Source organism: Nocardia sp. NPDC004278, assembly GCF_053602975.1.
In genome coordinates this window covers 8,987-66,657 of the sequence record NZ_JBSGEQ010000038.1, presented here as the reverse complement: position 1 = coordinate 66,657, position 57,671 = coordinate 8,987, and the positions used below count along the sequence as shown (strand labels likewise).

51 protein-coding genes and 1 pseudogene (1 of these 52 cut by a window edge) are annotated in these 57,671 nt (G+C 67.2%); 22 read left to right on the top strand and 30 right to left on the bottom strand.

The window, feature by feature from the left end:
• Positions 1-151, bottom strand: partial view of a LysE family translocator gene (locus tag ACWEO2_RS36780; protein WP_354961139.1) — the beginning only. It extends 491 nt beyond the left edge of the window; 151 of the gene's 642 nt are visible here — the first part of the coding sequence; its start codon is at positions 149-151; the stop codon falls past the left edge of the window.
• A 276-nt stretch (positions 152-427) separates the two neighbouring features.
• Positions 428-850, bottom strand: a complete 423-nt coding sequence (locus ACWEO2_RS36775; protein ID WP_354961140.1) for a nuclear transport factor 2 family protein — start codon at positions 848-850, stop codon at positions 428-430.
• A 132-nt stretch (positions 851-982) separates the two neighbouring features.
• Here ACWEO2_RS36775 and ACWEO2_RS36770 point away from each other — a divergent pair, with 132 nt between their 5' ends.
• From ACWEO2_RS36770 to ACWEO2_RS36760, 3 genes are all read left to right on the top strand, one after another.
• A complete protein-coding gene (locus tag ACWEO2_RS36770; protein WP_354961141.1) occupies positions 983-1,519 on the top strand; it encodes a TetR/AcrR family transcriptional regulator in 537 nt (178 codons plus the stop codon).
• A 300-nt stretch (positions 1,520-1,819) separates the two neighbouring features.
• The gene (locus ACWEO2_RS36765) at positions 1,820-3,952 is read left to right on the top strand and encodes a RecQ family ATP-dependent DNA helicase (RefSeq protein ID WP_452409589.1); all 2,133 of its coding nucleotides are present in this window, start codon (positions 1,820-1,822) and stop codon (positions 3,950-3,952) included.
• Between the two features lie 120 nt (positions 3,953-4,072).
• Positions 4,073-4,231, top strand: a complete 159-nt coding sequence (locus tag ACWEO2_RS36760) for a hypothetical protein (protein ID WP_355183985.1) — start codon at positions 4,073-4,075, stop codon at positions 4,229-4,231.
• A 28-nt stretch (positions 4,232-4,259) separates the two neighbouring features.
• Here ACWEO2_RS36760 and ACWEO2_RS36755 read toward each other — a convergent pair whose 3' ends face one another.
• The 4 genes from ACWEO2_RS36755 to ACWEO2_RS36740 form a co-directional block, all read right to left on the bottom strand.
• Complete coding sequence (locus tag ACWEO2_RS36755; protein WP_354961144.1) at positions 4,260-4,466, bottom strand: hypothetical protein; 207 nt, start codon at positions 4,464-4,466, stop codon at positions 4,260-4,262.
• Between the two features lie 65 nt (positions 4,467-4,531).
• Positions 4,532-5,113: a hydrolase gene (locus ACWEO2_RS36750; protein WP_452409575.1), complete on the bottom strand. Its 582-nt coding sequence runs from the start codon at positions 5,111-5,113 to the stop codon at positions 4,532-4,534.
• 42 nt (positions 5,114-5,155) lie between these two features.
• Positions 5,156-6,562 carry an MFS transporter gene (locus tag ACWEO2_RS36745; protein ID WP_452409574.1) on the bottom strand — a complete coding sequence of 469 codons (1,407 nt, stop codon included), beginning with the start codon at positions 6,560-6,562 and terminating at the stop codon, positions 5,156-5,158.
• The gene (locus ACWEO2_RS36740; protein ID WP_354959475.1) at positions 6,559-6,999 is read right to left on the bottom strand and encodes a MarR family winged helix-turn-helix transcriptional regulator; all 441 of its coding nucleotides are present in this window, start codon (positions 6,997-6,999) and stop codon (positions 6,559-6,561) included. The genes ACWEO2_RS36745 and ACWEO2_RS36740 overlap by 4 nt, the downstream gene beginning before the upstream one ends.
• Positions 7,000-7,111: 112 nt before the next feature.
• Between ACWEO2_RS36740 and ligD the strand changes: the two genes are divergently transcribed.
• From ligD to ACWEO2_RS36705, 7 genes are all read left to right on the top strand, one after another.
• Complete coding sequence (ligD, locus tag ACWEO2_RS36735) at positions 7,112-8,071, top strand: non-homologous end-joining DNA ligase (RefSeq protein ID WP_452409573.1); 960 nt, start codon at positions 7,112-7,114, stop codon at positions 8,069-8,071.
• An 89-nt stretch (positions 8,072-8,160) separates the two neighbouring features.
• Entirely contained in the window at positions 8,161-9,117 is a 957-nt protein-coding gene (locus ACWEO2_RS36730; protein WP_452409572.1) for a D-isomer specific 2-hydroxyacid dehydrogenase family protein, read from the top strand.
• 99 nt (positions 9,118-9,216) lie between these two features.
• Positions 9,217-10,203 (top strand): alpha/beta hydrolase, encoded by a 987-nt coding sequence (locus ACWEO2_RS36725; protein ID WP_452409571.1) that lies wholly within the window; start codon positions 9,217-9,219, stop codon positions 10,201-10,203.
• Between the two features lies 1 nt (position 10,204).
• Entirely contained in the window at positions 10,205-11,110 is a 906-nt protein-coding gene (locus tag ACWEO2_RS36720; protein WP_452409570.1) for an SDR family NAD(P)-dependent oxidoreductase, read from the top strand.
• Between the two features lie 50 nt (positions 11,111-11,160).
• Complete coding sequence (locus tag ACWEO2_RS36715) at positions 11,161-12,075, top strand: ferritin-like domain-containing protein (RefSeq protein ID WP_452409588.1); 915 nt, start codon at positions 11,161-11,163, stop codon at positions 12,073-12,075.
• 11 nt (positions 12,076-12,086) lie between these two features.
• Entirely contained in the window at positions 12,087-13,637 is a 1,551-nt protein-coding gene (locus tag ACWEO2_RS36710) for a flavin-containing monooxygenase (protein WP_452409569.1), read from the top strand.
• A gap of 135 nt (positions 13,638-13,772) precedes the next feature.
• Positions 13,773-14,543, top strand: coding sequence for a MerR family transcriptional regulator (locus ACWEO2_RS36705; protein ID WP_452409568.1), 771 nt, complete (start codon positions 13,773-13,775; stop codon positions 14,541-14,543).
• 102 nt (positions 14,544-14,645) lie between these two features.
• Here ACWEO2_RS36705 and ACWEO2_RS36700 read toward each other — a convergent pair whose 3' ends face one another.
• Positions 14,646-14,813, bottom strand: coding sequence for a hypothetical protein (locus ACWEO2_RS36700; protein WP_354959468.1), 168 nt, complete (start codon positions 14,811-14,813; stop codon positions 14,646-14,648).
• Between the two features lie 264 nt (positions 14,814-15,077).
• On the opposite strand from ACWEO2_RS36700, the gene ACWEO2_RS36695 reads away from it, so the two are divergent.
• Positions 15,078-15,557 (top strand): hypothetical protein, encoded by a 480-nt coding sequence (locus ACWEO2_RS36695; protein ID WP_452409567.1) that lies wholly within the window; start codon positions 15,078-15,080, stop codon positions 15,555-15,557.
• A 34-nt stretch (positions 15,558-15,591) separates the two neighbouring features.
• On the opposite strand, the gene ACWEO2_RS36690 is transcribed toward ACWEO2_RS36695, so the two are convergent.
• Genes ACWEO2_RS36690 through ACWEO2_RS36655 form a run of 8 tightly spaced genes read right to left on the bottom strand, consistent with a single transcriptional unit; the run spans position 15,592 to position 26,590 of the window.
• A complete protein-coding gene (locus tag ACWEO2_RS36690) occupies positions 15,592-16,527 on the bottom strand; it encodes a hypothetical protein (RefSeq protein ID WP_452409566.1) in 936 nt (311 codons plus the stop codon).
• Positions 16,524-17,156 (bottom strand): nitroreductase family protein, encoded by a 633-nt coding sequence (locus ACWEO2_RS36685; RefSeq protein WP_452409565.1) that lies wholly within the window; start codon positions 17,154-17,156, stop codon positions 16,524-16,526. The genes ACWEO2_RS36690 and ACWEO2_RS36685 overlap by 4 nt, the downstream gene beginning before the upstream one ends.
• Positions 17,156-18,142: a ScbA/BarX family gamma-butyrolactone biosynthesis protein gene (locus tag ACWEO2_RS36680; RefSeq protein ID WP_452409564.1), complete on the bottom strand. Its 987-nt coding sequence runs from the start codon at positions 18,140-18,142 to the stop codon at positions 17,156-17,158. Before ACWEO2_RS36680 ends, ACWEO2_RS36685 begins: the two co-directional genes overlap by 1 nt.
• Positions 18,139-19,071, bottom strand: a complete 933-nt coding sequence (locus ACWEO2_RS36675) for a nucleoside-diphosphate kinase (protein ID WP_452409563.1) — start codon at positions 19,069-19,071, stop codon at positions 18,139-18,141. The genes ACWEO2_RS36680 and ACWEO2_RS36675 overlap by 4 nt, the downstream gene beginning before the upstream one ends.
• On the bottom strand, positions 19,068-20,159 hold the full coding sequence (locus ACWEO2_RS36670; protein WP_452409562.1) for an SDR family oxidoreductase: 1,092 nt from the start codon (positions 20,157-20,159) through the stop codon (positions 19,068-19,070). The genes ACWEO2_RS36675 and ACWEO2_RS36670 overlap by 4 nt, the downstream gene beginning before the upstream one ends.
• Entirely contained in the window at positions 20,156-20,473 is a 318-nt protein-coding gene (locus ACWEO2_RS36665; RefSeq protein ID WP_452409561.1) for an acyl carrier protein, read from the bottom strand. The genes ACWEO2_RS36670 and ACWEO2_RS36665 overlap by 4 nt, the downstream gene beginning before the upstream one ends.
• Positions 20,470-23,871 (bottom strand): AMP-binding protein, encoded by a 3,402-nt coding sequence (locus ACWEO2_RS36660; RefSeq protein WP_452409560.1) that lies wholly within the window; start codon positions 23,869-23,871, stop codon positions 20,470-20,472. Before ACWEO2_RS36660 ends, ACWEO2_RS36665 begins: the two co-directional genes overlap by 4 nt.
• Positions 23,861-26,590, bottom strand: a complete 2,730-nt coding sequence (locus ACWEO2_RS36655) for a phosphoenolpyruvate synthase (protein ID WP_452409559.1) — start codon at positions 26,588-26,590, stop codon at positions 23,861-23,863. Before ACWEO2_RS36655 ends, ACWEO2_RS36660 begins: the two co-directional genes overlap by 11 nt.
• Positions 26,591-26,842: 252 nt before the next feature.
• Between ACWEO2_RS36655 and ACWEO2_RS36650 the strand changes: the two genes are divergently transcribed.
• From ACWEO2_RS36650 to ACWEO2_RS36640, 3 genes are all read left to right on the top strand, one after another.
• Positions 26,843-27,556, top strand: coding sequence for an ESX secretion-associated protein EspG (locus tag ACWEO2_RS36650; protein WP_452409558.1), 714 nt, complete (start codon positions 26,843-26,845; stop codon positions 27,554-27,556).
• 83 nt (positions 27,557-27,639) lie between these two features.
• Positions 27,640-28,014, top strand: a complete 375-nt coding sequence (locus ACWEO2_RS36645) for a hypothetical protein (protein WP_355183945.1) — start codon at positions 27,640-27,642, stop codon at positions 28,012-28,014.
• 183 nt (positions 28,015-28,197) lie between these two features.
• Positions 28,198-29,565, top strand: coding sequence for a hypothetical protein (locus tag ACWEO2_RS36640; RefSeq protein ID WP_452409557.1), 1,368 nt, complete (start codon positions 28,198-28,200; stop codon positions 29,563-29,565).
• Positions 29,566-29,742: 177 nt separating this feature from the next.
• On the opposite strand, the gene ACWEO2_RS36635 is transcribed toward ACWEO2_RS36640, so the two are convergent.
• Positions 29,743-30,150 carry a MerR family transcriptional regulator gene (locus ACWEO2_RS36635; RefSeq protein WP_452409556.1) on the bottom strand — a complete coding sequence of 136 codons (408 nt, stop codon included), beginning with the start codon at positions 30,148-30,150 and terminating at the stop codon, positions 29,743-29,745.
• A 49-nt stretch (positions 30,151-30,199) separates the two neighbouring features.
• Here ACWEO2_RS36635 and ACWEO2_RS36630 point away from each other — a divergent pair, with 49 nt between their 5' ends.
• Complete coding sequence (locus ACWEO2_RS36630; protein ID WP_452409555.1) at positions 30,200-31,081, top strand: NAD(P)-dependent oxidoreductase; 882 nt, start codon at positions 30,200-30,202, stop codon at positions 31,079-31,081.
• Positions 31,082-31,219: 138 nt separating this feature from the next.
• On the opposite strand, the gene ACWEO2_RS36625 is transcribed toward ACWEO2_RS36630, so the two are convergent.
• Positions 31,220-31,687: a VOC family protein gene (locus tag ACWEO2_RS36625; protein ID WP_452409554.1), complete on the bottom strand. Its 468-nt coding sequence runs from the start codon at positions 31,685-31,687 to the stop codon at positions 31,220-31,222.
• A gap of 113 nt (positions 31,688-31,800) precedes the next feature.
• Here ACWEO2_RS36625 and ACWEO2_RS36620 point away from each other — a divergent pair, with 113 nt between their 5' ends.
• Positions 31,801-32,802, top strand: coding sequence for a helix-turn-helix transcriptional regulator (locus ACWEO2_RS36620; protein WP_452409553.1), 1,002 nt, complete (start codon positions 31,801-31,803; stop codon positions 32,800-32,802).
• A gap of 274 nt (positions 32,803-33,076) precedes the next feature.
• Here the strand turns inward: ACWEO2_RS36620 and proB are convergent, their stop codons facing one another.
• The 9 genes from proB to ACWEO2_RS36575 form a co-directional block, all read right to left on the bottom strand.
• Positions 33,077-34,192: a glutamate 5-kinase gene (proB, locus tag ACWEO2_RS36615; protein ID WP_452409587.1), complete on the bottom strand. Its 1,116-nt coding sequence runs from the start codon at positions 34,190-34,192 to the stop codon at positions 33,077-33,079.
• 330 nt (positions 34,193-34,522) lie between these two features.
• Positions 34,523-35,977, bottom strand: a complete 1,455-nt coding sequence (obgE, locus tag ACWEO2_RS36610) for a GTPase ObgE (RefSeq protein WP_452409552.1) — start codon at positions 35,975-35,977, stop codon at positions 34,523-34,525.
• Between the two features lie 153 nt (positions 35,978-36,130).
• The gene (gene rpmA / locus ACWEO2_RS36605) at positions 36,131-36,397 is read right to left on the bottom strand and encodes a 50S ribosomal protein L27 (protein ID WP_354959450.1); all 267 of its coding nucleotides are present in this window, start codon (positions 36,395-36,397) and stop codon (positions 36,131-36,133) included.
• Between the two features lie 40 nt (positions 36,398-36,437).
• A complete protein-coding gene (gene rplU / locus ACWEO2_RS36600) occupies positions 36,438-36,749 on the bottom strand; it encodes a 50S ribosomal protein L21 (protein ID WP_040687720.1) in 312 nt (103 codons plus the stop codon).
• A gap of 350 nt (positions 36,750-37,099) precedes the next feature.
• Positions 37,100-40,342, bottom strand: coding sequence for a translation initiation factor IF-2 N-terminal domain-containing protein (locus ACWEO2_RS36595; protein ID WP_452409551.1), 3,243 nt, complete (start codon positions 40,340-40,342; stop codon positions 37,100-37,102).
• Between the two features lie 486 nt (positions 40,343-40,828).
• Entirely contained in the window at positions 40,829-41,245 is a 417-nt protein-coding gene (gene ndk, locus ACWEO2_RS36590; protein WP_328410464.1) for a nucleoside-diphosphate kinase, read from the bottom strand.
• A gap of 44 nt (positions 41,246-41,289) precedes the next feature.
• Positions 41,290-41,631 carry a DUF4233 domain-containing protein gene (locus tag ACWEO2_RS36585; protein ID WP_354960127.1) on the bottom strand — a complete coding sequence of 114 codons (342 nt, stop codon included), beginning with the start codon at positions 41,629-41,631 and terminating at the stop codon, positions 41,290-41,292.
• Positions 41,632-42,088: 457 nt separating this feature from the next.
• Positions 42,089-43,549, bottom strand: a complete 1,461-nt coding sequence (gene folC, locus ACWEO2_RS36580; protein WP_452409550.1) for a bifunctional tetrahydrofolate synthase/dihydrofolate synthase — start codon at positions 43,547-43,549, stop codon at positions 42,089-42,091.
• Positions 43,546-46,224, bottom strand: coding sequence for a valine--tRNA ligase (locus tag ACWEO2_RS36575; RefSeq protein WP_452409549.1), 2,679 nt, complete (start codon positions 46,222-46,224; stop codon positions 43,546-43,548). The genes folC and ACWEO2_RS36575 overlap by 4 nt, the downstream gene beginning before the upstream one ends.
• Positions 46,225-46,594: 370 nt before the next feature.
• Between ACWEO2_RS36575 and ACWEO2_RS36570 the strand changes: the two genes are divergently transcribed.
• Positions 46,595-47,275 carry an AAA family ATPase gene (locus ACWEO2_RS36570; RefSeq protein ID WP_452409548.1) on the top strand — a complete coding sequence of 227 codons (681 nt, stop codon included), beginning with the start codon at positions 46,595-46,597 and terminating at the stop codon, positions 47,273-47,275.
• A gap of 24 nt (positions 47,276-47,299) precedes the next feature.
• Here ACWEO2_RS36570 and ACWEO2_RS36565 read toward each other — a convergent pair whose 3' ends face one another.
• Positions 47,300-48,259, bottom strand: a complete 960-nt coding sequence (locus ACWEO2_RS36565; RefSeq protein ID WP_452409547.1) for a diacylglycerol kinase family protein — start codon at positions 48,257-48,259, stop codon at positions 47,300-47,302.
• Entirely contained in the window at positions 48,256-49,833 is a 1,578-nt protein-coding gene (locus ACWEO2_RS36560; RefSeq protein ID WP_452409586.1) for an FAD-binding oxidoreductase, read from the bottom strand. Before ACWEO2_RS36560 ends, ACWEO2_RS36565 begins: the two co-directional genes overlap by 4 nt.
• Before the next feature lie 175 nt (positions 49,834-50,008).
• On the opposite strand from ACWEO2_RS36560, the gene ACWEO2_RS36555 reads away from it, so the two are divergent.
• Positions 50,009-50,641, top strand: a complete 633-nt coding sequence (locus ACWEO2_RS36555) for a TetR/AcrR family transcriptional regulator (RefSeq protein WP_452409546.1) — start codon at positions 50,009-50,011, stop codon at positions 50,639-50,641.
• Between the two features lie 49 nt (positions 50,642-50,690).
• Positions 50,691-52,244 carry a glycerol-3-phosphate dehydrogenase/oxidase gene (locus ACWEO2_RS36550; RefSeq protein ID WP_452409545.1) on the top strand — a complete coding sequence of 518 codons (1,554 nt, stop codon included), beginning with the start codon at positions 50,691-50,693 and terminating at the stop codon, positions 52,242-52,244.
• 49 nt (positions 52,245-52,293) lie between these two features.
• Here the strand turns inward: ACWEO2_RS36550 and ACWEO2_RS36545 are convergent, their stop codons facing one another.
• Entirely contained in the window at positions 52,294-52,821 is a 528-nt protein-coding gene (locus ACWEO2_RS36545) for a GNAT family N-acetyltransferase (protein WP_452409544.1), read from the bottom strand.
• Between the two features lie 20 nt (positions 52,822-52,841).
• On the bottom strand, positions 52,842-53,513 hold the full coding sequence (locus tag ACWEO2_RS36540) for a TetR/AcrR family transcriptional regulator (protein ID WP_452409543.1): 672 nt from the start codon (positions 53,511-53,513) through the stop codon (positions 52,842-52,844).
• A 128-nt stretch (positions 53,514-53,641) separates the two neighbouring features.
• Between ACWEO2_RS36540 and ACWEO2_RS36535 the strand changes: the two genes are divergently transcribed.
• From ACWEO2_RS36535 to ACWEO2_RS36525, 3 genes and pseudogenes are all read left to right on the top strand, one after another.
• The gene (locus ACWEO2_RS36535) at positions 53,642-55,057 is read left to right on the top strand and encodes a DHA2 family efflux MFS transporter permease subunit (protein ID WP_452409542.1); all 1,416 of its coding nucleotides are present in this window, start codon (positions 53,642-53,644) and stop codon (positions 55,055-55,057) included.
• A gap of 24 nt (positions 55,058-55,081) precedes the next feature.
• On the top strand, positions 55,082-55,912 hold the full coding sequence (locus tag ACWEO2_RS36530; RefSeq protein ID WP_452409541.1) for an SDR family oxidoreductase: 831 nt from the start codon (positions 55,082-55,084) through the stop codon (positions 55,910-55,912).
• Positions 55,913-56,544: 632 nt separating this feature from the next.
• Positions 56,545-57,671: pseudogene (locus tag ACWEO2_RS36525) on the top strand (hypothetical protein); the annotation flags it as partial.

The following is a 57,671-nucleotide window of genomic DNA, read 5'->3' as shown; positions in this document are numbered from 1 at the left end:
ATCCGACGGCCACACCCGATAGCGATACCAGACCCGCTCGTCGTCCCTGCGATATGGTGCGCGACACCAGATACATCATGTTCGGGCCCGGCGTCAGCACCATTCCCAACTCGGTCGCAGCCACTCCCAACACCGCCGTGGTTTCGATCATGCTCTCATCCTGGGGTGCAGCTGGCTATTTGTCGCGAGCCAGTTCCGACGCACTGGAACCGTAACCGTTGCTGTCGGGAGAACCTGCCGTTGAAACATCGCGGAATCGGCAGATGCGGACGTTCACGACCACGCGCCCAGCGGCAATTGAGTGCGTTCGGGCCGTTACCGGAGGACGCCTCCAGGCGGCTGCGCGCCCACGATCCGCAGGGGCTTCCGCCGCTGGCCGATGTTGGAATCCGGCCAAGGCGGTTACCGCGGTGGCGGTCTGTTGTCTTCAGTGGGCGGAAACATCTTCTGGTGCCTCATCTTTCAATTCGGATAGGTCGCGCGTGATGGCGTCGACCCGATGCAATCGCCCGTCCGGGGCGAGATCGCCGAACATGTATATCTCGGTGGCGATCGTCCGGCCTGTGCGCATCGTGGCGATGACCGTGTAACGGGCTGCGACACGGTCACCCGAGGCAATGGTGTCCATGATGTCGACCCGGCACTGGGTCACGTTCTTGCGGCTCGGTTTCGCGTGAGCCACCAACCTGTTCCGATCCATCGGGTGCCCGTCGCTGAGCCAGAGAATATCGGGGGTGTGGTACCGATCTACGATGACTTCGGGCTCTTCGGCCCCGAAGGCCATTTCCGCCACATATGCGGTGAGGTATGCCGCAAGGTCGTGTCCAGGGAGGGTGATGGAAGTTGCCATATCCGTTCACCTTTCAGATAATTCATACAACGCTGTCAAGGCTAAGCTCATCCGCTAAGATTGACAAGGATGTCAGAGAAAACTGGTTCGCCCCGCCGCCGGAGAAGTGACGCCCGCCGCAGCGCGGAGTCGGTGCTCGAGGCCGCCGTACGAACACTCGGCGAGCGACCCGACGCAAGCCTGGAGCACGTGGCCATGGCCGCAGGGGTCAGTCGGCAAACGGTCTACGCCCACTTTCCGACCCGCGACGCGCTGATCCAGGCCGCGGTTGCCCGCATCACAACAGAGGTCGTCGCCGCCATCGATGTGGCTCGCCTTGGCGAAGGCCCGGCAGGGGAAGCCCTCCAGCGATTCCTCGACCTCTGCTGGCACATCATGCAGCGCTATCCGATGCTGCTGCACCTGCCCCCCGCCGATCCGGCCGACGATCATGATGCCCACGCACCGATACTCGGGCCACTGGACCAGCTGATCCGCCGTGGTCAAGCCACCGGCGAATTCGATCCCCACTGCACGCCCGAATGGTTATTGACCGCCGTCATGACGCTCGGCCACGCCGCTGGCTCCGAGGTGTCATCGGGCCGCATGACGGCAGGCGTGGCAATCGCGTCGTTTCAGTACAGTGCTCGAAAACTGATCACGGTGCAATCAGTCCAAAAGCGACGGTAGTGATGACAACGGGCCGGTTCGGTACGACTCGCGAGAGGAAACCGCTCACCTGGTCACCATCCTGAAATCGGCATTACCGAGCACTCTCAGGTGATCTCGCCGGCCGTGGCATCAACCATGTGACCGGCCGGGATCCTGCCAAGATCTTGACTCGAGACAGACTCGCGTTCACTCACACTCCCCAGAGAGCAATTCACAACCCTATTGTTCATTGCCCAGGAGTATCGGCCGAGCCGTCGAATTCGGGCAGCATGGTGCGCACGGCGGTGGTCGGGAGTGCTGTCGGTGGCATCGGGCACGATGGAGCGCATGACCACGGCGGCCGGTACGTCAGCGATCGACCTCACAGCTCCCGACCTGCGCGAGCGGGCCGAGGAGCTGCTGCGCGACCTGGCGGGACCGGGGGCGAGGCTGCGCGCGGATCAGTGGACGGCGATCGAGGCGCTGATCGTGCAGCGGCGGCGGGCGCTGGTGGTGCAGCGCACCGGCTGGGGTAAGTCGGCGGTGTATTTCATCGCGGCCAAGCTGTTGCGGCGGGCGGGACGCGGCCCGACGGTGATCGTTTCGCCGCTGCTGGCGCTGATGCGCAATCAGGTCGCGGCCGCCGAACGCGCGGGCGTCGTCGCGGCGACCATCAATTCCGGCAATGTCACCGAATGGGACGAGATCCATGATCGGGTGGCCGCGGGCGAGGTGGACGTGCTGCTGGTCAGCCCGGAACGGCTGAACAATCCGGACTTCCGCGACCAGGTGCTGCCCAAGCTGGCCGCCGACGCCGGACTGGTCGTGATCGACGAGGCGCACTGCGTCTCCGACTGGGGTCACGATTTCCGGCCCGACTACCGCCGCATCCGCACCCTCATCGCCGATCTCGGCTCCGATGTGCCGGTGCTGGCCACCACCGCGACCGCCAATGACCGGGTGGTCACCGATGTCGCGACCCAGATCGGCACCAAAACGTTGGTACTGCGCGGCACCCTGGATCGTGAATCGCTGCACCTTTCGGTGGTCCACTTCGACGACGCGGTCGAGCGCACCGCCTGGCTGAGCGGGCACCTCGGCGAGCTGGCCGGCTCCGGCATTGTCTACACCCTCACCGTCGCCGCGGCCCACGATCTCGCCGATGTGCTGAATGCGCACGGGCACAATGTCGCCGCCTACACCGGGCAGACCGATACCGCCGAACGCGAGGTGCTGGAGGCGGCGCTGCTCAACAACGAGGTGAAGGCGCTCATCGCCACCTCCGCCCTAGGCATGGGCTTCGATAAACCCGATCTGGGGTTCGTGGTGCACGTCGGCGCCCCGTCCTCCCCCATCGCCTACTACCAGCAGGTGGGTCGCGCGGGCCGCGGCACCGATCGCGCCGAGGTGGTGCTGCTGCCCGGACCCGAGGACACCAGGATCTGGAGTTACTTTGCCTCCGTTGCCTTTCCGCGCGAACACATAGTGCGCTCGGTACTCGACGCCTTGGATTTCGACCGGGCCATGTCGACGGCCGCCCTGGAACCGCTGGTCGAGCTGAACCGCTCGCGACTGGAGATGGTGCTCAAGGTGCTGGATGTGGACGGCGCGGTGCGCCGGGTCCGCGGCGGCTGGATCGCCACCGGACAGCCGTGGACCTACGACACCGAACGCTACGAACGCCTGGCCGCGGCCCGCGAGGTCGAACAGCAGGCGATGATCGACTATCAGCGCACCACCGGCTGCCGGATGCGGTTCCTGCGCCGCCAGCTCGACGACCCGGGACTGCCCGCGCTCGACGGCGATGCGCCCGGCTGCGGTCGCTGCGACAACTGCACCGGCACCCGGCTCGATACCACCATCGATTCCTCGGCCATTGCCGCGACCCGGGCCCGACTCGACCGTCCCGGCCTCGACCTCGCCCCGCGCAAACAGTGGCCGACCGGGATGGCGAAACTCGGCATCCGGTTGTCCGGCAAGATCACCAATGGCGCCGAGACCGGACGAGCTCTCGGCAGGCTCACCGATCTGGGTTGGGGCCAGCGCCTGCGCGCCCTCCTCGACGCCCCGGACGATCCGGTTCCGGACGCGGTCTTCGATGCCTGCATCGCGGTATTGCGCGAGTGGAATTGGGCGACCCGCCCGACCGCGGTCATGGCCCTCGAATCGCATCGCCATCCGGTGCTCACCGCCACCCTCGCGGCCCGCCTCGCCGAGGTCGGTCGCCTCCGTGACCTCGGCACCCTGCGGTTGCGTCCGGACCGGCCGCCGGTATCGGCCGCGAATTCCGCGCACCGGGTGGCCGGGCTGTTCGACTCCTGGCTGGTCCCGGACCCGATTTCGGTCGACGGGCCGATTCTGCTGGTCGACGCCCTCTCCGATACCGGGTGGACGCTCACGGTGGCGGCCCATGCGCTCCGGAACGCCGGTGCACCGGCGGTTCTGCCCTTCGCGCTGGCGACCCAGACGTAATCGGTACCAGGCGGGCGGGTGCATGTGCGAACCCGTCGTTTACCGCTCAATAACTAACAACCTAGCGAATATTTAGCGAACGCGCGTTTCAGACCGGGTTCGGTAGGTCACGATATCCACATGAACTCGAACATGCCCGCAGAACGGCTGCTCAGAGAGGTCACCGCGCGGTATGGCTCGGCCGAGGCGTTCTTCGAGATTTTGCAAAACCAGTGCGTCGACCCGCTCGCCGACACCATCGAGCTACCGCCCATGCCGGAACTGCGCGGAGACAACTGAGCCGCCGCGGTCGGCTACCGGTCACGCCTCACTGGCGCGCATCCGGTAGCCGAAGCGTCGGCGGATCCGGTTCCATTCGCTTGGTATCGCTGAGTCGGTCGTCGGGCAGGATCGGCCGGCGCGGCTCGCGGACGCCCGCGGCGCCGCCACCGGCTTCGCCGGGACCCCGGCCGCCACCGGCGGGGACCCCGCGTCCGAACAAACGACGAATCGCTCGCATCAGCTTGGTCATCATCTCGCCAGTGTGCGCCCCTTCGATCCCGGTTGACACCCGGTGTTCACGACCGGCGAAGCCACGGGTCAGCGGGTTGCGGCGACCAGTTCGACGATCTCGGCGGTGGTGCCGGTTTCGCCGAGGCGCGGGAAGATCTTGGTAATGCTGTGCCGGTGGGCCTCGGCATCGGAATCGGTCATGGCATCGACGGCCAGGGTGACGTGGTAGCCGTGTTCGTGCGCGGCGCGGGCGGTCGATTCGACGCCGATGCTGGTCGCGATCCCGGCCAGCACGATCTGGGTGATGCCGCGGCGGCGCAGTTGCAGGTCCAGGTCGGTGCCGTAGAACGCGCCCCAGTTGCGCTTGATGACGTGGATATCCTCGGGATGGCCGGTGAGATCGTCCACGATCCGGTCCCAGCCCTCCGGCGGATTGCCGCCCGGGAACGGAAATTCATTGCGCCCCTTCACCTGATCGGCGCCATCGGCCGAGAACGAGACCCGCACCAGCACCACCGGCAGACCGTGGGCGCGGAAGGCATGGGCGAGCGCGGCGGAGTTCTCGATGACCGCCGCGGCCGAATGCGGTTGGCGCGGTGCGGCGACGATGCCGTGTTGCAGGTCGATGACGACCAGTGCGGTGCGCTCATCGAGTGTGGTAACCGGCATGATGCGACCTTTCGAGGCGAATTGTCCTGGGATATATGAAGATCAGGTTGCCGCGCGCCCCACGTGCGCGAGTGAGCGATCCGCAAGCGTGACGATCACCAACAGCACCGACACGACGAGCAGCAATACCGCCAACTCGTGCACCCCGGCGCTATCGGCGGCCTGCGGGAAGACGGCCGCATCGGCCGCCGCCGCGATCAACGCACCGAGATACATTCCGGTGCGCAACAATCCGGCCGACGACGCCATTCGCGCCGGATCGGCCTGGTAGTACAGCGCATTCTGATTGGCCAGCCCGTTGAGCCCCTGCGGCAGCCCCATCAGCACGCCGAGTGCCACCAATAGCCAGATTCCGGTGTGCGGACCGAGCAGCAGCAGGCATGCGCATGCGGCGACCTGCAGCAGACCGCCCGCGATGAGCTTGCCGCGCACCTGGCGACGCCGGCCGGTAATGGCGGTAATCACTATGGCGCTCAACGACATCGGCAACAGCACCAGCCCGGCCACGGATGCACTCAGTGACCGCCCCTCCTCCAACCATTGGGTAAAGCCATAGAGGAAGGCATAGGCGGTGACGAAGGCGAGCACCTGACGGCCATAAGTGGCCAGCAGCGGCGCATTACCGCCGAGCACCCGCAGATCGATGAACGGCGCGGCGGCACGCAACTCCCGCAGCACGAATACCAGCCCGACAAGACCGGCGATCACCAGCAGATACCAGTGCGCGAGGGCCGGTTCCATCAGAAACAGCATCGATGAGACCAGCGCACCCGCGAACAACACCATGCCAGCGATATCCACACCGCCGTCCTGCCGCGCCCGCACCGCCGCGGGCAATTCAGCCCTCCTGGGCAGGCGCATCCGCCCGAGCACCAGGCACGCCAGCGATAGCGGCACATTGATGGTGAAGATCAGATGCCAACCGCCCACGCCGATCAGCACCCCACCCAGCGTCGGCCCGACCACCGCCATCACCTGATTGGCGATCGACAATACGGCGAGCACCCCGGCCGGGCTCTGCGCTCCGGTCCGCTCGGATTCACTGCGCAATAGGAACATCGAGGCCGGATAGGCCGCCGAGGTGCCGAATCCGAGCAGCACCCTGGACAGGATCAGCACGCCGAGACCGGGCGCGAGCGCACCGAGCACGCCCGCGATACCGACCAGTGCGGTGCCGATCAGATAGAGGGTGCGTGGCCCATATCGGTCGACGAGCCGTCCGAGCACCGGCTGCCCGACCGCGGTCGCCAGGTAGAGGGCCGAGACCAGCCAGATGGTCTGCGACGGCGGTGCGCCGAACGCCTTCCCGATCGGCACCAGCGCCACCGCGAGCATCGAGGAGTTGATCGGGTTCAGAATCGAGCCGAGGATCATCGGCGCGATCAGCCCGCGATCGAATCTCGTTGTGCCAGTGGACGATCCAGCGTGCTGCTGTTCGACAGCGGTCATGATTGCGCCACATCGTCCAGTAATGCGAGCGCCTCGAGAATGGTGCGCCGTTGCGCCTCCGTACACCGCTGCTGCAGGGTTCGAGCCAGCCACTCCTGGCGCACCTGCCGGTCACCCCGCAGCCGCTCGCGCCCCGCCGCGGTCAACGACAGCAATTGCCTGCGCCCGTCCGCGGGATCCGGGCGGCGTTCGACGAATCCGTACCGATCCAGCGCCGCGACCGTCATGGCCATCGACTGCGGCCGCACGCGTTCGGCCGCGGCCAGATCGCTGGTCGATGCCGCGCCGTCCTTGTCCAAGCGGCTGAGCACGGCCGCCTGCGATGGGGTCAGGTCGTCATCGGCGGCCAGTTCGCGCATGCGCCGTCGCAGCCTGCCGAAGACGACCCGCACCTCGGCAGCGGCCCGAACGGCGGATTCGGAGATCTTCTCGGCCATGCCGACGACTCTAATTTATTCAGTCTCAACTGTACAGTTCCAACTGCCCAGTTCGAGCTGCATATCACGCGGATGCACGCGATCGGACCGTGCAGCCGTTATCGTCGGACAGGTGGCCAGTAAGTCCGCGTCGCCCGCTGTCGAACTCGATATCGGCGACCGCACCGTCCGCATCTCCAACCCGGACCGGATCTACTTCCCGGAGTCCGGCGCGACCAAGCTCGACCTGGTGCAGTACTACCTGAGCGTCGGGGACGGCATCGTCCGCGCGCTGCGGGACCGGCCCTGCATGCTGCACCGCTTTCCGAAGGGACTCGCGGGCGACAAGGTGCATCAGAAGCGGCTGCCAGCGGGCGCGCCGGACTGGATTCCGACGGTGCGGGTCTTCTTCCCGCGCTACGGCAGACATGCGGACGAACTCTGCGTGGACAAGTTGGCCGATGTCATCTGGGCGGTGCAGATGTCGACCGTCGAATTCCATCCCTGGAACTCCCGCCGCGCCGACACCGAGCGACCCGACGAATGGCGGATCGACCTGGATCCGATGCCGGATTGCCCGTGGTCGCGGGTGCGGCGGGTGGCGGGCGTTGCCCATGAGGTGCTCGACGAATTGGGTGCGGTCGGCTGGCCGAAGACCTCCGGCGGCAAGGGCCTGCACATCTACGTCCGCATCGCGCCGGAGTGGGGTTTCACCGAGGTGCGTCGCGCGGCACTGGCCTTCGCGCGCGAGGTCGAGCGGCGCGCGCCCGACGATGTGACCACCACCTGGTGGCGCCGGGACCGCGATCCGAACCTGCTGTTCGTCGACTACAACCAGAACGCCCGCGACCACACCATCGCGGCCGCCTATTCGGTGCGCGGCGTCCCGGAGGCGACGGTATCCACCCCCGTCCGCTGGGACGAGATACCCGATATCGAACCGCAGGATTTCACCATGAAGACCGTCCCCGCGCGCTTCGCCGAATTCGGTGATCTGCACGCGGGCATCGACGACGCGGTATTCCGCATCGACCGACTGCTGGAGTGGGCCGACCGCGACAACGTGACGGTCGACCTCGACGAGCAGGACTGACAACCGACGGTCGGCGCAGCTACCGGTGCTACCGTTCGCTTCGGAGTCAGCCGCTGCTCCCTGGTCTCGCCCGCGATAGGAGGTCGTCCATGAGCCCCGCCGAGGTTCCGGTTCCGATCGCGATCGGCCCGGCCATGCCCGCTCCGACCTTGCTGCGCAAGGCGGTGGTCGAATGCGGCGCGAACGTTGTGGATCTGGCGGAGGCCAGGGCGCTGATCTGGGCCGGCGGTCCCCGCGAATTCCCGGACGAACTGCCCGAGCGCGTCGAATGGGTGCAGCTCCCGGCGGCCGGTGTCGAGGACTGGTTCACCGCGGGCATCTTCGCCCGCCATCCCGACATTCGATTCACCTCCGCCGCAGGCGCTTTCGCCGCCAGCGTGGCCGAACACGCACTGATGCTGCTACTCGCCGGGGTGCGCTATCTGCCCGAACATCTGCACGCCGGGAGTTGGCGGCAGCAGGAATTCTTTCCCCATGTCGACACGCTGCACGGTAAGACCGTGGCGATCGTCGGCGCGGGCGGAATCGGGCGCGCCCTGATCCCCATGCTCATTCCGCTCGGTGTGCACGTCATCGCGGTCAACCGCTCCGGCACACCGGTAACCGGCCCCGGCATCCCCGACACCGTCGAGACGATTCCGGCCGATCAGCTCGCCCGGGTCTGGCCGCGCACCGACCACGTCGTCATTGCCGCCCCGGCCACCCCCGCCACCCGCCATCTGGTCGGCGCCGACGAACTCGCCCGCCTCAAGCCGACATCCTGGATCATCAATGTCGCCCGCGGCAGCCTGATCGACACCGACGCGCTGGTGGCCGCGCTGGCCGCGGGCGCGATCGGCGGTGCGGGCCTCGACGTCACCGATCCGGAGCCGCTGCCCGACGGACATCCGCTCTGGGTGCTGCCGAATGCCATTGTCACCCCGCATGATTCGAATCCCCCGCAACTGCGACTCGCCGCCTTCGCCGACCACGTGAGCGAGAACGTGCTCCGTTTCATCGCTGGCCGAGATCTCCTCGCGCCGATCGACCCACACCGCGGCTACTGATCCCTCGGCCGATGCGGGGCCTGGCCCTGGCGCCATCGTGATCAGCCTGTTTTAAATGTGCCATTGACAACTGGCACATTCATCGATGACGCTGAGGACATGACAAGGTCAACGAGGACCTCGGTCCCCGGCGTTCCGACGGTGCCGTCGGCGCGGTCCAGGCTCGCTGCGACGGCATGCGAGATCGGGCTGCGGCCGCTGAACAATGCGGTACCCATGAACGCACCGGGAGTGTGGTTCGCACGCAAGCTGATCGCGACGATCATGGCCACGGCGGGCCCAGCGCCGCGAGGCACGGCTGTCACCCAGGTCAGATCCGGCACTGTCCGCGGCGAATGGGTCCGTGCCCCCGGTGTGGATTTCGGACAGCGCGCCATCTACTACATCCACGGCAGCGGCTATGTGGTCTGTTCGGCCCGCACCCATCGCGGACTGGCCGCACAGCTCTCGCGCAGGACCGGGCTGCCGGTCTTCCTCACCGACTACCGGCTCGCGCCGGAACATCGGTTTCCGGCCGCCGCCGATGATGTCGAGGCCGGATACCGCTGGCTGCTCGACCGCGGTATCGCGGCACACGATCTGGCGATCGCCTGCGATTCGGCGGGCGGACATCTGGCGCTGGATCTGCTGCTCGAGAACGGACGCCATAACCGGCCGCAACCCGCCGCCGTCGCGATGTTCTCCCCGCTGCTCGATCTGACCCTCGGGCTGGCCGCCGAACAGGAACGGCGGCAACGGGATCCGGTCATCTCGGCCCGCGCGGCCAGCCGACTCCCGCACGCCTACACCCGCGGTCTGCCCGCCGACGCACCGCGCCTGCGGCTGCGCGTGCCACCGGGTATGGCGCTGCCGCCGATGCTCATCCAGGCGGGCGGCGCCGAAATGCTCAGCGCCGATGCCCGACACCTGCACGAGATGGTGCGGGCGGTGGGCGGCACGTGCGAACTCGAGATCTGGCCGGGCCAGGTGCACGTTTTCCAGGCGCTGCCGCTGCTGGTGCCGGAGGCGGACCGGGCATTGCGGCGAGCCGCCGAATTCCTTTGTACCGCACTGATTTCCCATACCGTCACGGAGAAGGTGAGCTGATATGTTCGGATTGGAGAGGCTCATTCCGGTCGGCATCCGGCCGCGCCGCAGTCACGGCGCACGCGCGGTGGTGACCGGCGCTGGCAGTGGCATCGGCCGGGCCTTCGCACTCGAAATCGCCGCCCGCGGGGGGCAGGTGATCTGCGCCGATATCGATGAATCCCGCGCCGACGCGACCGTCGCGCTCATCGAACGCGACCACCCGGGCGCGGCACACGCGTTCCGCTGCGATGTCTCCCGGCGCGAGGACGTGGAAGTGCTCGCGCGCTTCGCCGAATCGCTGTTCGAACGCCCGGTCACGCTGGTGGTCAACAATGCCGGCGTCGGCATCGGCGGAAAGCATGTCGGCGAGATCGGTTTCGACGACTGGGAATGGGCGCTCGGCATCAACCTGTGGGGTGTCGTGCACGGGTGCGAGATCTTCGCACCGCAGCTGCGCGCCGCCCACCACGGTGGGATCATCAATGTCGCCTCGGCGGCCGCCTTCGCCGCCGCGCCCTCGATGGCGGTCTACAACGCGTCCAAGGCGGCGGTGCTGTCGCTGTCGGAGACCATGGCCGCCGAAATGAGCGGCACCGGGGTCGCGGTCACCGTGCTGTGCCCGACCTTCGTCAAGACCAATGTGGCACGCGACGGCCGCATTACCGAACAATCGGCTCGGCTGGCCGACACCCTCATGCGCCTGACCGGCTTCTCCCCCGACCGGGTCGCGCGCACCACCCTCGACGCCCATGACCGCGGCCAGCTGTATGTGCTGCCGCAACTGGACGCCCACCTCATCTGGCGGCTCAAGCGCTACTTCCCCGCCCAGTACACCTATGCCCTCGGCCTCCTGGATCGGCTACTGCCACAGGAGAACCCGACCACGACGGACCGCTCCGCGGTCTCCGATAAGACGGGAGTCTGATCATGGCGAACGCTGCCCCTTCCGAGCGACCCGCAAGAGATCGGTACGGCATGGACTTCGACGATATGCTCCGCAAGATCAAGGATCGGCAGTGGGCGCTGGCCGATATCGACTGGGATGCCCCCGGCGCGGACACGATCTCGCCCGAACTGCACGCCAAACTGAAGCCGTTCATGGCCGATCTGATGTGGATCGAGAATGTCGGCGCGCGCGGTTTCGCCGCCATGGCGAAGAAGGCGCCCACTGAAACGCTGCGCGAGATCTACCGCTACTTCCACGCCGAGGAGCAGAAGCACGCCAATGCCGAACTCGCGCTGATGCGGCGCTGGGGCATGCTCGACGGCGATGAGATTCCGCAGCCGAATGTGAACGTCAAACTGGTCATCGACTTCCTGGACCAGTACTCCGACGATATGTCGCTATCGTTCCTCGGCACGGTGATCCCGATGCTGGAGGTCGCCCTGGACGGCGCGCTGATCAAGTTCATCATGGACGAGATCGAGGATCCGATCTGCCAGGAGGCCTTCAAGAGGATCAATGCCGACGAATCCCGGCATCTGGCCGTGGATTTCGCGGTAATGGATCTGCTGGGACACGCGCAGATGCGCAAACTGCTGATCGATCTGGTCGGCGGCTGGGCCAAGCCCTCGTTCATCATCGGCGTGCTGAGCTATGTGCCGCTGCTGAACAAGATGCGCGACAACATTGTCGAGATGGGCGTCGACGAGGAGAAGCTGTACACCGCGCTCAAGCGCTACGCCAATGTCGGCGAGCGCAGCGAATTCGCGCGCCGGCTGCCGATGTACCAGATCGTGAAGATGCACGGCGGCTGGGTGATCAACCGGGGCCACCCCTATCACCTGCTGGCCGACGCACTGGTGAAGATCACCGCGCGCGTGCCGAAGGCGCTCTTGCGCAAGGACCCCACCTGGTCCAAGGAACTCACCTACGAGCCCGCCGCATGAGGAGCGAACAGATGGATACCGCATCGCGCAGCGATTCGATCGGGGGTGGCGGCCGGACGACGGGTGGGCGCACAGTGGACGTCGCCATTATCGGCGGTGGGTTCGCCGGTATCGGTGCCGCGATTCGCCTGCAGCAAAGGGGAATCGGCGACTTCGCGATCTTCGAACGCGGCACCGCGATCGGCGGAACCTGGCGCGACAACACCTATCCGGGCGCGGCGTGCGACATTCCGTCGCGGCTGTACTCCTACAGTTTCGCGCCGAACCCGAACTGGTCGCACACCTATTCCGGCAGCAGTGAAATCCTCGGCTATATCGAGTCGATGGCCGCGCGATTCGGACTGCACAAGCATTTTCGCTTCGGCCACAATGTCACCGGCATCGTCTTCGACGAGGACGCCGGAGTCTGGGACATCACGATCGAAGGCCGAGCCGAGACCGTTCGCGCGCGGGCCGTGGTGCTGGCCTCGGGACCGCTGGCCAATGCCGGTCTGCCGAATATTCCGGGTATCGAGGACTACCGGGGACACAAGATCCACAGTGCCCGTTGGGATCACGACTATGACTTCACCGGCAAGAAGGTCGCGGTCATCGGCACCGGAGCCAGTGCGGTGCAGATCATTCCGGAACTCGTCGAGCAGGCGGCCGCGGTCAAGGTGTTCCAGCGGACGCCGGGATGGGTGCTGCCCCGGATCAATCGGCGCACCACACCGCTGACCAAACAGCTCTACCGCCGGGTGCCCGCCGCCGCATCGCTGTCGCGCCTGGCCTGGTTCTACGGGCACGAATCGGTGGCGCTCGGCGTGGTCTGGAATACCCCGCTGACCCGGGTGGTCGAACTCGTCGGGCAGGCCCAATTGCGCAGGCAGGTCCGGGATCCGTGGCTACGCCGCCAGCTCACCCCGGACTTCCGCGCCGGATGTAAGCGGCTGCTGATGACCGATGAGTACTATCCGGCGCTGCAACGCGATAACTGCAAGCTGATCACCTGGCCGATCGCCCACATCGCCGAACACGGCATCCGCACCGCAGAAGGTATCGAGCACCAGGCCGATTGCATAGTCTTCGCCACCGGATTCGATGTCTCCAAGACCGGCTCCCCCATTCCGGTCGTCGGCCGGGACGGGCGGGTGCTCGCCGAGGAATGGCGCCACGGCGCCTATGCCTATAAGAGCATCGCGGTATCCGGCTACCCGAATCTGTTCCTCACCTTCGGGCCGAACTCGGGGCCCGGACACAATTCGGCGCTGGTGTACATGCAGGCCCAGATCGACTATCTGGTCCACGCGATCGGCATCATCCTCGACCGGAATCTGCGCATGCTCGATGTGCGCCGAGACCGGCAGGACCGCTACAACGCCGCGATCCAGCGGCGGCTGGGCAGCACCACCTGGAACTCCGGCTGCCGCAGTTGGTATCTCACCGAGGACGGGTTCAACGCGACCATGTATCCGGGTTTCGCCACCCAGTACGTCGGTCAGCTGCGGACGGTGCACCTCGATGACTACCACGTCGTGCCGGTGAGCGCGCGCACGAAACCGCGGATCGCGGCGGTTTCCTAGCGCCGGGCAGCTGGTTGTTCCGAGCGACCGGCAAGCAATCGCCAGCGGTGGCCCTATCGTTAGACTCGGTCGGTTCCAAGACCGTGTCCGGGCCGCCGGTGCAGCGCGGCGCACTCGCTATGGGAGGTGATATCGGTGCCGGAGTACCGGATCGATGATCTCGCCCGCGCCGCGGGCACCACGAGCCGGAATGTGCGCGCCTACCAGGAACGCGGGCTGCTACCGCCGCCGGTCGGCAAGGACGGGCGCGCGAGCATCTACGACGATTCGCATCTGGAGCGGCTGCGGCTCATCGACGCGCTGTTGCAGCGCGGCTTCACCACCGCCCATATCGCCGATTTCATCACCAGCTGGGAGACCGGCAAAGACCTCACCGAGGTGCTCGGCCTACAGCACGCGGTGACAGCCACCTGGGCCAAGGAGGAAACCTTCGAGGTCCCCCGCGAACTCATCGGCACCATTCTCGGCGCCGACACCGATGAACTCGTCGACCGGCTCGCGGAGATGAAACTGGTGCGGATCGACGGCGATACCGTCGCCTTCACCGATACCGCACTGCTCACCTCCTTCGCCGAATTACACGAATACGGCCTGGAACTGCGCACGCTCATCGAGATCTACGCCAAGGTCGCCGATCACATCGATGACATCACCCACATCATGATCACGGCCGCCAAACAGCACATCGTCGACGAACACGGACCCGGCTGGCTGCCGGAGACCAGCAGCGAAATCGCCGACACCACAACGATGCTCAACAAGATGCGTGAACTCGCCGTGGCCTCGGTGCACGCCACCCTGGCCCGATCCCTCGATGTCACGCTGCGCCGCGAGTTGGGCGATTACCTCGCCACCGCCGCGGAGCGCGAGCGTGGGCGCACCGGCTCATTGCCCGACGCGCCCTGACCGCCAGCGAAATGCGCTGGGCCGCATGGGGGATGGCAGCCCGACGAAGTCGGCGCGGCGAGTACGCGCTTGCCGCGATCACGGGCGGTAGGTTTCGAGTGTTCACGCCGCCGATTGCCGCAAGTCGGTGCGGCCGAGCGTTTCGGCCCGACAGGCCCGGTGCTCCGCGCACAGGTAGGCGAATTCGGGCCGGATGAATGCCGGGTCCAGTCGCTGTGCGAACGTCAAGTTTTCGCGACGCCAGCAGTCGCCGCATACCACCGTGTTCATGTGGCACCTCATTCCGCTCACGGGACGTGTGAGCAGGAGTTCCCAATTCCGGCGGAATCAACGCCAGGTGAGCTCATGGCAACACAACCGTTACTTCGAACCGGGGCCCGCCGCATGTCCCCAACTCATCGGACATCCTGGGTAACTACGGTGGTGCGCGTGCCGACCCGCCGCGGCTCGCCGAAGTCGTTCGGAGCTTGCGATGCGCGGAGACTGTATCGACACTGGACCGGTCGATCGGGTTCGCGAGCGCAGGAGGCGTAGGTGGCCGTCACAAGTCTTGGTGCAGCTGTTCGTCGTATCTGGTCCGGTGCCGCGGTTTTCACCGCGGTCGTCGCGGTGGTCGGCGGGTCGTTGCTGACCTCCGGTGCGGCCGTCGGCGCGCCAGGGGATGTCACCACGGCGGTGACACTGTCCGGTCGAGCCGTCACCGGCTGCACGGTCCAGGTGAAGGCAACGGTTTCGGGCAGTTCCGCGCTCGGGCTCGGGTACAACATTCCGCCGGTGGAGTTCTGGGACAACGGGACCTTGCTCGGCAGTGTCCCCCCGACGGTGAACAAGGCCACGCCGACGACCGGCGTCGCGCTCATCGCGCAATTCGATTGGCAGCCCACGACGACCGGTGATCATGTAATGCTCGCGAAGTACGTCGGCGGCAATTACACACCCGAGTCCGAGGGGTCGGTCCTGGTCAGCGTCGGCATCGGGATCGGTCTCGGGTCGGCGTGCCTGCCGATCGGCTGACCGGTGCAGCCGAAATCAGCTGCGGGGATCGAACTTACGTCAGCGTGAAGGCCTGAACTATGAGCACGATGTACGACGTCAGAATGAACAGGACGGCCGGGAGCACCGGATAGTCCGGCCGGGTGCCGCGCAGGAACTTCACCGCGCCCCAGATCGGAAGCAGTAAGAGCACCAAGGGAATCCAGGCGACAACGGCCTGAGCCGATGGATACGTCCACGGTTGGACGAGCGCGATATCGGTGATCGCGGCGACGGCGGCACACAGCAGTCCGAAGGCGGTGCTGCCGATCGGGCCGAGGGCGTTGGAGTAGTAGTGCTCGTCGGGGCGGGGGGGTCGGGAAGTCTTGCGGGCGAATTCGAATTGCAGGAATGCGCCCGCGAAGATCAGCGCGACGGCGGCGGTCTTCCAGGTGGCGCGGACTTCACCGGTATCGGCGGCAGAGAGGATGATGTAGGCGGTGACGAGCAGCTGGACCGGGTAGGTGACGGCCAGGTTCACCAGGATGTCGGTTCGGATGGTGACCGACAGCCGCTCGAGACCCCACAGCACCAGACCATAGGCGAGGACGGCGGCGATCATGAGCGCCGAGATCGCCGACAGCGTGCGGCTGGCGGCTATCGCGCCGATGGCGATGACGGCCATGGCGGCACGGAGTTCGGTGGCGGTGATCGCGCCGGTGACGAGGGGACGATCCGGGTTGTGGACGCGGTCGTAGTCGAGGTCCTTCTGTTCGTCGACCATGCGCAGATACAGCAGAACGAAGGCGACCACGACGATCCGCAATACCGTGGACCCGGTCGGCCGCCAGGCCGAATCCGGTTGCGACACCGTGGCCGCGGTGCCCTCCAGCGCCAGCACCCAGAGCACGCCGTAGAGCACGTAGTGCGGCTTGTACATCACCGCCGTGAAGCGACCGATGCGAACGACCGAGTCCAGGAGACCGGGGCCGGACGCGATGCGAGCGCTCATCCGTTACTCCACCGGTCCCACATCGTCACCTCCGCGGCCGGAGTGCGCCGCAGGCCGGGCCCCCGGGAACCGGGCAGCAGATGCGCGACCGGCAGCATCGCGACCTGGGTGACCTGGTCGAACGGAATCCCGAGCAGATCGGCGATCTCCCGCTCGTAGGCCAGATGCGCGGTCGTCATGGTCGACCCGAGCCCGCGTTCGTGCAGGGCGAGCATGAAATTCCACACCGCCGGGTAGATCGAGCCGTAGAAGCTGGCGAGCAGCAGCGGGGACGCGTTCGCGGGCGGCCGCCCCAGCGAGCACACCATGACCAGAGCGGGCACCTCGTGCAGGTGCGCGGCGAGGTGCTGGCCGGAGGCCAGATCGCCGAGCTGGTCGGGGCGGGGGGTGCGTGCGGAAAGGTAAGCGGCGAAACCCTTTCGGTAGTAATCGCCGATCTGCTGTTTGATCGCCGGATCCTCGACCACGAGGAAGCGCCACGGCTGACGGTTGGTGCCGCTCGGGGCCTGCACCGCGATATCGAGGCAGTCCAGCAGATCCTGGCGCGCGACCGGTCGAGTGAGATCGAGACGGCGGCGGAAGGCGCGGGTGCTGGTCAGCAGGTCGGTGCCCTTGAAATCCTCGGCCATCAGACTCCTTCGATATCGGCCTCGGAAACCAGTGCGTCCTCGGCGAATTCGAGATCGATCTGGGCGGCGACGGCATCGGCCTGGTGGATCTCGCAGTGGATCACGATATTGCCCGCACCTTGATCGGTGATCTCCGCGGTGCATTCAGCGGGCAGATCCAATTCGACGAATCGGTCGAAAGCGCTTGCCACACATTCGAGTTGGGGAAGATCACGCACGAGCATCGACAAGGCGGTCTGACGGCAGGCCTCGATGAGCAGGCTGCCGGGCACATGGTCGAGCTGGTGGTCGAACAGGAAGGGATGGCCGAGGTCGGGAACGAGCGTCGCCCGCGCGACCGTGCCGGTGCGCACCGGCGGGCTGATCACCACATTGCGCCAGTTCTCCCGGCCCACCGCAGCAGGTGCGGCCCGTTCGGTGAGCGCCGAGGCACCGTGAAATGGTCCGAGCCCCAGGCTTTCCCGGAATCCACTGCGCAGTGCCGACCACTGCCGTGGCGTCACCCAGGAGAAGGATCCGTCGACCGTCAGCATCGGCTCGCCATCGGATTCGATTTCGAGCACCATATCGAGACCTTGCAGCACGCCGCCGCGCTGGTGTCGCTGCGGAACTCGCACCCGCATGACCAGATCCGCTGGCGCGGTACGGACCTCCCAGGCCGTGGTGTCGGAGCCGGTACCGTTGAAAGTGCGCACCACGAAGCCCATTTCGGGCGGCACCTCATAGAACTCGTGCGTCAATGCGATGGCGGCCTGTCGCGCCGCCTCCATGACCACCAGTGGATCGTGGCGCACCGCGAGCGAGCCGGCGTGGTCGCCGTAATAGGCGTGCATCCTGGGTAGTTGGGCCCCGGCGACGAAGGTGTGTTCGCCCACGGCGTCCAGCGAGGTGACGAACACCTCCGAGACCGCGCACCGGTGCGCGAGTTCCCGGGATATCGTGCGGATATGGCTTGCCGTCTGTACGGCGGCCGTTTCTGTGGTCACGGTCGACCCTCCAACCATTCCTCGGCCGACACCGGCCGTAACATCTGCGGCTCGGTGCCGGTCCGCATGGGAAGTACATAGGATCCGAGCACGATCGCCGACCAGGGATCCAGATCGCGGCCGTCGGCCCAGGCCTGATACAGCAACTGTGCGCAATCTGCATCCGAGGTCGGATCGAAGCCGGGTGGGACCGTCCGGCCGTCCCGTTCGAGATCGCGCAGCACCCGGTCGAGCGCATCCGCCCGCTCGAAGCTGCGTGCCGGTGTGCGCGCGTACAGGTCCTGTGCGATCGTGGTCGCCTCCGCCGAGCGGTCCTCGCCCGCGCACGCCTGCGCGATCACCCCGGCTCGGCTCCACTCGTCCAGGTAGATGGCGAGTTCGCGCAGGACATCTGCGGGATCGTCGGGTGAATGCACCAGATTCAGCAGGTAGTTGTGGCGGCCGAGCAGATATCGCAGCTCGCCCGGTCGGCGCTTGCGGGGATCGGTGGCGCCCTTCGCCTCGGTGAGCCGCACCGGAACCGGCAAAGCGCCGTCGGCTCCGTGCACCACGAGCACCAGCACGTCCGAGATACCGACCAGCAGATCCGCGAGGCGTCGGCGTTCGGGGGAGGCGATATTCCAGGCGAAGTACCACAGCGCGCGCGCCAGATGCCGGTCCACCGGAATGCGGCAGGTACCGACAGCGCGAAATCCGTTGTCGGCCAGCCAGTTCAGTGTCGGCTCGACGGAACGCGCGACAATCGCGTCCGGCTTGAGCAGCAGCAGCGAATGTTCCCTGGCGAATTTGGCCGCGTCGACGCCGAGCCGGTCGAGCTGGTCGACCGTTTCCTGGACGTAGGTGTCGGCGACGTAGGCCTCGACCTTCTCCGGCGACGGCGTCAGCGTGCTCAGCAGCTGCCGCAGCGGCTCGGGGGTGACGGCACTCATTGCGCGGCTCCATCGAAGTCGTTGCTGGCCAAGATATCCTCGATCGAAGGCAGCGGTATTCCCAGATAACCGGATTCCAGGCAATAGTCCAACAGCAGCCGCAGATACTCCTTACCCGTCGCTGGGGACAACTTGCCGAGCAACACGTCGGCGTGGGTGGTGTCGAAGACCAGCCGCCGCCGGAAGTAGCTGGTGTAGAGCGCGCCGATCCGGCGGTAGTACTCCCGCTCGATCGGCTCGAGGTCGTCCTCGGAGAAGGTTGCCTCCGGCACGAAGGTGGCGACCTCGAACGACGGGTATTCGGCGAGTACATCGGACACCTCGCGCAGCGACAGGCTGTCGCGGCCGAGGGCGTGCAGCGTGCGGTTGCACGCGGAGTCGAAATCCAGTACGGCAGCGGCGATCACATCGGCGACATGATCGACCGGCGCCAGCGACAGCGTCGCATCGTAGCGGCCGGGTAGCGAACGGAGCTTGCCCTCGACCATGAGTTTCACGACGGTGTAGAGGTTCTTGTACTCCCGGATCACGCCGGTATCGCTGGCTCCGGTCACAATGCCCGGGCGCACGATCACCCACTGCAGACCCGCCGCGCCCGCCGCCCGTACCAGCTGTTCGGCGCGAAACTTGCTGTCCTCGTAGCCATTTCCGAAGCTCTGGCCCGCATCGAGGTCATCCTCGGAAATGGTGCCGCCGCGCATACCGCAGACATAGGCGGTGCTCACGTGCACCAGCGGCACATCCCATTGGCGGGCGAGCGCGATGGCGTTCGCGGTGCCACGCACATTGAGGTCCTCGTAATCGGCCGCCGACGCGTCGAATGCCGTTGTCGCCGCGCAGTGCACGATCATGCCGACCCGTTCGGCCAGATCCGCGGCGACACTTTCGGCCAGGCCGAAACCGGGCATCCGGACATCACCCGCGACCGCCGTCCCGGCCTCGATGAGCGTGCCGTCATTGCGCACAATGGTCGAATTGCTGTGCAGCACAGCGGCAACCGGCCGACTCGCGGCCGCCAGCCGGGCCACCACCTCCGCGCCGACCAGACCCGCCGCGCCGGTGACCAGAACGGTATCGCCGAGGCTCACCCGTTCACCTCGCCAACCTGCTCGGCCGCCGCCAAGGTGCCGGATACCAGGGCGATCACCGCATCGACTCGACGGACTCCGACCAGCTCCTCCGGCCGGTAGCGCGGCAGCGCAAACGCCCGCTCCAGCACGACCGTGAGCTCCATCAGACGCAGCGAATCGAAGCCGAGGTCTTCCACGAGGCGGTGCTCGTCGGACAGCTCGGCCGGTGGTTGCGGGGCCATGGCCAGGACAAGTCTGCGTACCTTGTCGGCGAGTTCGTCCGTCACCTGGGTACCGCCCCCGATCGAATCGCTGCGCGATGCTGCCGTCATGCCGGCTCTCCTTCCCGGAGATGAGGTTGTTGGCCACCGGAGGTCAGCAGATCGCGGGCCTCGTCGAGGGGCAGGTCGGTATTCAGGTAGCCAGCGATGCGCAGCCAGTCATAGCCGATCGCCAGGGTGCGCCGCCATTGCTCACGCGAATCGAAGGAGGCCGGGAATTGCGCTGTCGCATCGGAACCCGCGGCCACCGACCGAACCAGGGCGACGAAATCATCGAGTACCGCCAGCCCGGCAATGGTATCGCCGCCGCTGCGGATCATCTCCGAGAAGCGCACCCGCCGTGCCGATTCCAGCTGCGCCAGCAGCTCATCGCGGCGCACGGCGTGCACCGGCAACAGCCGCCGCACCGTCGACGCGGGTGCGACATCGGCGGGCAGCGGGTGAATCCCGAATGCGGACAACAGCACACGCACCGCCATCGCGATCAGCCGATGGGCGGCAATATCGGCGACCGCCCCCTGAGAGTTCTTGACCGCACCCGCCAGATCCTCCCTGGCATTCTCCAGGACGATATTGGACCACACCAGATTCAGCGCGCATTCGGTGAATCTGATCGCGGGCAGCGGCGATAGCGTCGCGATCACATCGTCGCGGGTCGCGCCGGTCAGGCCGAGCGCTGGCGCGGCCGAACCCGGCACCGGCGTATACGGCTTGACCGACTTGCACATGGCCAGTGCTGGTTCGACAAGTTCGCCACCGCGCCACTGCAATCCGACCAGACCGAGACTGAGAAATTCGGTCAGATCCGCGGCGATATCGTGCTCGGCACGAGCCAGCACATCGCGCAGTGAGTGCCGGAACACCACCGAGCGCCAGGCGCGGGCAGCGGAGTCCGAGAGCGCGAAGACATCCCGGTCGTCACGGATCACATGCACCCGACCGCCGATCGTCCAGGTTGTCACCCGGGGTGTTCGTGCGAACAGGAGCTGATGCGGATCGTCTGCGACCTCGGATATGCCGAGCGCGGCGGCCAGCTCCCAAACTTGTTCCCACACCACATTTTCAGCAGGGAAGCCGAGGTCGCGGTAGCGATCGATCAGCTCGTGGTCGCCGATGCGGTCGAGTTGGTGCGGCAGCCATTTGGTCTCCAGATAGCTTTCACCCCGGCGGGCCGCCCAGCCCTTCATGGCCTGCAGCAGTCCGTCGCGCGCCCACTCCCCGGCCTCGTCCTCGGCTCGCAATGCCCGCAATGCGACCGCGTAGCGCAGCGCCTGCGTTGCGCGCCGGGTCCACCAGTCCGCGATCAATGCGGCGAAGTTCGAATGCGGAAGCAGCGCACGCAGTTCCGCGATATCGGGCGTGCCGGGCTTGACCAGGGTCGCGCGCAGGAAGCGCTGACACCGGTTGAGCAGATCCTCGTCGAGCCGGTCCGGATCACCCGCCTGTGTCAGCTGATCACGCAGCTGCGCCTCGGACCGGGTCCGCACTTCCACCCGGCGACCGTCGATGAACAACACCGTCGGCAGGGTCGGCAGTTCTTCATCACCCGGTGCGACGACCAGGAAGTCGACATCGGATCCGGCATTGCCGAATCCCTCCGCCAGCGACCCTTCGAATAGAACGGCCGAATCGCTCGGCACCAAAACGCTTTCCAGCGCACGATCGAGTAGCTGCCGCACCCGCTCGGCGGGCAGGGCGGGCTCGGGAACGGCCTCGTCGGTACCGGCCCGATCGGCGCGCGGTTCCGATTCCGCGGCACCATCGGCCGCGTGCACCACCGCGCCTGCCAGCGCACCGTCGACGAACAGCTGCCACATGTGCCGACGCCGCGGCTTACCACTGGATGTGCGGCGAATGATGCCGCGCGGTCCGGTCACGATGGTCACCGTCTGCGCGGGCCCGAGTTCACCGCGAATGATCCTGCGCGCCTCCGCAATCCAGTCACCGGGTGCCGATTCGGCGAACAATGCAATGCCCTGGGCACCGGCCTCGCTGATCGCGACGGCCGCGAGTTTGCCCTTGGTGATCCCGGTTTCCTGAGCGACCCGGGATTCGATGTCCTCCATGAACACCGACCGCCCGCGCACCTTCAGGCTCGAACCCATCCGGCCGAGTACGAACACCTCACCGTTGTGCAGGAATCCGGCATCACCGGTGAACAGCACGCTTTCGACGATCCGCGTCGACGAACCACCGGTCGGCTCGCCGGAGTAGCCAAGTGCGACCGAATCGCCGACCACGATCATCTCGCCGAGGGTGCCGTCCGGTAGCTCCCGGCCGTCTTCATCCACCACCCGCACCGTCGATTCGGGCGTCGAATACCCGAGTCCGGTGATCCAGCCGGAGCCCTCGACGCGGTGGGTATCGTCGAGCAAATCTTCGGCCAGAATCGCAATCGGCTCGCCGAAGCGCAGATTCGGATTGTCCAGCCGCAAAGCGGTGATGGGGCGGTTGCGCGCGGAGGAGGTCACCATCAGCGTCGCCTCGGCCAAACCGTAGGCGAGGGTGTATGCGTTGGTCGAAAAGCCGCGGCTGCGAGTGAGATTCGCAAACGACTGGAGATCGGCCACCTCGACCGGCTCGGAACCGACGGCCAGCGTGCGCCATCCGGACAGATCCAGGTCCGCGATCTCCTCCGCCGCGACCCGATGCGCCACATAGCCGAGTGCGAAGGACGGCGACGGGGTGTGCTGGGCATGGGTCATGGCCCGCAGCCAGCGCGCGGGGTCACGGACGAACTGGTCCGGGCGCATCAGATACAGATCGCCCTGATTGGTCACGGTGGTGAGGAATGCGCCCACCAGACCCATATCGTGATAGAGCGGCAGCCAGGAGACCATGGTCTCGCCGGGCCGCCAGTCGATCAGCGTCGAGATCATCGCGATGTTATTGGCCAGGTTGTGCCAGCTGACCCGCACCCCGCGCGGTGTACCGGTGGATCCCGAGGTGAACTGCAGCAGCGCGCATTCGTCCGGCTCCCCGAATTCACGAACCTCGGGCGCCGGACCCAATTTCGCGGCATCGATCACCAGCGGCTCATCGGTGCGGCCCGCCGCGACCGCGGCCCTGCGCACCAAATCCTCGAATTCGGTCGAGGTCACCACCAGTCGCGGCCGGGCCTGCTCCAGAATGGCCGCGATATGGGCGATGATCTGGTCGAGGTCGCCGAACATCGGCGGCGCGACCGGCGTGAACACCCCGCCGCACGCCCACACGGCGTAGAACGCTGCGGCACAGGGGAATCCGGTCGGCATGATGACGCACGCACCGTCGCCGCTGCCCATACCGTGCGCGCGCATGCTCGCCGCGATGGACCAGGACAGCTCGGCGAGATCGGCATAGCTGCGGTAGTCCCAGCCGTCGGACTCATCGGCCAGATAGATCCCGGTGTCCCGCGCCGGGTCTGCGAGCCAATTGCGAACTGCGGCAACGTTTTCGTCAGGTTTCATTGCGCAGATCTCCTTCGGACAGCACCGTCACTGTCCCGTTTGTACCATCGACCCGAATTCGCATACCGGGCCGTATCTTTTTGGTCAGATCCTTGACCTGAACCACCGTCGGCACGCCCAGCTCCCGCGCCACGATCGCGACATGGGTCAGCGGGCTGCCGCGCTCGATGACCAGCGCCGATGCCGAGGGCAGCGCGGCCACCCAGCCGGGATCGGTTCGGTATGCCACCAGAATGCCGCCCGCGACGTCGCGCGGCTCGTCGACGACCACCGCATTGCCCTCGACGAGCCCGGATGCCGATGGCGTACCGGGCAGCACGGTGCCGACGGTCGCGGCCGGAGTGTCGGCGACCGGCACCCAGCCCTGGCGCGCGAGTTCGGCGCGCCCGAAGGTCGCGCCGGTGGTGACGAAGCGGGCCGGGGCCACCAACTCGGCGTCCCTGGCGCGCTGGGCTTTCCGTGCGGCGACCAGCTCGCGCAGACCGGCGGTATCGGCGCCCTCGTAGCAGCCGCGCAACTCCTGGACGGTCAGCGCGAAGACGTCGCCGAATTCATCGATGACGCCGCGGGCGACCAAATCTCGGCCCATCACCCGGATCATCCGCTTGACCATCCCGAAGGCCCTGGTGCGGCAGAACCGCAGCCGCTCGCGATGGGCGGCGCTGCGATTCACCTTGCCGCGCAGGCGTTCATAGATCCGGCGCCGGAAGCCGCGCAGATTGGCATCGAGGTATTCGTCGGCCTCGGCACTGCGGCTGTGCTGCGCGGCCTCGCCGACCCGGCCGATCGCACTGCGCAGCATGATGAACAGGCTCGCGGGATCCTCACGCAGATCCGGTGTTTCGAGTTTGAGCTCGTCCAGGCTGCGATAGCCGTAGCGGTCGATATAGGCCTCGACCCGGCCGCGCAGTTCGGCGTGATCACCCAGCGCATCGTAAATCTGTTCCGGCGGAGTCGAATTGATCAATGACACCAGCTCGGGATCGGTGCGGACGAACTGCGCCAGCTCGGTCATGGCGCGGGCCGGTTCGGCGGATTCGACATCCGCGCCGGGGCCGACCACGGCGTAGAGGAACCATTCCGGCGCCTTCGGCAGCAGCAGCTTGGTCAGCAGGTACATCAGACCGGTGCAGGTCAGCAGGATGGCGTCGAGGACCATCAGCGGGCCCCAGCGTTCGACCAGGTCGCGGTCGACCTTGCGATAGGCGACATAGGCCTGTTCACCGGTCAGCGTCGAATAGTCGAGTGCATCGTATTCGTCATAGACGCGGTAGAACTCGGCCATGAAGCGCTCGACCATATCGTCGATGCCGAACAGCCGCCGCACATAGGTGACCGTGGTGACCCCGCGCGAGCGCAGTCGCGCCAGCGGCGTGCGGAAGGTGTACGGGCGCAGGGTCTTCGCGATCTCATCGGGCAGCGGTTCATCGACGCCCAGCGCCGCCTCGAGCACCTTTCGGTTCAGCGGATATCCGGGCGCGATGCCGACCATCCGGTACCAGTGCAGCAGGTTGTAGTAGACCCGGCCATGAAAGTAGCCGAGCAGCACCGGAGTCCAGCGATCGGTCTGGCGCAGTTGTTCGGCCGGCACCCGCAGCGATTTCGCGTAGCCGTGATACACCCGGCCATAGATATCGGCGGCCGTCGTATAGGTCAGCGGGGAGGTTATGCCGCTGAAACTCTCGATGATATTGGAGTTGTCCCAGATTCGCTGTTCATCGTCGGCGACGACCTCACCTGCGCCGCGCAGCACCGCGCCACGCGCCGCACCCTCGCCGACCGCGGTGGTGATCGGCCGTGACTGCAGCAGCCAGAGCCCGTCGACATCGATGGCCCACTCGATGTCCTGTGGCGCACCGATATCGGCCTCCAGCTTGCGTCCCCACTCCACCAGCTCGGCCAGTTCGGCATCGGCGAGCACGGTGCGCTCGCGCTGCTGCTGCTCGACCTCCAACACCGCGTAGCCCTGCTCCCCGACCGGTGCGTAGGTCCGATCCTTGTCCCCCACAGTCGTTTCCAGCACCGTGCCGGTGGATTTGTCGACCACCACCGAGTCGGCGTCCACCGCACCGGACACCAGCCCTTCACCGAGGCCATACACCACGCTGACCACCAATTCGTCGGTGGCGCCGGTGATCGGGTTCGCGGTGAACATCACGCCGCTGGCGCGCGCGGCGATAAGGCGTTGCAGGACAACGGCTATGGCCGCAGCACGCGGCTGTCCGTGCGCGAAGGCGTAGCGGATTGATCTGTCCGAGAACGCCGATGCCCAGCAGTCGCGCACCCGGCCCGCGACCGCGTCGACACCGTTGACGTTGAGGAACGAATCGAATTGGCCCGCATAGGAATGACCGCGACCGTCCTCGACGAGCGCCGAGGATCGCACCGCGATCGCACTGGCGCCGAGGCGGTCGTAGGCGTCGCCGATCAACTCGAGGACCGTCGGCGGCAGCGGCGCGGCGACGATCGCGGCGCGTAGTTCCGCACCGGCGGCGAGCGCCGTCGCCAAGTCATCCGATGATGTGACTTTCACCACAAGGGCGGCCAGATCGACGTCCGTGTCCGCTTCGATAAGGAACCGGTCGAACACGTCGGTGCCGAGCACTGCCCAGTCCGGGACGCGGAAGCCACCATTGTGCAAGGTGTACAACCCACGCGCTTTACCCCCGGCCAGCGCGGCAAATGTCGCTGGGTCGGTCCACGGTCCAAGAACCTGCAAGTCATCACTCCCATCACCCCCGTTCACCCCGGCGGAGCAGGCGCTCCGGCACAACATGGCAGAGCGAACCGAGGGGTTGTTTGGATATATCCGAGATTTCAATCTCACGTTAGCCCGCAATCCTGTGGTACTGCTTCCCAAAAGACGTTGGTTCGAATGCCTCGAGCCACCGCTAAGCTGATCCCTCGAGCGACCTGCACGCGGTCGCTGGCGGGCGGCGTGACGTTCGCGGGTTGTGAGGAGTGATTCGGCGTGAGTTGGACCTTCACCCCGGACGAGTTCGCCCATATCTGGCGCGAAACCGAATTGGATCGTCACCCGTATCCGCTGCGCATCCTGGAGACGCCGCGCACCGAGACCGACGCCGACAAGTTGCGCGCACAGCTGAACGAGCGGCTACCACCGCGCAGCGATCCCGACCTATCCGCGTGCCTGCGGATCATGGCGAATCCGCAGACCCGGATCGTGGCGATCGGCGGCGGACATGGTCCCGGCACCGAGCTCCGGATGCTGGCGTGCGCCATCTACGACCGCGCCGTACTCGCCGTGCAGGAGCCCGGATCCGGCCCGGATTTCGGTGGGCGCGTGCGTCTTTCGATCGGTCTCAGTGCCAAGCTCGGCGCTCGGATCGCGGCGTTGCTGCCCGCAGTCCCAGCCGGTCACGAACCGCCGCGGGCCGCCTCTGCCGAGGCGATCCGCGACGAAGAGGTCGTTGTCGTCGCGCAGCGTTCGGTGCCATCGATCCGGCGGCTGCTGCTGAAGCCGCATACCGCCGAGGGACATATCCGGATCGAGGGTCGACTGGACCATCCGAGTCCGCAGCCGCCGATCCACTACACCTGGATCGACGTCAAGGGCGACGGACGCTATCTGATCAAGGCGGGCGATACCGTGCACATCGTGCCCGCCTCGGCCGAACAGCTCGCGACGCAGCTGCAGAAACGCATTCCCGCGCAGGCCCGATAAACCGTCACCGACCGGAACAATTTCAACCGGACGCATAGCCAACGGTTAGTCTGAGGCGGACCGACCGATCCCCGGGGGTGTGCATGACGATCGAGAGCAGCCGAGCCGATATTGCCCGCTTCAAACAGGAGGCACAGGCGGGCACCGTCAAATTCGATCCGGACGCGGCGCGGCGTTGCGCCGAAATGTACGACCACCAGGCCGACCGGCTCAGCTATCTACGACAGCGCCTCGAATCCGCCGGTGAGCTGGCCGGATTCGGCGGATTCATCTCCGCACAGCAGTTGCAGGCCGGATTCGCACACAAGGCCCGCGACGCCGCCACGCTGCTCGACCACTACATCGAGGCCGCCTACCGAATGAAGGAGGCGTTCCTGATCAGCGGCGGCCTGTTCGAGGAGGCCGACGCCGCGAACGCCGCCGCGCTGCGGGCGATCGAATCGCGGGTGCCGCGATGAACGGCGCATCGCTCAGCGATTCCATTGGGGTCGGACGACCGGGAATACCGCATCGCGTCGTGCTTCCGTGGAGGGTGCGGCAGATGACGGGGAATACCGCATCACCCAACGAATCCGTCGACGGTCGCGGTCAAGCAACAGCGAACACCACATCGCCCAACGAATCCGTCGGAGGTGGGTCAGATGACGGGGAATAGCGCATCGCGCAACGATTCCGTCGGGGGTGGCGGTCGGGCGACGGGTGGGAATGATCCCGACTACATCAGCTCGATGGAGCACTTCGAGTCGATGAAGCACGAGGAGATCTACGCCAAGACCCAGCAGATCGATGCGGCCCAGATCCTCAATGCCTCGGTCACCTGGCTGGAAGTTGCTGGGACGCTTGCCAGTTCGTTCCCGCTGACTCGGGCCAGCTCGGATCGGGTGATGAATACGATGGCCTGGGAGGGCGCGGCGGCCGAGGCCGCCTATGCCAGCGCCCGCAGCTACGCCGATTCGGTCGATGAACTCGCCGCGATCATGGGCCAGGTCGGCACCCGTCTCGGCGCCGTGGCCGCGGCCGCCGAGGCCGTGAAGATAGCCGTTGTGCCACCGGGCAATTCGGGCCCGATCGGCACCATCGCGCGCCTGCTCGAGGCCGCCAATGTGATCAATGCGCAGATGGCGGATGAGGCACTGCGCCAAGAGGCCGTCCTCGCCATGAACATGATCTACAAACCGGCCTACCAAATGGCAGGCACCGCAATCCCAGCCCTGCCCGCCCCACCCGCGCTCCCTGGCACACCGGGCCCGGCACCGTCGGTACCCCGGCACTCGCAGCCGTACGCCGTGCCCGACGATCAAGCCCCCGCACCGACACCACAGCCGACCCCACCCGGCATACAGATCCCCGAACCGCCACCGTCGACACCGGAATCCCAACCGCCACAACCCACCCCGGCGCCCACACCGTCCACACCGGAATCGGAAGCACCACAACCGACTCCGGCCCCCAGCACCCCGGCGCCAACCACGCCCACACCGGAATCCCAAGCACCACAACCGACTCCGGCACCAACCACTCCACAGCCCGCCCCAGACCCACAGCCAACACCGCCCACACCGGAATCCCAAGCACCACAACCGACTCCGGCACCAACGACCCCACAGCCCGCCCCAGACCCACAGCCAACACCGGAATCCCAAGCACCACAGCCCACTCCGGCACCAACGACCCCACAGCCAGCTCCGTCTCCCGAGCCGACACCAATCCCCGCACCGCAAACCTCAACGCCGGAACCAGCGCCCCAGCAGGCCCCTCCACCCCCTCCGCAACCGAGCCCGGAACCAACACCACCACCGACCAGCCAGCACACGCCCGCACCACCACCCCAGCAGGCACCGCCCACACCGCCACCACAAGCGCCAGCACCCCCGGTTCCCGCACCGCTCCCCGACCCGGGCGGCCAACCCGGCATCACCGGCCCCATCCCCGAAGACTCCGGCCAGTCCCAACCCCCATCCACCACCAATCAACCCGGCGTCATCCCAACCCCTGACGGCACCCGCTAACCCAGCCTCACACTGATCCCGTGGCGGACCGGTCGGCCGTCGAATCGGTATGCGCGAGAACCCCGCTCGACACCACAGGCGTCGACGCCTGCTACAGGGTGCTGAGCGCGGTCGAGAGTGCCTGTACGGGTGGCTATCCCGGCGGTAAGGCTCGTGTCGTGCCGGCACTCCGACTGCTCAGGCGGGGACCGGCTGTGGGTTGACACAGTCGAAAGGCGGATAACTTTCGCTGCCCATTCGTTCGGCGGTGTCGATGTAGTCGGCGAGGATGTCGCGGGATCGAGCGAGCGTGGCCATCTGATCATCGAGTCGCTGTAGCCGTGACCGCATTGCGGCCAGCAACTCGGGGCACCCGGGCAACTGCGGGTCCTCCCCGACTGCGCAGGGCAGTAAGTACGCGATGTCCTCGGAGGATAGACCGGCACCGAGCAGGTGCCGGATCTGCTTCACCCGCAGCATGGCGTTCTCGTCGTACTCGCGGTAACCGTTCGCGCCGCGGTCTGCCTCCAACAGGCCTTGGGCCTCGTAGTAGCGCAACTGATGGGCGTTGACGCCCGTCCGACGACTCAGTTCCCCGATCCGCATCAAAACCTCACTTGACCTTCACACCGGTATCAACGTTGACGATGCTGCCATGAACAAAACCGAAACACCCGTGACAGTCATCGGACTCGGACTGATGGGCCAGGCACTCGCCCGCACGTTCCTGAAAGCCGGGCATCCCACAACTGTGTGGAACCGCACGACCTCCAAGGCCGACCAGTTGGTGGCCGAGGGTGCACAGCTAGCGCCGACGGTGGGCGCCGCAGTCGAGGCAGGGGCTTTGACGATCATCTGCGTCACCGACTACCAGGCCATGCACGAGTTGTTCGGTGCGAGCGATATCAAGCTGGACGGCACAATGTTGGTCAACCTGACCTCGGGCTCCTCGGCTCAGGCTCGGGATGCCGCCCTGTGGGCCGAGCAGCGCGGCGCCCGCTATCTGGACGGCGCGATTATGGCTGTCCCGTCGGCGATCGGGACCGTCGAGGCGGTGATTCTGCACAGTGGGCTGCAGTCGGATTTCGCGGCATACGAATCAACACTCGGCGCGCTCGGCACCGTCACCTACCTCGGTGCTGATCATGGGCTGGCGTCCCTGTACGACGTAGCCGGCCTCGCCATGATGTGGAGCGTCCTGAACGCTTGGCTCCAGGGCACCGCCCTACTCCGGACAGCTGGTGTCGAAGCAGCAACGTATGCGCCGTTCGCACAGCAGATCGCGACCGGCGTGGCCGAATGGCTGCCCGGGTATGCCGCGCAGATCGACAGCGGCGCTTTCCCTGCCGAGGCGTCGGCCCTGGAGACCGACGCGCGGGCGATGGTACATCTGATCGAAGAGAGCGAAGCGGTAGGTGTCAACGCCGAGCTGCCGAAGTTGTTCAAGGCGATGGCCGACCGCTCGATCGCCGCGGGACACGGTGGGGAGCAGTATCCCGTGCTGATCGAAGAGTTCGGCAAACCCAGCAACGACTGACGGATCGGATCCCGTTACAGCACTGCGGGCGGACAGCTTGCCGACCGGCAGCGATACGGTGGCGGGCCCGGGTATCCGGATTTCGCACAAGGGACGCCCGGGGTGCGACCGGATCGGCCGCACCCCGGTGGAATGGCGTCAGGCCTGGGCGTACTCGGCTGCGACGTCGAGGATCCAGGTGATGCCGAAGCGATCGCGCAGCATCCCGAACCCGGGCGCCCACTGCGCCGGGCCGAATTCCTCGATGACGCTTGCCCCGTCCGCGAGGCGTTCCCACAGCGCGCCGACCTCCTCGACGGTGTCGCCGCGGACGGAGAGGAAGAACGGTTCTGTGGTGCGGGTGGTGCCGTTCTCGCGGCGGGTGGTGGGCGCGCCCTGGGCGACCGGTGCGTCCGCACCGGGCACGTCGTAGGCCATGACCCGGAAGCCGTTGTCGGCGATGACCTGGCCGAACACCACCTTGGTTGCGTCGGGCAACTCGGCGGGCATCCCGAAGTCGCCGTAGCTGGCGATGGTGGTCTGCCCGCCGAACACCGACTGGTAGAACTCCAGGGCCGCACGGGCCTGACCGTGGAAGTTCAAGTGGGCGACAGCGTTTACCGACATGGTGATCGGGTCCCTTCGGAGGTGATTTCGCCGCCGGAGGGTTCCGGCGACAACGCCACCCTGTCAGCAGTACCGGTCAGAGAACGTCCGCTATTTATGGCAGCCTGGTCACCATGCCGACCGCTTCTTCGAAGGTGACCTCCCGCCGCCTGCTCTCGCTGCTGTCGTTGCTGCAGGTCCGCCGTGACTGGCCGGGAATGCTGCTCGCCCAGCGGCTGGCGGTGAGCGAACGCACGGTTCGCCGCGACGTCGATCGGCTGCGCGAGCTCGGTTACCCCGTCCAGGCGGTCAAGGGACCCGAGGGTGGTTATCGGCTCGAGGCGGGCAGCGAGCTGCCCCCGCTGCTGTTCGACGACGAACAGGCGGTCGCGCTTGCGGTGGCGTTGCGGATCGCGGTCGGGACGGGAGCGGGTATCGAAGAGGCCGCCGCGCGCGCTTTGGCGACTGTGCGGCAAGTCCTGCCGTCCCGCCTCCGGCAGCGCGTCGACGCCCTCGACGTGACCGCGGTCGAATCGGCCGGACCCGACGCCGATCCCCAGGCCGACACCGCCGTTCTGCTGGCGCTGAGCGCCGCCGTCCGGTCCGCGCAGGAGGTGCGGTTCGACTACCGGTCGGCGGCAGGGCCGCAGGATCCCGAGTTGCGGCCGGCGCGGCGGGTGCAGCCGCACCACCTCGTGGTCCGGGGTGGACGCTGGTACCTGATCGGATGGGATCCCGAGCGGCAGGATTGGCGGATTTATCGGGCCGATCGGATGGCGCTGCGCGTCCCCAACGGGCCGCGCTTCACCCCCCGGCAAGTGCCGGGTGGCGACGTCGCCGCATTCCTGTCCGCCCGGTTCAAAGGCTCCCACAGCGCGAACATCTGGCCCTGTCGCGGCGAGGTGGTCCTCGACCTCCCTGCCGCACAGGTGGCCCCGTTCGCCGGCGACGGAATCGTCGAGGAACTCGGCCCCGCCCGCACCAGAATGCTGACCGGTTCCTGGTCCTGGGCCGCACTCGCCGCGACGCTGGCGCGTTTCGACACCGAGATCGAGGTCATCGGCCCGGACTCACTGCGTGACGCCTTCGCCGCTCTGTCCCGGCGGGCCGCGCGCGCCGCACGCCCGGGGGCATAAGCGAGTTCGAAGCATCGGGCGAGCTCGCGCGGCGAGAGCCTCAGGTAGTCGGCGAGAATTCGTAGAATTTGGGGTGCTGGCAAGGATCGTGTCACCTGGTACATGAGCGGCGATCCGGCTAGGACGGGCCTGTTCTAGGCTCGCGGGGCGGCGCTGCTTGCCCGCATAGGTGAGCGCCGATATATCGGCCAGCAGTATCCGACCGCAAAGCTTCCGCCCCGGCAAGTGCTCTGGACACCGAGCACGCACTCCCTGAGGCGATCCTGGTGGGCGGTCAGACCTTGACCAGGTCGTCGGCGTGAATTACCGGGCGCTGCATGGTATCCGGGAGTTCGGTCGTGGAACGGCCGAGCATGCCGGACAGTTCGGCGCTGTCGTATTCGACGACACCGCGGGCGACGATGCGGTTGTCGGGGGCGATGAGGTCGACCACATCGCCGCCATGGAAGCGGCCGCGGACGCCGATGATGCCAGCGGCCAGCAGGGAGCGGCGGCGGTGGGCAACGGCTTGGACGGCGCCCTCGTCGATGAGTATGGCGCCGCGGCTGTCGGCGGCGTGGCGGACCCAGAATTTGCGGGCGGAGAGGCGAACCGGGCGCGCAGCGAAGGCGGTGCCGACGGTGCCCGCGCTCAGCGCGATATCGGCCACGGTGGCGGCCGCGAGCAGGACGGGTACGCCCGCGTCGGCGGCCAGGCGGGCCGCGGAGAGTTTCGAGGCCATGCCGCCGGTGCCGAGCGCACCGCCGCTACCCGCGATGACGCCGTCGAGGTCGGCGCTGCTGCGGACCTCGGGGATGAACTTCGCGGCGCCCTTGCGCGGGTCGCCGTCGTAGAGGCCCTCGACATCGGAGAGCAGCACCAGCGCATCGGCACCGACCAGGTGCGCGACCAGCGCGGCGAGCCGGTCATTGTCTCCGAAGCGGATCTCTTCCGTTGCGACAGTATCGTTTTCGTTCACCACGGCGACCGCGCCGAGCGAGCGCAGCCGATCCAGGGTGCGCTGCGCATTGCGATGGTGTTCGCGCCGGGAGAAGTCGTCGGCGCTCAACAGCACCTGGCCGACCGTGCGCCCGTATCGCGCGAACGAGGTGCCCCAGGCATGCGCCAAGGCCAACTGGCCGACACTCGCCGCGGCCTGTTTGGTGGCCAGATCCCTTGGGCGGCTTGTCAATCCGAGTGGAGCGATACCGGCACCGATGGCACCGGAGGAAACCACGACCACATCGGATCCGGCTCGCATCCGTGCCTCCACCGCATCGGCGAGCCGATCCAGTCGCGCCGTATCCAGCCCACCCTTCAAACTGGTCAGCGCCGATGACCCGATCTTTACCACCACACTGCGCGCCGCCGCGATCGCCGTCCTGGCCTCACTCAGACCGGACTGCGCCATCGCCTCCGCGATCCCCGAACTCACCTGCATCGCAACAGAACTCCCTGTACCGCAACAGAACCCATCGTATTGATCGATTCAACCGTGCCAGTCCTAGCGCCCGACTCAACCGACCCCGGCGCACCGGCCGGACTGAACGCCCCCGCCATACCAGCTGATTCAACCGAACTGGCCGTGTCCATCGATCCAGCCGAACTCGACGCCGCGCTGAACTTCCGGAGCAACACCGCACCGTGTCGGCCACTACTGAATTCCGATACCCGCCGATGGGCCGGACCGAGCAACGCCGTGTCAGACTTCGGCGCACACCACAAGCCCACGGCGTCCACGCTATTCCTCGTCGTCCTTGACCAGACCACGCCGCACCCGCGAGGCGTGCTTGCGTTCGGCGGCGCTGATCCGGTCGTTCTGCTCCAGGCGGATATCGGTGCCGCGACCCGTAGGCACCATATCGATGCCCGCGGAGATCTGCGGCTCCCATTCGAAGGTGACGTCACCGATGGTGACCGGGGCTCCCGGCTCGGCGCCCTGTTTCACCAGTTCCTCTTCCACACCGAGACGGGCCAGGCGGTCGGCGAGGTAGCCGACGGCCTCGTCGTTGTCGAACTGGGTCTGGCGCACCCAGCGCTCCGGTTGCGGACCGCGCACGATGAAGCCGCCGGGCTCCTCCGGATCGGCGATCACGCTGAAACCGGTCTCGTGCACCGCGATCGGGCGGATCACCGGACGCTTCGGCGCGGCCTTCGGATGCGCCGCGCGATACTGCTCGACCATATCGGCGAGTGCGAATGTCAAGGGGCGCAGTCCAGCTCGGCTCACCGCCGAGATCTCGAAGACCGGCCAGCCACGGGCGGTGAATTCGGCAGTGACCATCTCCGCCAGCTCGGCGGCATCGGGCACATCCACCTTGTTCAGGATCACCACGCGGGGCCGATCGGCCAGATCACCGAGCCCGGTATCGGCATCCAATGCCGGTTTGTAGGCCGCGAGTTCGGCCTCGAGCGCATCGACATCGGAGACCGGATCGCGCCCCGGCTCCAATGTCGCACAGTCGACAACATGCGCGAGTACCGCACAGCGCTCGAGATGCCGCAGGAAATCCAGGCCGAGCCCGCGCCCCTCGCTCGCACCGGGAATCAGACCGGGCACATCGGCGATGGTGAAGGTGGTCTCACCGCTGGAGACCACACCGAGATTGGGCACCAGCGTGGTGAACGGGTAGTCCGCGATCTTCGGTTTGGCCGCCGAGAGCACCGACACCAGCGAGGACTTACCCGCCGACGGGTATCCGACCAGGCCGACATCGGCCACGGACTTCAGCTCGAGGACGAGATCGCCCTCCTCACCGTCCTCACCGAGCAGCGCGAAACCGGGGGCCTTACGCGCCTTGGAGGCAAGCGCGGCATTGCCGAGCCCGCCACGTCCGCCGCGCGCCACAATGAACTTGTTGCCCACGCCGACCAGGTCGACGAGCACCTTGCCGTCGTCATCGAGCACCACGGTGCCGTCGGGCACCTTCAACAGCAGATCGGTGCCCTGCTTACCGTCGCGGTTACTGCCCTCACCCGGCTTGCCATTGCTCGCCTTGGCGTGCGGATGGAAGTGGAAGTCCAGCAGGGTGTGCACATTCGGGTCGACCTCGAGCACCACATCCCCGCCGCGTCCGCCATTGCCGCCATCGGGACCGCCGAGCGGCATGAACTTCTCCCGGCGCACGGAGGCGCAGCCGTGACCACCCTTGCCCGCACGCACGTGCAATACAACACGGTCGATGAATTTGGACATGTCCGAATCATCCTCCTCGGTGGTGGCCGTAGCGATTGCTTGCGGGTCGCTGGAAAACCTGTGTTAAGGGAACGCGGTCTTTAGAGAACGCGAAAAGCGGGCCAGGGAATGCACCCTGACCCGCTCAGCTGTTTCCGGAGTGGCTTAAGGCGCTCAGGCCTCGACCGGCTCCTGGACGACGATGTTCACGGTCTTGCGGCCACGCTTGGTGCCGAATTCGACCTTGCCCGCGGCCAGGGCGAACAGGGTGTCGTCGCCGCCACGGCCGACGAGCACGCCGGGGTGGAAGTGCGTGCCGCGCTGGCGAACCAGGATCTCGCCCGCCGAAACGGACTGGCCACCGAAACGCTTGACGCCGAGTCGCTGGGCATTCGAGTCGCGACCGTTGCGCGAGCTGGATGCACCCTTCTTATGTGCCATTTCTGAACTCCTGTGAAGTAATTCGAGAAAGCGCGGAGGCTTACTTGATGCCGGTGACCTTGAGGACCGTCAGCGGCTGACGATGACCCTGACGCTTGTGGTAGCCGGTCTTGTTCTTGAACTTGTGGATGCGGATCTTCGGGCCCTTGGTGTGCTCGACGACCTCAGCGGCCACGGAGACCTTGGCCAGCTTGTCCGCATCGGTGGTCAGCTCGGCGCCGTTCACCACGAGAACCGGGGCCAGCGCCACGGACGAACCCGGCGCACCCTCGATCTTCTCGACCTTCACCAGGTCACCGACCGCGACCTTGTACTGCTTTCCGCCGGTCTTGACGATCGCGTACGTTGCCATCGGTCGGCTGCCCTTCTTCCTGTCATGCGCGCGGCTCGTGCTCGTGCTCGCGCGGCTGTGTGCTCCCGCCCGGATGACTCCGCTTGGAAACCACAGCACTCTGGTCTGGTAGTCACCGCCGCCTCAGCAACCTGATGGCTCTCGGCTTCGAGCCGAGTCACGAACACAGCGCAGATGAGCGCTGTCGCCGGGCAGCGACTGTCCAAGATTACAGGACGGATACCACGCCGACCAAACCGGTGCCCCGCACCAGGTCACGGTCCCGCCGCCGGTCGGACTCGGCCGTCCAACGCGGGAACCCCCGTCGCGAAGTGCGGCGGGGGTCCCGAGTTCGGATCCGATCGTGGCGATCAGTTCACGTCGTCCACCGGCGGTCCGGCGGGACGACCGACGGCCCGGCGGCGCGGCTTGCGCGTCGGCACCACGACCGGCATATCCGCCGTGTAATCCACCGCGGGCGTTGCGGACGTCTGATCAGCCGTCGGCAGCACGAACACCGCGCCCGCAGTGTCCGCGGCCGGTGCGGCGGCCGAACGCGCCACGCGGCGTCTGCGGCTGGCCGAACGGGGCGCCACCGGTTCCGGCGCACCATTGGCCGAGACGGCGGATGCTGCGGGTGCCTCGGATGTGACAGCCTGCTCAGCCGCGGACTCGGTCACCGCAACGGGTGCCGCTGCCTCGGACGTCGCGACGGCCTCGACGACCGGCTCAGCGGTCCGGACCTCCTCGGGCGCGGGCTGGACGGCTTCCTCCGCCACCGCTTCGGTGACCTCCGTGGCTACCGCTTGCGCAGCCTCCTCGGCCACCGCCGCAACGGCTTCGTCGACCACGACTTCCTCGACCACGCCCGCAGCCGAGGCGGCTTCGGCAATGGCTTCGATCGCAGCTGCTTCGGCCGCGACAGCCTCGGCTTCAGCCGCAACAGCTTCGGCCGCTTCGGTCGCGACAGCTTCGGCCGCAGCCGTGGCGACCTCACCCTGTCCTTCGAGCTCCTCGCCGTGCGCGGCCTCCTCGGACTGATGTGCCGCCATTGCCAGCGCGACCGGATGCGCCCGCTTGACCGCGATCTCCGACTCGTCCGTCTCCGCAACATGTCCGGTGCCATTGCTGGCAGCGGCAGGCGCACTGGCCGCCGCACTCTTGTCCCGGCCACGACGCCGCCGCGATCCGGTCTCCCGGCCGCCACGCGCGGCATCCTCGGTCGCGGTGAGCTCGACCGGATATGTGTGCACGATGATGCCCCGGCCGTGGCAATGCTCACAGGTCGACGAGAACGCTTCGACCAGGCCGGTGCCCAGCTTCTTACGGGTCATCTGGACCAGGCCCAGCGAGGTCACCTCGGAGACCTGATGCCGGGTGCGGTCGCGCCCCAACGCCTCGGTCAGCCGCCGCAGCACCAGATCCCGGTTCGACTCCAGCACCATATCGATGAAGTCGACGACGATCATGCCGCCGATATCGCGCAACCGCATCTGGCGCACGATCTCCTCGGCCGCCTCCAGATTGTTGCGGGTGACCGTCTCTTCCAGGTTGCTGCCGCCGGCACCGGTGAATTTGCCGGTATTGACGTCGATGACCGTCATCGCCTCGGTCCGGTCGATCACCAGGGTGCCGCCCGAGGGCAGCCACACCTTGCGATCGAGCGCCTTGGCGAGCTGTTCGTCGATCCGGTAGGTCTCGAATACGTCGACACTGTTGTTCTCGTGCCGGGAGACCCGGGCGAGCATGTCGGGCGCGACCGTGCGGATGTAGTTCTCAACGGTGCTCCAGGACCGCTCACCCTCGATGACCAGCCTGGAGAAGTCCTCGTTGAACAGATCGCGGATGACCTTGACCAGCAGGTCGGGCTCTTCGTACAGCGTCTTGGGTGAGCCGCTGTCCTTGGCCTCGGAGGCCTTCTCGATGGTGCGCCACGTCGCCTGTAGCCGCTCCACGTCGCGGGCCAGTTCGGCCTCGCTGACGCCCTCCGATGCGGTGCGGATGATCACCCCGGCGTCGGCGGGCACGATATCGCGCAGGATCTCCTTGAGCCGCTTGCGCTCGGTATCGGGCAGCTTGCGGCTGATGCCGGTGGACGAACCACCCGGCACGTACACCAGGAAGCGTCCGGCCAGGCTGATCTGAGTGGTCAGGCGCGCACCCTTGTGCCCGACCGGATCCTTGCTCACCTGGACCAGCACCTGATCGCCCGGCTTGAGCGCCTGCTCGATCTTGCGCTCCTTGCCGCCGAGACCGGCGGCCTCCCAGTTCACCTCACCGGCGTAGAGCACACCGTTGCGGCCGCGGCCGATATCGACGAATGCGGCCTCCATCGAGGGCAGCACGTTCTGCACCTTGCCGAGGTAGACATTGCCGACCATCGACGCGGAGCCGGTATTGGTAACGAAGTGCTCGACCAGGATGTTGTCCTCGAGCACCGCGACCTGGGTGGCGGTCGGATGATCGGGGAAGGTCTTCTCGCGCACCACCATCACCCGGTCCACCGCCTCGCGGCGGGCCAGGAACTCCGACTCGGTGAGGATCGGCGGGCGGCGGCGACCGGCCTCGCGACCGTCGCGCCGACGCTGCCGCTTGGCCTCGAGCCGCGTGGAGCCGGTAATGCCCTGCACCTCGTCGACCGTGGCGCGAGTGCGGCTCTTGTTGCGCGGCTCGCGCTCGTGCACCACGGTGTTGGGCGGATCGTCCTCGGAGACGACCTCGGCCTCGGCACCCTCACCGGCCACCTTGCGGCGACGACGGCGACGACGGCGACGGCTCGAACCCTCCGGCAGACCGGATTCCTCGTCCTCGCCCTCGGTGTCCTCGGCGGTTTCGGTGGGCCCGGCCTCGGTGGGCCCGGCCTCGGTCTTGCGCGCGGCGGGCTGCTCGTCCTCGGTGGTCTCCTCGGCGACGTCGCTCTCGTCACCTTCGGTATCGGAATCGCTGTGCTGTTCACCCCGACCACGACCACGGCCGCGACGGCCACGCCGACGACGACGCGGCTGGTCCGCATCGCCCTGCTGTTCGGTCGGTTCCTGTTCTTCCTCAGTGGTCTCGACCTCGTCCTCGACCACCGGCTCCTCGGCCCGGCGGGTCTCCCGCTCGGCCCGCCGCTGTTTACGCGCCGCTTCGGCCGCCGCGGCGTCCGGCGGCAGGAACAGCGGCGCGGAGACCGCGGCGGCGGCCTCGAAGACGACCGGCGTCGCGACGTGCGGCTCCTGCGGAACCGAGTGGGTGAACAACTGCACCGACGGCTGGTGTGCCGCGGGCTGTTCCCCTGATGGCAGCGATCCGGACTGATCGATCACCTGGTCCGGTGCGGAAAAAATGAGGCCGGGCTCCTTGGGAGCTGGCTGTTGGTCCGGCGCGACCTCGGCATCCTGTGACACCTCGGCGCCGGGCTCGGTGGTGACGAGCGCCTCGCGGACCGATTCCGCTACCGCTCGATCGACGTTCGACTGCGCACTACGCGCATCGGCACCCAACTCGGCGAGCTTGGCCAGGATGCGTTTGCTGGTTACCCCCAGCCGCTTGGCAAGCGCGTGAACTCGGATTCGCTCCGGCAATTGTTCGGCATCCTGTGATGTTGTTTCCAGCGGCTCTTGATCGGCCACGAAGTCTCCTCGGGTCCCCGGGCGCGTCCCTCCTGGCAGGAGTGACGCGGCCGACGCGGGGGCACTGTCCGTTCACCTCACGCGGTTGGCGCAAGGTCAAGTGGTCTCGCCCCGCATGCCCGGTTAACACCATGTTTTGTTCGTCGGTCGGGCTAACTGGTCACGCGGCGCCTGGCTATTGGCTGAACTCCACGGCGCGAGCGCTCATCCAGCGTGCCGACGCGAACCTCCGGCCCTAGCAACAGGCCAGTTGTTCGTGGCAGCGATGATCGGCATCGAACCGCAGTGTCATCCGGTTATCGTCCGGCACCGATCGTTCGCGTACCTGCGCGAACAGTCGGCATCGTCAGTAACCAATGCCAGTATCCCACACAGTGCGGCGACGTCTTGCCATCGCCGCACGACTACACCTCGCTGCGCTCGGCTCCGGCCCGCGGCGATGCCGCCCGTGCCCTCGGTTCGCGCAGCTCACGCCGTAGCCCTGGATCAGGCCGGGAACTCCGGGAACCAGAGCGCGATTTCCCGCTTGGCCGATTCCGGCGAATCCGAGCCGTGCACCAGGTTCTCCTGGGTCTCCAGCGCGAGGTCACCCCGAATGCTGCCGGGGACGGCCTTCTCGACCGGATCGGTGCCACCGGCGATCTGACGGAACGCGGCAATCGCGCGCGGGCCCTCCAGGATGGCCGCGACGACCGGGCCGGAGGTGATGAACTCGATCAAAGAACCGAAGAACGGCTTCTCGGCGTGCTCGGCATAGTGGCCACGCGCCACTTCTTCGGATACCTGCTTCAGCTCGAGGGCGGCGATCTTCAGCCCCTTGCGCTCGATCCGGGCCAGCACCTCACCGACGAGGCCACGGGCCACACCGTCCGGCTTGATGAGTACCAACGTCTGCTCAGTCACGGCGCACAGCCTAATGGGCGGTACCCCGGGTTACCGAACCGGAGCTATGAAGAGCCTTCGATGCGCTGGCTGGGGAGCAGGCCGAGTTCCATTCGGCGCTTGACGTCGGCGCGCAGGACCAGGATGAAACCCCACACCACGGCGAAGAAGACGCCCATGACGCCGATGGACAGATGGACGAAGACACCGAGGATCAACAGCACCTGCAGGGCCAGGTTGAACGGGATGGCCCACGGGCGGCGCTGCAGCCCGGCGCCGAGGATCATCACCAGGGCCAGGACCACGAGATAGCTGCCCGAGAACCAGCCGACTCCCCCGCCGACGGACGCGACGACGGGCAGTGCCAGCAGCACCGTGATCGCCTCCAGGATCAAGGTGCCCGCCATGACACCGCGCAGTCCCTTCCACGGATCGGTGGCGGGCGGTGGGACCTGCGGTGCGCCGTCGGTCCCTTCGGGCTCGGCGGCGTCGCCGGATGTCTCGGTCACGCTGTCTCCTTCTCGGCATTCGCGGGCCCAACATTCCCACCCATGCTGCCGCATCCGGACCCCGGCCCAACGCTCACGCTGTGTCCATCGCGGCGTTCGCGGGACCCTCCGCGCGCGCTGCCCCCTCCAGGCCTGACGCTCATGCCGGGCTCACTGCGGCATTCGCGGGACCCTCCGTGGTTACGCGCGCTGCCTCCTCCGGGCCTGACGCTCACGCTGTGCTCACTGCGGCGTTCGCGGGACCCTCCATGGTTACGCGCGCCGCCTCCTCCAGGCCTGACGCTCACGCCGGGCTCACTGCGGCATTCGCGGGACCCTCCGTGGTTACGCGCGCCGCCTCCTCCGGGCCTGACGCTCATGCCGGGCTCTTCCCGAACAAGGCGCGGGCCGCGCCCGCCGTGACCACCGATCCGGTCACCACAACCCCTGCGCCCGAGACCATTTCGCCCGTATCGCCGACCTCCTCGGCGATGGCGATGGCCGTTTCCAGCGCGTCGGGCAGGGTCTCGGCGGTGACCACCCGCTCATCGCCGAAGCGCTGTACGGCGAGGTCGGCCAGGCGCTCGACATCCATGGCGCGCGGCGAACCATTGCTGGTGACCACGATCTCGTCCAGCACCGGCTCCAACGCCTCCAGAATGCCCGCCGCATCTTTGTCACCGAGCACGGCGACGACGCCCACCAGCTTGCGGAAGTCGAATTCCGCGGTCAGCGTCGCGGCCAACGCCTGCGCGCCCGCCGGATTGTGGGCGGCGTCGATGAAGATGGTCGGGGCGTTGCGCATGCGCTCCATCCGGCCCGGACTGGTGACGCTGGCGAAACCCGCGCGGACCGCGGTGATATCGAGCTGCCGCTCGGCGCCCGCACCGAAGAACGCCTCCACCGCCGCCAGCGCGAGCACCGCATTGCGCGCCTGGTGCTCACCGTGCAGCGGCAGGAAGATCTCGTCGTAGACGCCACCGAGGCCCTGCAATTCCAGCTGCTGGCCGCCGACCGCGATCTGGCGGGCCAGCACCCGGAACTCCGAACCCTCGCGCGCCACCGCGGCATCGACCTCGACGGCCCGGCGCAGCAGCACCTCCATGGCCTCTGGCGCCTGTTCGGCGATGATGGCGACGGTATCGCGCGGAATCAGGTTCTCCGGCGCGCGTTTGATGATTCCGGCCTTCTCCGCCGCGATCGAGGCGAGATCGTCGCCGAGGTAGTCGGTGTGGTCCAGGCCGATCGGCGTGATCACCGCGACCTGTCCGTCGATGACATTGGTCGCGTCCCAGCGGCCGCCCATCCCCGTCTCGACGACGGCCACATCCACCGGCGCCTCCGCGAAGGCGGCATAGGCCATGCCGGTGAGCACCTCGAACTTGCTCATGGCCGGACCGTCGGCGGCCGCGGACTGCTTATCGATCATCTCTATATACGGCAGCAGTTCGCGGTAGGTCTCGACGTACTTGGCCGGGGTGATCGGCACGTTGTCGATGCTGATCCGCTCGGTGGCCAACTGCAGATGCGGGCTGGTGATCCGGCCGGTGCGCCGGTGCAGCGCGGTGAACAGCGCATCGATCATGCGGGTCACCGAGGTCTTGCCGTTGGTGCCCGCGATGTGGATGGCCGGATAGCTCTGCTGCGGCGAGCCGAGCAGATCCATCAGTGCGGCGATGCGGGTCAGCGATGGCTCGATCTTGGTCTCCGGCCAGCGTTGGTCCAATTCCGCCTCGACCAATGCCATTTCGGCCAGATCCACCGGGGACGGCCCGGAGCCGAGCCGCGCCTTGGGATGCTCGTCGTCCGCGTACTGCGGCTCCGGTTCGTCGTTCATTTGCCACTCAGTTCCGCGAGCCGGGCACCGATGCGGGCCACCTCGGCCTCGGCGACATCGCGACGTCCCTTGATCTTGTCGACCACCTGATCCGGCGCCTTAGCCAGGAAGGCCTCGTTGCCGAGTTTGGCCGCGGTGGTCGCCAATTCCTTCTCGGCCGCGGCGAGATCTTTCTCCAGGCGGCGGCGTTCGGCGTCCAGGTCGACCGCGCCGGAGGTATCGAGTGCCACCGTCACCGTGGCCGCGCTCAGCCGGACCTCGAGCGAGGCGGTCGCCGCAAAATCGGTGCCGGGTTCGGTGAGCCGGGCCAGGTTGGTCACCGAATCGTGCAGTTCGGTGAGGCCAGCGGCGTCGAGGCCGATCAGCTTGGCCGCCACCTTCTGCTTATCGGCCAGCCCCTGGTCGCTGCGGAAGCGGCGGATCTCGGTGATCAACCGCTGTCCGTCCGAAACCCGTTGCGCGGCAGCTGCATCCGCGGCCACACCGGTGGCCGCGGGCCACGCGGCGATGACAACCGATGCACCGCCGGTCAGTGCCCGCCACAGCGATTCGGTGACGAACGGGATGACCGGGTGCAACAGCCGCAGCACCGAATCGAGCACATTGCCGAGCACGATGCTGGTCGATTCGGCCCGCGCACCGTCGGCCGCGAACTGCACCTTGGTCAGCTCCAGGTACCAGTCGCACAGTTCATCCCAGGCGAAGTGGTACAGCGCCTCGCAGGCCTTGCCGAACTCGTAGGCGTCGAATGCCGAATCCACCTCGGCGCGAACCTGTTCGAGCCGGTCAACGATCCAGCGATCGGCATCGGTGAGCTCGGCGCGATCGGGCAGCACGCCCGGCTTCGCACCGTTCATGAGCGCGAACTTGGTGGCGTTGAACAGCTTTGTCACGAAGCTGCGCGAGGCGAGTGCGTGCGATTCGCCGACCGAGAGATCGCCGCCGGGCTGCGCGCCGCGCGCCAGGGTGAAGCGCAACGCGTCCGCGCCGTAGGCGTTGATCCAGTCCAGCGGGTCGATGCCGTTGCCGCGCGACTTCGACATCTTCTTACCGTACTGATCGCGAATCAGGCCGTGCAGGAACACATCCTTGAACGGCACCTGCTTCGCGCCGCGCTTGCCCGCGGTGAGCACGTGATCGTCGGAGACGAAGGTGCCGAACATCATCATCCGGGCCACCCAGAAGAACAGAATGTCGTAGCCGGTGACGAGAACGCTTGTGGGATAGAACTTCTGGAGTTCCTCGGTGGAGTCCGGCCAGCCCATGGTGGAGAACGGCCACAGGCCGGAGGAGAACCAGGTGTCGAGCACGTCCGGGTCCTGCACCCAGCCCTCGGGCGCGGTCTCATCCGGACCGACGCAGATGACCTCGCCCTCGGGGCCGTACCAGATCGGGATGCGGTGGCCCCACCACAGCTGCCGGGAGATGCACCAGTCGTGCATATTGTCGACCCATTCGAACCAGCGCGGCTCCTGGCTGGTCGGGTGGATCACGGTGTCGCCGTTGCGAACCGCGTTACCGGCCGCCTTGGCCAGCGATTCCACCTTGACCCACCACTGCATCGAAAGCCGCGGCTCGATCGCCTCGCCGCTGCGCTCGGAATGTCCGACGCTGTGCAGGTAGGGCCGCTTCTCGGCGGCGATCCGGCCTTCGCTGGCGAGCCGCTCGCGCACCTTGACCCGCGCCTCGAACCGGTCCAGACCATCGAATTCGGTTCCGGTGCCGGTGATCCGGCCGCGCTCGTCCATGATGTTCGGCATGGGCAGGTTGTGCCGCAGGCCCATCTCGAAGTCGTTGGGGTCGTGCGCGGGGGTGATCTTCACCGCGCCGGTGCCGAATTCGGGATCGACGTAATCGTCGGCGATGATCGGGATCTGACGTCCGGTGATCGGATGCTCGAGGGTGGTGCCGATCAGATCCTTATAGCGCAGATCCTCCGGATGCACCGCGACCGCGGTATCGCCGAGCATGGTCTCCACCCGGGTGGTGGCCACGATCACATGCGGCTCATCATCTTCGAGCGAGCCATAGCGCAGCGAGACCAGCTCGCCTTCGACATCCTCGAACTTGACCTCGATATCGGAGATGGCGGTGCGCAGTTCCGGCGACCAGTTGACCAGGCGCTCGGCGCGGTAGATCAGGCCAGCGTCATAGAGCCGCTTGAAAATGGTCTGCACGGCGCGCGAGAGCCCGTCGTCCATGGTGAAGCGGTCACGGCTCCAGTCGACGCCGTCGCCGAGCGCGCGCATCTGCCACTGGATCTGTCCGCCGGATTCGCGCTTCCAGTCCCAGACCTTCTCGATGAACAGTTCGCGGCCGAAGTCTTCCTTGGTCTTGCCGTCCACCGCGAGTTGCTTTTCCACAATGGTCTGGGTGGCGATGCCCGCGTGGTCCATACCGGGCAGCCACAGCACCTCATAGCCCTGCATGCGCTTGCGGCGCGAGAGGGTGTCCATCAGCGTGTGGTCGAGCGCGTGGCCCATGTGCAGGCTGCCGGTGACGTTCGGCGGCGGCAGCACGATGGAGTAACCGGGCTTGGCACTGGCGGTGTCGGCGGCGAAGTAGCCAGCCGCTACCCAGCGCTCGTACATCTCGGCCTCCACCTCGCTGGGGTTCCAGCTCTTGGGGAGGGCATCGGCACGATTACGCGGGTTGTCAGAGGCTGCGCTGGTCACCCCGGCATTCTAGTGGTGGTGCCCGCTGAGCTCCTAAAAGGGCCAGCGCACAGAAAAAGGCGGAGTCTTCGGTGGATGAGGGACACCGAACACTCCGCCTACACCTGGAGAGCTTACCGCCCAAAACGGCTCGAGCTCCGAATCCACAAGTAATTCTCAGCTTCATCGCGCCTGCCATCCGCGGCGCCGCGGCTGTCGCCTCGCGCCGGTTCGAGGTCGCCATTGAATGCGCAGGCAGCGGCCCTACGGCGTGGCGAACACCGCGCGCCGAGACCAAGCCTCACCCGCCCTGTTCCGCTCAGGAAATACACAGCGAGAATCAGGGTTTTCCCGGTTGTCGGGGCGGCGTCGGCTGAGGAGCCTGGAAGAGGTGAACCCTCCGCTCGATTCGCCCTATCCGGGTTCGCAACCGCGAATACCCGATGTTCGGGTATTCGCACCGACCTCCGTACACGATCTGCGCGGACGCACCATCGAGGAGTTGCGGTATCCCGCGACGGCGGCATTGGTGGTGGCCGGAGTGCCGGGCGCGGGTAAGAGTACGGCGTTGCGGCTGTTCTTCGGCGCCGAGGCCGATGCCGAGCGACCGCCGCGCGGGCCAGCGGATTCGGTGGTGCTCGACTCGCACCATTCGCGAAATCGCTGGCGGCGCAGGCTCGGTCGGCTGCCGTACCCGTTGTGGCGGCCGGTGGTGCACATCGCGCATTACCGCGGGATCAGAGCCGCGCTGCGGGACGGTGCCGGGCCGGTCGTCATCCACGACTGCGCCACCTTCGGGTGGGCCAGACGTTTGATCGGCCGGTGGGCGGCGCGCTATGGCCGAGAAGTGCACGTCATCCTGCTCGATGTGCCTGCCAGAACGGCGCGCGCCGGCCAGCACGCGCGCGGTCGGCGCGTGAATCCGTTCTTCTTCACGCTGCATTGCCGCCGCTGGGACCGCCTCATGCGCGCCGTCGGCACAGGAGATCTCCCGCGGCCCGCGCCCGCATCGATGGTGATCGCCGATCGGACCACCATCGACCGGCTGGGTCGGGTCAGCTTCGCGGTGTGAGGAGTGCGGACGTCGTTCTCATGATCATGGGACCAGCACGGTCAGTGCACCGGGCACCGCACGCAGGGTGATCGGGAGCGTGCCGGCAGGCTCACCGTCGGCGGTCGCCGGGGCACCGGGGGCAGTGAGCGTGACCTGCGCGACGCGGTACTGCTTGGACTTCGGATGATCGATCCGTTTACCGGCCGACAGTGCGGGCAGCAGACGGAGCATATCCCGTCGGGAAACCGCGCCGACCACCGTGAGATCCAGGAAACCGTCATCCATCACCGCGTCCGGACAGACCAGCATGCCACCCCCATATGTGCGGGTATTGCCGATCGCCACCATGACCGCATCGGTCTCGATCACGGTGTCGGAATCCGGATTGTCGAGCGCGCCGGGCACGACGCCGGACAGCTCGATCCGATAGGCCACGGTGAAGCGGCCCGAGATTTCGGCCAGCGCGGCGACGGTGTAGCGCAGCGGACCTCTGGGCCAGCGCATATCATTGGCGCGCAAGGTGACTCGTGCGTCGAATCCGGTACCGGTGACGGTGGCGAACCACTTGGGCGTGGATCCGGGCGTCGGCGATTCGATCAGGCCCAGGTCGATGCCGCGGGTGCGGCCGCCGAGCACCAGATCGGCCGCCGCGACGGGATCGTCGGTGGGCACACCGATTTCCCGCGCGAGGTCATTGCCGGTGCCCGCGGGGATCAGGCCGAGCGGTACGCCGGTCTGCGCGAGCGCTTCCAGCGTCACATTCATCAACCCGTCACCGCCGATGCAGACCACCGCGTCCGGCCGGTCGCTACCCGCGATCGAATCCCGCACCAGACGTACCGATTCGGCGGCCGAAGGCGCACGCACCTCGGTGATCTCGACACCGCGTGCGGCGAAGCGGGCCAACGCGGCCGCCGCCACATCGCCGCCCTTGCCGACGCCGGACTGCGGATTGGTCACGACGGTGACCGCGCGCACCGGACGGGACGAATCCTGTGTCACGGGACCAGCTTTCCAGGGTTGAGGATGCCCAACGGGTCCAATTCCCGCTTCACCGCGCGCAGCACGCGCACGCCGAGATCGCCGATCTCATCGGGAATCCACGGGCGATGGTCGGTGCCGACCGCGTGATGATGGGTGATGGTGCCGCCCGCGGCCACGATCGCGTCGCCGACGGCCCGTTTCGCGATGGACCACTGGGTGATCGGGTCGTCGAGCTGCTTGGCGATGACGGTGAAATACAGCGAGGCACCGGTCGGATAGGTGTGCGAGATGTGACACATCACCAGCGGCGGGGTGCCCTGACCGCCGAGCGAATCCGTCAGTGCCGCGGTGACCTTCGCCTTCAGCTCGGCCAGATTCGCCCAGGTGGTCGCGGTCTCCAAGGTTTCGCAGAGCACGCCGACATCCAGCAGGGCATCGCGCATATAGGGTGCGGCGAAACGGCCGTGCTCCCATTCCCGAGCCGGGGTCTGTCCCAGCGCGGTCCCGCCCGCCGCGGCGAGCAGTGCGCCCGCCTCAGCGCTGCGGGCCGCGACATGCGCCTCGGTGCCCTCGAACGTGGTGATGGCCAGACAACCCGGAACCGATTTACCACCGATATCGGCGGACCGAGCCAGGTTGATGCCGGTCTCGACCTCATCGGAGAGCCGGAGCACGGTCGGTGCGGCACCCGCCTGCACCACCGAGCGCAGTGCGGCGGCGCCGGTTTCGAAGTCCGGGAACGACCAGGCCTGGTAGCCAATGGTTTCCGGTACGGGATGCACCCGCAGGGTTACCTCGGTGATCACACCGAGCGCCCCCTCCGAACCGACGAACAGTTCACGCAGGTCCGGGCCCGCGGCGGATGCGGGTGCGCGGCCGAGTTCGATGGTTCCGCTGGGCGTGGCGATCTTGAGCCGCTGCACCATGTCATCGAAGCGGCCGTAACCCGCCGAGGCCTGTCCGGAGGACCGGGTTGCGGCGAAACCGCCGATGCTGGCGAATTCGAAGCTCTGCGGGAAGTGGCCGAGCGAAAGGCCATGGGCGGCAAGGAGTTCCTCGGCCAGCGGGCCGGTCAGTCCGGCGCCGAGCGTGGCGGTGCCGCTGATCGGGTCGATATCGGAAATACCGTCGAGGCGGCGCAGATCCAGCGCGATGACGGTATCGAAGCGCCCACGGACCGGGTCGACGCCGCCGACCACACTGGTACCACCGCCGAAGGGCACCACCGCGATGGCATTGTCGGCGCAGTAGGCCAGCACAGCGAGCACCTGCTCATGATCGGCGGGGAAGATGATCGCATCGGGCGCGTCCTGTGGGCCGTCGGTGCGGCGGCGCAGCAGATCGGGGGTGCTCTTACCGCCCGCATGCCGCAAACGATCGTGGTGGTCGACCGAAATGCTGCCCGCGCCGACCACCGCGACCAACCCGTCCCGTTGAGTCGGTGTCAACGTCGACTCGCGTAGCGGCACATCGCCCTCATCGCGGCGCGCCACCGGGTCGCCGGAGACTCCGAATACCTGCGTCAGCAGGGTTCGAATCGAAGCCGAGAGCGGCTTATGTCCGGCGGGTATGCCCCAGGCGTCCCAAACCATACTCGCCGCGTGCTCCGGCGCGCCCGGGATTGCGGCGGCCGCCTCGCTGGAGGATGTGTGCTGATGCGTCTCGACCATGCGTTACAGTTTGACATAGACTGTCAAGCAGTAACGAACAGACACCCGCATCCGGCACCGCTGCGACGGTGCCGCCGACACCCGGTGGTGACACCCGATGACTGCCTCCGCAGAGTCCGCCCCCGTCGACGCGCTCGCGGCAACCGATCTCGCGATCCTCGATGCCGCCCGGGCCTGCGTGGAGGAGTTCGGGGTGCGCCGCACCACCCTCACCGAGGTGGCCCGCCGCGCCGGGGTCAGCCGGCCGACCGTCTACCGGCGCTGGCCGGATACCGGATCGCTAGTGGCCGAACTGCTGGTGCGCGAACTGCGCGCGATCGTCGCCGCGACCATGCCGAGCACGGGTAACGCGCGCGCCCGCATGGTCGAGGGCATCGTCGGGGGCGCGGCGACCATTCGCTCGAATCCGTTGTTCGGCAAGATCTTCCGTACCGATACCGACCTGATGCTCACCTATGTCTTCGGCCGTCTCGGCCGCAATCAACGCGCCCTGATCGAACTGTTCACCGCGGGCATCCGGGACGGCCACCTGGACGGCTCCATCCGCGCGGGCGAGCCCGAACAGATGGCGACAATGCTGTTGCTGATCGCGCAATCGGCGGTGCAGTCGGCGGGTACGGTCGCCCCGCTGCTGGCCGGAGCGGCACTGGATGCGGAATTGACCCGCGCGATCGACGGCTACCTCGCTCCCGACGGCGGACCCGCGACGACCGACAAGCCGCTCCAATGACCGAACACCTGCGCACCGGCGGTCCGTCCGCCACCGGAAAGGGATTGTGATGACTGCGAATTCGGCCGCTGCCAGCGGAAATTCCGCACTGAACGCCGGACGCCGCGCGCGTGAGCTACAGGTGCTCGGCGACGGTATCGATATCGATGTGCTGGTGATCGGCGGCGGCGTGACCGGTGTCGGCGCGGCCGTCGATGCGGCCTCCCGCGGACTGCGAACAGTGCTGGTGGAACGGCACGACCTGGCGTTCGGTACGAGTCGCTGGAGTTCGAAGCTGGTGCACGGCGGGCTGCGGTATCTGGCCAGCGGGCGGGTCGGCATCGCGCACGAAAGTGCCGTCGAGCGTGGCATCCTGATCGCAACCACGGCACCGCATCTGGTGCGGCCACTGCCGCAATTGGTGCCGCTGCTCCCGGAAATCGGTGTGGCACAGCGTGCGTTGATCCGCGCCGGATTCGTCGCTGGCGATGTGCTGCGGCGCAGTGCGGGCACTTCGCCCGCGACACTGCCGCGTTCCCGTCGAGTCGCCGCCGCCGAGGCGCTGCGTTTGGCACCGACTGTGCGCCGCGAAGGATTGCGCGGCGGGCTGCAGGCCTGGGACGGACAGCTGGTGGACGACGCGCGACTGGTGGTGGCATTGGCCCGCACCGCTGCCGCGCACGGCGCAACCATCCTCACCCGCGTCGAAGCCCTTGATGTCACCGGGGATTCGGCCACCCTCCGCGATACCTCGACCGGCGAGACCATGGCCATCCGGTCCCGCACCGTCGTCAATGCCACCGGCGTCTGGGCCGATCAGGTCGACCCGAGCATCGAACTGCGCCCGAGCCGCGGCACCCATCTGGTCTTCGATGCCGAATCATTCGGCGGGCTCACCGCATCGCTGACCGTCCCGGTGCCGGGCAGTACAAGCCGCTTCGTCTTCGCCTTCCCGGCGGCGCACGGGCGGGTCTACCTCGGCCTGACCGACGAGGACGCACCGGGACCGGTCCCCGACGAACCCCGGCCCACCGAAGCCGAAATCGACTTCCTCCTCGACACCATCAATACCGCCCTCCGAGAGCCATTGACCCGCAGCGATATTCGCGGCAGCTATGCCGGACTGCGCCCGCTGCTGAAGACGGCCGACAACAGCACCGCCGATATCTCCCGCCAGCACGCGGTCCTGCACTCCCCGACCGGTGTTATCACCATTGTCGGCGGCAAGCTCACCACCTACCGTCAGATGGCCGAGGACGCGGTCGACGCGGCGGTAGCCACGGGCAACCTCGCCGCCGGCCCGTGCCGCACCAAGCAGCTTCCCCTGGTGGGCGCGATCTCCGGCGCCGCCCGCGACCGCATCGCCGCCCCGCCGCTGCTGATCGAACGCTTCGGCAGCGAGGCGGCGACCGTGCTGGCAACGGCTGCCGCGAACCCCGCCCTCGCCGAATACGTCGCCCCCGGAATCGACGTCACCGCAGCCGAATTCGCCTTCGCCATCACCCACGAGGGCGCACTCGACACCGACGATCTGCTCGACCGCCGCACCCGCATCGGCCTGGTCCCCGCGGACCGCGCGGCGGCCCTGCCCGCAGCGGAAGCCGCCTTCGCGCACCAACATTAGGTTCGCAACGCGCGGCGTCGCATTCGGCCGAATGGCCGGGCGGCGCGGGTCAGTCCATCCGCCAGGTGACGAGTTCGGCGCGCATCGCGGCGCGCGGCCAGCGGTCGAGGCCGTGCGCGGCCTCGGCGGCGCGGATTTCGCGTAGCTCGGCAGTCTCTTCGGCGGCGGTCAGAAAGCGGAAGCCGAGGCGCTCATAGTAGGGACCGTTCCAGGCCACGTCGACAAAGGTCGTCAGCGTGATCGCCGGTAGCCCTTGCGCTTTCGACCACTGCACCGCATGGTCGATGAGCCGCTTGCCGATCCGCCTACCCGCATGGTCCGGATCCACCGAGACCTGGTCGATATGGGCATTGCCATCGACGATCCCGAGAACCAGATAGCCGATCGGGCGGCCGGTGTCATCGGGATAGACCCAGGCCCGGCCCGCCTGTTGGAACTCACGCAGCGTTTGCAGTGACGGCGGATCGTCATCCGCGACCGCCATCATGCCGATGTCGGCGAATGGTTTGCCCGCCACGCGCTCGATTTCTTGCAGTATCGGCAGGTCGTCCTCGACCGCCGGTCGAATCGTCCGCATGGATGATTCTCCCACGGACCTCACTCGGCCGGAGTCGCCAGGATGCCGTTGACCAGCGCACGCAGCGCCCACCGGGCCCGCTCGTCGCCGTCGCCCGAGAACATCTGGTCCCCCATCGCCATGAGCGTCGGATACCGATCGGCGGGTAGGGCCGCGAAGCGCCGTTTCACCTCGGCGACATAGTCCTGCTCGTTGGTGTCCTTGGTGTTGTACGCGCTCTGCTCCGCGGCCTGCGCGGATATGTGCAGGTAGATCAGGTCGACGGCCCAGGAATTGGTCTGTGCGTCCACCCCGCCCTCGGCGAGCAGGGCGAGCAGCCGCTCGACGATCTGCAAGGCATTCGGGCTGGTGGGAATCGCGCCGAGCGCGACAAGTGCGAGCCCCTCATGTTTGGCCATCGCGTCGACGGTGGTCGCGACCAGCGCCGTGAGCCGGTCACGCCAGGTGTCGCCCGTCGGCTCGGGGACGGTGCCGAGCACGTGATCGAGCATGGCTGCCATCAGATCGTCACGGTTGGCGACATAGACGTAGAGCGAGGCCGCGCCGGTATCCAGGTCCTGTGCGACGCGACGCATGGTGAGGGCGGCCAGACCGTCGCGGTCGAGGATGCGCAGGCCGGTTTCGATGATGACGTCACGGCTGAGGGGTGCTTTCGCGGGTCGGGCCCGGCGGCTGACGGGTGCGGCGCTCATGGGCCGAGCATACGCGCTGACGAACAATGTTTGACACGAACGTTGTTCGTGATCTAGCGTCCATATCGATCGAACAACGTTCGTCACGATCCTTGTTCGCTCCGATTTCCTCCCATCAGGAGAAGGACATGAACACCCGCACGCAGCAACCAGATACCAAGGTCAGCGCCCGGATGTGGGCGATACTGGCGGTAATACTCGCGGCCGACATTCTCGACCTGCTCGACTCGACCATCACCAATATCGCCGCGCCGACCATCGCGCGAGATCTCCACAGCGGGCCGGCGCTGATCCAGTGGCTCGGCGCGAGCTATGCCCTATCCCTCGGCGTCCTGCTGGTCGTCGGCGGCCGACTCGGCGATCGCTTCGGCAAACGGCGGCTGTTCCTGATCGGCCTTGCCGGATTCACCCTCGCCTCGGTCGCCTGCGGTCTCGCCATCGACCCAGCCACGCTCATTACCGCGCGCCTGATCCAGGGCGCCTTCGGCGCGATGCTGATACCCCAGGGTTTCGGCATCCTCACCAGCGTCTTCCCTCGCGAACAGTTGGGTAGGGCATTCAGCGTCTTCGGGCCGAGCCTCGGCCTGTCCGGCGTCTGCGGCCCGATCCTGGCCGGATTCCTCGTCGACGCCGATCTGCTCGGCCTCGGCTGGCGCGCCATGTTCCTGATCAATATCCTGCTCGGCGGCCTCGCATTCGCCGCCGCCCATCGCCTGCTGCCCGCCGAGGACGGCGACCGCACCATCACCATCGACGCGCTCGGCGCCCTCCTGCTCGCGGCGGCCATGTTCGGGACGCTATTCGGACTGATCGACGGTTCCGCCAACGGCTGGAGCGGCGCGCCCTTCGCGGCCTTGGCGGCCGGAGTCGTCTCCTTCGCGCTGTTCGCCCTTCGGCAGATCACCGCGGCCAACCCGCTGATCAAGCCGACGCTCTTCGAGAACCGGGGCTTCACCTCTGGTCTGATCCTCGGCCTCGTATTTTTCGCCGCGGTCTCCGGCCTGCTGTATGTGCTGTCGCTGTTCATGCAGAACGGTCTCGGCTACACCCCGACCGACGCCGCGCTCGGTCTCGCCCCGCTCGCCGTCGGCATCATCATCGCCTCGATCGCCGCGCACCAATTGCTGGCCGCCCTCGGCCGCAACCTCATCCTGATCGGCCTGCTGATCACTCTGGCAGGCAGCGGCCTGCTGCTCTTGCTGGTGCTGACCGGCGGAATCGATATCGCCCCTTGGGCTCTCGCGGCGGCGATCCTGGTGCTCGGCATCGGTATGGGCACCTGCTTCGGCAGCATCTTCGTCGTCACCATTGGCGATATCGACCCGTCCGAGACCGGTAGCGGCAGCGGATCCCTTTCCGCCGTCCAGCAACTCGCCAATGCGATCGGCGCGGCCGCGGTCACCACGGTGTACTTCCACACGGTCGGCTCCGGTCAGGCGCATGCGCTGACCGTCAGCCTGGTGCTGGTCACCGCCATCACGCTGGTCAGCCTCGGGCTGGTGCGACTGCTGCCGCGCCACGCTCAAGCCGAACAGCAGCACTGAATCACCTTCAACCCAAGGACTCTCATGATTCTCGTCACCGGAGGCCGCGGCGCGGTCGCCAACAACCTCGTGTCCCTGCTGCGCGCCGACGGCTATGCCGTCCGTATCGGCTCCGGCCGCCCCGAGCAGCTTCCCGCGGACGTGCCTGCCGTCGCCTGCAACCTGCGGGACCCGGCCACCTTCGCCGCCGCACTCGACGGCGTCACCTCGGTGTTCCTCTACGCCGAGCCCGAATGCATCGCCGAATTCGCATCCGCCGCAACCGAAGCCGGAGTCAACCACATCGTGCTGCTGTCCTCGTCCGCGGTGCTCGATCCCGATGCCGCCACCAACCCGGTCGCGAAATCGCATCTCGACGCCGAACTCGGACTCACCGACGCACCGATAACCGTCTCGGTACTGCGACCCGGCGCCTTCGCGGGCAATGCCCGCGGCTGGTCATTCGCGATCAAAGCCGACCGCCCGGTCAGCCTCCCCTACCCCCATGCCTACACCGATCCGATCCACGAACTCGACATCGCAGCGTGTGCCCATGCCCTACTCACCAAGCCGGACCACCGCGGTGGAGCCCATACCCTCACCGGCCCGCAGACACTGACGTTCACCGAGCAGATCGCCCTGATCAACAAGATCACCGGCCGCACCGCGACCATCGCCCACGTCACCCCCGACGCCTGGCGACAGGAGATGGCCGACTTCATCCCCGCCCGCTACGCCGACGGCCTCCTCGACTACTGGCGAAGGTGCGACGGCGTCCCGACCCCGATCACCGACACCGTTGCCCTCCTCACCAACCACCCGGCCCGGCCCTTCACCACCTGGCTCGAAGACCACCTGGCCGAGTTCACCGCCTGAGACACGAAATCCACCTGGCTGGTGGCGCACGGCAGATCGGCCGCACGGACTCACCCGCCGCGAGCGGGCAGATCGCGTGTACCGGACTACCCACCCCACCAGCACGGATCATTCCGCGCCGCCGGGTGTCGGCCGATTGCGCAGAGTCACGACGAGTTGCAGGTGACAGGCACTGACCGCCACGGGATTCCGATGGCCGCGCACCGAGCCGAATTCTCCGGCTGGCCGTGAGCTCGCGCACAACGGGTTCGCCAGCGCCGCGTCCAGCTAGCTCCTGCCGTACCGCCCCTGGGGCCACAGGCAGTCGCCGGTAGTCGAATGGTGGTCGCCCAGGCCGTATCGACCGCCATGTGACTACGCTCGGCGAGCAGCCGAAGTGGGTAGCGCAGCGATCTGAGTGGGCGGGGCACTGGCTTGCTGAGGATGTACGCGTGGTCCCGCAGAGCTATCCGAGCGCGCGGGACGTGTGCCTGGAGGCATCCGGAGGCGACGTCGGGTGATGCACGCCTCTTCGTCGATCAGCGCGGGTACGGATCACTGTGGGCCCGCGCTCGCTGTTCGTCGCAGGCAGGGTTCGGGGGCATCGCACGCTCTATGCTGGACGCCGGTAGTGGTCCGGGAAGGAGGCGCGGGTGAGTAACCCGTCGACCGTGGGGATTGCACCGGGCAATGGTCTGATCGCGCGCTTCGGTGCGGTTGTCGTGTATCTCGCGGGCGAAACCCCCTCCACCGACCGGATACTCGGCGCGATCGAGGCCGTCGCCGATGCGCGGCATCCGGGCGCGGCGATCGCACAGCGGCTGGCCGCAGTGGTTTTCGGCGGCAATTCCGAACCACCGCCGTTCGGCGTGGTCGCGCCGACTGCCGACGGCACCGTGATCCTGCTGCGCGGCCAGGTGACCGCAGAGATCCAGGGCGCGGAAGGAACTCGACGCCTTTCCGGGGCCCGCGCGTTCACCTGGGTAGACGAAATCATCCGAGAGCCCGTGCGCCGGATCACAGTCGGCGCGGACGACACATTTCCGGTGCAGGCACTGCCACGCACCGACCTACGCGCCGGTGTCGTCCCCGGCGGCGGTTTCACCCTGCATATCGCAGCCCGACGCACGGGCAGATCCGCGGCGACCCGAGACCGCGCCACCGCACCATCCCCGTCCCCCGGCACGACACTCGAACCGCCACAAACCGCACCGGCCGGGTTGGAAGCTCTCCTCGACCCGGCCGCGAAATCCCAGCCCACCTCGATGAGCCACCGCACAGACGCCACGCAAAACCCCACCTCCGATCGCCGCACCGGCTCCGCCCGGCGCGCCGAGCTCTCCCGGCAGTCCTCCGTCCGGTCCGCCGCGCCGCACGAGCCCACGGCGAACGCCGGACCAGCTGGCGCGGCGCAGCCAACTGGATCGGCACGCGCTAACGGCATTCCGCGGCAAACCTCCACACCGGACGGGCCCACTGAGAAGGCCGGCCCCGCAGACTCAGCGCAACCAACGGGATCGGCGCGCTCGACAAGTGTCCCCCGGCCGGCCTCCGCGCCGGACGGGCCCACTGAGAACGCCGGGCCCGCAGACTCAGCGCAACCAACCGGATCCGGTGTCCCGCGGCAGTCCTCCATCCGGCCCGCCGCGCCGGACGCACCCACAGCGAAGGCCGGACCCGCAGGCTCAGCGCAACCAACCGGATCCGGTGTCCCGCGGCAGTCCTCCATCCGGCCCGCCGCGCCGGACGCACCCACAGCGAAGGCCGGACCCGCAGGCTC

Excerpts from the sequence above, each read along its gene's own strand:
- ACWEO2_RS36775 (WP_354961140.1), bottom strand. The coding sequence starts at position 850 with ATGGCAACTTCCATCACCCTCCCTGGACACGACCTTGCGGCATACCTC.
- ACWEO2_RS36765 (WP_452409589.1), top strand. The coding sequence starts at position 1,820 with ATGGAGCGCATGACCACGGCGGCCGGTACGTCAGCGATCGACCTCACA.
- ACWEO2_RS36760 (WP_355183985.1), top strand. The coding sequence starts at position 4,073 with ATGAACTCGAACATGCCCGCAGAACGGCTGCTCAGAGAGGTCACCGCG.
- ACWEO2_RS36755 (WP_354961144.1), bottom strand. The coding sequence starts at position 4,466 with ATGATGACCAAGCTGATGCGAGCGATTCGTCGTTTGTTCGGACGCGGG.
- ACWEO2_RS36750 (WP_452409575.1), bottom strand. The coding sequence starts at position 5,113 with ATGCCGGTTACCACACTCGATGAGCGCACCGCACTGGTCGTCATCGAC.
- ACWEO2_RS36745 (WP_452409574.1), bottom strand. The coding sequence starts at position 6,562 with ATGACCGCTGTCGAACAGCAGCACGCTGGATCGTCCACTGGCACAACG.
- ACWEO2_RS36740 (WP_354959475.1), bottom strand. The coding sequence starts at position 6,999 with ATGGCCGAGAAGATCTCCGAATCCGCCGTTCGGGCCGCTGCCGAGGTG.
- ACWEO2_RS36730 (WP_452409572.1), top strand. The coding sequence starts at position 8,161 with ATGAGCCCCGCCGAGGTTCCGGTTCCGATCGCGATCGGCCCGGCCATG.
- ACWEO2_RS36725 (WP_452409571.1), top strand. The coding sequence starts at position 9,217 with ATGACAAGGTCAACGAGGACCTCGGTCCCCGGCGTTCCGACGGTGCCG.
- ACWEO2_RS36720 (WP_452409570.1), top strand. The coding sequence starts at position 10,205 with ATGTTCGGATTGGAGAGGCTCATTCCGGTCGGCATCCGGCCGCGCCGC.
- ACWEO2_RS36715 (WP_452409588.1), top strand. The coding sequence starts at position 11,161 with ATGGACTTCGACGATATGCTCCGCAAGATCAAGGATCGGCAGTGGGCG.
- ACWEO2_RS36710 (WP_452409569.1), top strand. The coding sequence starts at position 12,087 with ATGGATACCGCATCGCGCAGCGATTCGATCGGGGGTGGCGGCCGGACG.
- ACWEO2_RS36700 (WP_354959468.1), bottom strand. The coding sequence starts at position 14,813 with ATGAACACGGTGGTATGCGGCGACTGCTGGCGTCGCGAAAACTTGACG.
- ACWEO2_RS36690 (WP_452409566.1), bottom strand. The coding sequence starts at position 16,527 with ATGAGCGCTCGCATCGCGTCCGGCCCCGGTCTCCTGGACTCGGTCGTT.
- ACWEO2_RS36685 (WP_452409565.1), bottom strand. The coding sequence starts at position 17,156 with ATGGCCGAGGATTTCAAGGGCACCGACCTGCTGACCAGCACCCGCGCC.
- ACWEO2_RS36675 (WP_452409563.1), bottom strand. The coding sequence starts at position 19,071 with ATGAGTGCCGTCACCCCCGAGCCGCTGCGGCAGCTGCTGAGCACGCTG.
- ACWEO2_RS36665 (WP_452409561.1), bottom strand. The coding sequence starts at position 20,473 with ATGACGGCAGCATCGCGCAGCGATTCGATCGGGGGCGGTACCCAGGTG.
- ACWEO2_RS36660 (WP_452409560.1), bottom strand. The coding sequence starts at position 23,871 with ATGAAACCTGACGAAAACGTTGCCGCAGTTCGCAATTGGCTCGCAGAC.
- ACWEO2_RS36645 (WP_355183945.1), top strand. The coding sequence starts at position 27,640 with ATGACGATCGAGAGCAGCCGAGCCGATATTGCCCGCTTCAAACAGGAG.
- ACWEO2_RS36640 (WP_452409557.1), top strand. The coding sequence starts at position 28,198 with ATGACGGGGAATAGCGCATCGCGCAACGATTCCGTCGGGGGTGGCGGT.
- ACWEO2_RS36635 (WP_452409556.1), bottom strand. The coding sequence starts at position 30,150 with ATGCGGATCGGGGAACTGAGTCGTCGGACGGGCGTCAACGCCCATCAG.
- ACWEO2_RS36630 (WP_452409555.1), top strand. The coding sequence starts at position 30,200 with ATGAACAAAACCGAAACACCCGTGACAGTCATCGGACTCGGACTGATG.
- ACWEO2_RS36625 (WP_452409554.1), bottom strand. The coding sequence starts at position 31,687 with ATGTCGGTAAACGCTGTCGCCCACTTGAACTTCCACGGTCAGGCCCGT.
- ACWEO2_RS36620 (WP_452409553.1), top strand. The coding sequence starts at position 31,801 with ATGCCGACCGCTTCTTCGAAGGTGACCTCCCGCCGCCTGCTCTCGCTG.
- proB (WP_452409587.1), bottom strand. The coding sequence starts at position 34,192 with ATGGCGCAGTCCGGTCTGAGTGAGGCCAGGACGGCGATCGCGGCGGCG.
- obgE (WP_452409552.1), bottom strand. The coding sequence starts at position 35,977 with ATGTCCAAATTCATCGACCGTGTTGTATTGCACGTGCGTGCGGGCAAG.
- rpmA (WP_354959450.1), bottom strand. The coding sequence starts at position 36,397 with ATGGCACATAAGAAGGGTGCATCCAGCTCGCGCAACGGTCGCGACTCG.
- rplU (WP_040687720.1), bottom strand. The coding sequence starts at position 36,749 with ATGGCAACGTACGCGATCGTCAAGACCGGCGGAAAGCAGTACAAGGTC.
- ACWEO2_RS36585 (WP_354960127.1), bottom strand. The coding sequence starts at position 41,631 with ATGGCGGGCACCTTGATCCTGGAGGCGATCACGGTGCTGCTGGCACTG.
- folC (WP_452409550.1), bottom strand. The coding sequence starts at position 43,549 with ATGAACGACGAACCGGAGCCGCAGTACGCGGACGACGAGCATCCCAAG.
- ACWEO2_RS36560 (WP_452409586.1), bottom strand. The coding sequence starts at position 49,833 with ATGGTTTGGGACGCCTGGGGCATACCCGCCGGACATAAGCCGCTCTCG.
- ACWEO2_RS36555 (WP_452409546.1), top strand. The coding sequence starts at position 50,009 with ATGACTGCCTCCGCAGAGTCCGCCCCCGTCGACGCGCTCGCGGCAACC.
- ACWEO2_RS36550 (WP_452409545.1), top strand. The coding sequence starts at position 50,691 with ATGACTGCGAATTCGGCCGCTGCCAGCGGAAATTCCGCACTGAACGCC.
- ACWEO2_RS36545 (WP_452409544.1), bottom strand. The coding sequence starts at position 52,821 with ATGCGGACGATTCGACCGGCGGTCGAGGACGACCTGCCGATACTGCAA.
- ACWEO2_RS36540 (WP_452409543.1), bottom strand. The coding sequence starts at position 53,513 with ATGAGCGCCGCACCCGTCAGCCGCCGGGCCCGACCCGCGAAAGCACCC.
- ACWEO2_RS36535 (WP_452409542.1), top strand. The coding sequence starts at position 53,642 with ATGAACACCCGCACGCAGCAACCAGATACCAAGGTCAGCGCCCGGATG.
- ACWEO2_RS36530 (WP_452409541.1), top strand. The coding sequence starts at position 55,082 with ATGATTCTCGTCACCGGAGGCCGCGGCGCGGTCGCCAACAACCTCGTG.